The organism is Stenotrophomonas sp. (genome assembly GCF_032061965.1).
In the GTDB taxonomy this organism is placed as follows: Bacteria; Pseudomonadota; Gammaproteobacteria; order Xanthomonadales; family Xanthomonadaceae; genus Stenotrophomonas.
Window position 1 is genome coordinate 1 of record NZ_DAMBEF010000031.1, and the last position, 43,017, is coordinate 43,017.

The 43,017-nt window shown below is 64.2% G+C and carries 37 protein-coding genes; 12 read left to right on the forward strand and 25 right to left on the reverse strand.

What is annotated here, in order from left to right; genetic code table 11:
- Window positions 1–495 precede the first annotated feature (495 nt).
- A complete protein-coding gene (lysS, locus tag RT460_RS14735; RefSeq protein ID WP_313319692.1) occupies window positions 496–2,016 on the reverse strand; it encodes a lysine--tRNA ligase in 1,521 nt (506 codons plus the stop codon).
- 95 nt (window positions 2,017–2,111) lie between these two features.
- Window positions 2,112–3,237, reverse strand: a protein-coding gene (gene prfB / locus RT460_RS14740; RefSeq protein ID WP_313319694.1) for a peptide chain release factor 2 whose coding sequence is annotated in 2 segments (ribosomal slippage) — window positions 2,112–3,161 and window positions 3,163–3,237 — 1,125 coding nt in all. Because the reading frame shifts where the segments join, the coding sequence is not laid out codon by codon here.
- Window positions 3,238–3,431: 194 nt separating this feature from the next.
- Between prfB and RT460_RS14745 the strand changes: the two genes are divergently transcribed.
- Both RT460_RS14745 and RT460_RS14750 read left to right on the forward strand, forming a co-directional pair.
- Complete coding sequence (locus RT460_RS14745; protein ID WP_313319696.1) at window positions 3,432–4,562, forward strand: ABC transporter substrate-binding protein; 1,131 nt, start codon at window positions 3,432–3,434, stop codon at window positions 4,560–4,562.
- A gap of 113 nt (window positions 4,563–4,675) precedes the next feature.
- Window positions 4,676–6,025 carry an ABC transporter substrate-binding protein gene (locus RT460_RS14750; protein ID WP_313319698.1) on the forward strand — a complete coding sequence of 450 codons (1,350 nt, stop codon included), beginning with the start codon at window positions 4,676–4,678 and terminating at the stop codon, window positions 6,023–6,025.
- Window positions 6,026–6,086: 61 nt separating this feature from the next.
- Here RT460_RS14750 and RT460_RS14755 read toward each other — a convergent pair whose 3' ends face one another.
- Together RT460_RS14755 and RT460_RS14760 are read right to left on the reverse strand one after the other, a co-directional pair.
- Window positions 6,087–8,930: a VIT domain-containing protein gene (locus tag RT460_RS14755; RefSeq protein ID WP_313319699.1), complete on the reverse strand. Its 2,844-nt coding sequence runs from the start codon at window positions 8,928–8,930 to the stop codon at window positions 6,087–6,089.
- Between the two features lie 159 nt (window positions 8,931–9,089).
- Window positions 9,090–9,995: a LytTR family DNA-binding domain-containing protein gene (locus RT460_RS14760; RefSeq protein WP_313319701.1), complete on the reverse strand. Its 906-nt coding sequence runs from the start codon at window positions 9,993–9,995 to the stop codon at window positions 9,090–9,092.
- 158 nt (window positions 9,996–10,153) lie between these two features.
- Here RT460_RS14760 and RT460_RS14765 point away from each other — a divergent pair, with 158 nt between their 5' ends.
- Window positions 10,154–11,368 (forward strand): acyltransferase, encoded by a 1,215-nt coding sequence (locus RT460_RS14765; RefSeq protein WP_313319703.1) that lies wholly within the window; start codon window positions 10,154–10,156, stop codon window positions 11,366–11,368.
- A gap of 32 nt (window positions 11,369–11,400) precedes the next feature.
- Here the strand turns inward: RT460_RS14765 and recJ are convergent, their stop codons facing one another.
- The 10 genes from recJ to RT460_RS14815 form a co-directional block, all read right to left on the reverse strand.
- Window positions 11,401–13,137 carry a single-stranded-DNA-specific exonuclease RecJ gene (gene recJ / locus RT460_RS14770; protein WP_313319705.1) on the reverse strand — a complete coding sequence of 579 codons (1,737 nt, stop codon included), beginning with the start codon at window positions 13,135–13,137 and terminating at the stop codon, window positions 11,401–11,403.
- Entirely contained in the window at window positions 13,130–14,053 is a 924-nt protein-coding gene (locus RT460_RS14775; RefSeq protein WP_313319707.1) for a phosphoglycerate mutase, read from the reverse strand. The genes recJ and RT460_RS14775 overlap by 8 nt, the downstream gene beginning before the upstream one ends.
- A 2-nt stretch (window positions 14,054–14,055) precedes the next feature.
- Entirely contained in the window at window positions 14,056–14,520 is a 465-nt protein-coding gene (greA, locus tag RT460_RS14780; RefSeq protein WP_312369654.1) for a transcription elongation factor GreA, read from the reverse strand.
- Window positions 14,521–14,528: 8 nt separating this feature from the next.
- Window positions 14,529–17,771, reverse strand: coding sequence for a carbamoyl-phosphate synthase large subunit (gene carB, locus RT460_RS14785; RefSeq protein WP_313319709.1), 3,243 nt, complete (start codon window positions 17,769–17,771; stop codon window positions 14,529–14,531).
- An 8-nt stretch (window positions 17,772–17,779) separates the two neighbouring features.
- Window positions 17,780–18,220: a hypothetical protein gene (locus RT460_RS14790; protein ID WP_313319711.1), complete on the reverse strand. Its 441-nt coding sequence runs from the start codon at window positions 18,218–18,220 to the stop codon at window positions 17,780–17,782.
- Window positions 18,220–19,350 carry a glutamine-hydrolyzing carbamoyl-phosphate synthase small subunit gene (gene carA / locus RT460_RS14795; RefSeq protein WP_313319713.1) on the reverse strand — a complete coding sequence of 377 codons (1,131 nt, stop codon included), beginning with the start codon at window positions 19,348–19,350 and terminating at the stop codon, window positions 18,220–18,222. Before carA ends, RT460_RS14790 begins: the two co-directional genes overlap by 1 nt.
- A 251-nt stretch (window positions 19,351–19,601) precedes the next feature.
- Complete coding sequence (gene dapB, locus RT460_RS14800; protein ID WP_313319715.1) at window positions 19,602–20,318, reverse strand: 4-hydroxy-tetrahydrodipicolinate reductase; 717 nt, start codon at window positions 20,316–20,318, stop codon at window positions 19,602–19,604.
- Between the two features lie 82 nt (window positions 20,319–20,400).
- Window positions 20,401–20,655 (reverse strand): DUF6587 family protein, encoded by a 255-nt coding sequence (locus RT460_RS14805; protein WP_313319717.1) that lies wholly within the window; start codon window positions 20,653–20,655, stop codon window positions 20,401–20,403.
- A complete protein-coding gene (locus RT460_RS14810; protein WP_313319719.1) occupies window positions 20,655–22,511 on the reverse strand; it encodes a ferrous iron transporter B in 1,857 nt (618 codons plus the stop codon). The genes RT460_RS14805 and RT460_RS14810 overlap by 1 nt, the downstream gene beginning before the upstream one ends.
- The gene (locus tag RT460_RS14815; RefSeq protein WP_313319721.1) at window positions 22,508–22,756 is read right to left on the reverse strand and encodes a FeoA family protein; all 249 of its coding nucleotides are present in this window, start codon (window positions 22,754–22,756) and stop codon (window positions 22,508–22,510) included. Before RT460_RS14815 ends, RT460_RS14810 begins: the two co-directional genes overlap by 4 nt.
- Window positions 22,757–22,887: 131 nt before the next feature.
- Between RT460_RS14815 and RT460_RS14820 the strand changes: the two genes are divergently transcribed.
- The gene (locus RT460_RS14820) at window positions 22,888–23,034 is read left to right on the forward strand and encodes a hypothetical protein (protein WP_313319723.1); all 147 of its coding nucleotides are present in this window, start codon (window positions 22,888–22,890) and stop codon (window positions 23,032–23,034) included.
- 240 nt (window positions 23,035–23,274) lie between these two features.
- Here the strand turns inward: RT460_RS14820 and RT460_RS14825 are convergent, their stop codons facing one another.
- Window positions 23,275–24,792 (reverse strand): fumarate hydratase, encoded by a 1,518-nt coding sequence (locus RT460_RS14825; protein WP_313319725.1) that lies wholly within the window; start codon window positions 24,790–24,792, stop codon window positions 23,275–23,277.
- Between the two features lie 177 nt (window positions 24,793–24,969).
- On the opposite strand from RT460_RS14825, the gene sigJ reads away from it, so the two are divergent.
- From sigJ to RT460_RS14855, 6 genes are all read left to right on the forward strand, one after another.
- Window positions 24,970–25,869 (forward strand): RNA polymerase sigma factor SigJ, encoded by a 900-nt coding sequence (gene sigJ / locus RT460_RS14830; RefSeq protein ID WP_313319727.1) that lies wholly within the window; start codon window positions 24,970–24,972, stop codon window positions 25,867–25,869.
- Between the two features lie 33 nt (window positions 25,870–25,902).
- Window positions 25,903–26,352 carry a carboxymuconolactone decarboxylase family protein gene (locus tag RT460_RS14835; protein WP_313319729.1) on the forward strand — a complete coding sequence of 150 codons (450 nt, stop codon included), beginning with the start codon at window positions 25,903–25,905 and terminating at the stop codon, window positions 26,350–26,352.
- A gap of 55 nt (window positions 26,353–26,407) precedes the next feature.
- Window positions 26,408–27,052 (forward strand): trimeric intracellular cation channel family protein, encoded by a 645-nt coding sequence (locus tag RT460_RS14840; protein WP_313319731.1) that lies wholly within the window; start codon window positions 26,408–26,410, stop codon window positions 27,050–27,052.
- 531 nt (window positions 27,053–27,583) lie between these two features.
- Window positions 27,584–27,901: a BON domain-containing protein gene (locus tag RT460_RS14845; protein ID WP_313319733.1), complete on the forward strand. Its 318-nt coding sequence runs from the start codon at window positions 27,584–27,586 to the stop codon at window positions 27,899–27,901.
- Window positions 27,902–27,970: 69 nt separating this feature from the next.
- Window positions 27,971–29,836 (forward strand): ABC transporter ATP-binding protein, encoded by a 1,866-nt coding sequence (locus RT460_RS14850; protein ID WP_313319735.1) that lies wholly within the window; start codon window positions 27,971–27,973, stop codon window positions 29,834–29,836.
- Window positions 29,837–30,123: 287 nt separating this feature from the next.
- The gene (locus RT460_RS14855) at window positions 30,124–30,906 is read left to right on the forward strand and encodes a ferredoxin--NADP reductase (RefSeq protein ID WP_313319736.1); all 783 of its coding nucleotides are present in this window, start codon (window positions 30,124–30,126) and stop codon (window positions 30,904–30,906) included.
- Window positions 30,907–31,004: 98 nt separating this feature from the next.
- On the opposite strand, the gene RT460_RS14860 is transcribed toward RT460_RS14855, so the two are convergent.
- Window positions 31,005–31,487 carry a glutathione peroxidase gene (locus RT460_RS14860; protein WP_313319738.1) on the reverse strand — a complete coding sequence of 161 codons (483 nt, stop codon included), beginning with the start codon at window positions 31,485–31,487 and terminating at the stop codon, window positions 31,005–31,007.
- Between the two features lie 154 nt (window positions 31,488–31,641).
- On the opposite strand from RT460_RS14860, the gene RT460_RS14865 reads away from it, so the two are divergent.
- Window positions 31,642–33,813: a M3 family metallopeptidase gene (locus RT460_RS14865; protein ID WP_313319740.1), complete on the forward strand. Its 2,172-nt coding sequence runs from the start codon at window positions 31,642–31,644 to the stop codon at window positions 33,811–33,813.
- Window positions 33,814–34,254: 441 nt separating this feature from the next.
- Here RT460_RS14865 and RT460_RS14870 read toward each other — a convergent pair whose 3' ends face one another.
- The 7 genes from RT460_RS14870 to RT460_RS14900 all read right to left on the reverse strand — a co-directional run bounded on the left by RT460_RS14870 (window position 34,255) and on the right by RT460_RS14900 (window position 40,502).
- Window positions 34,255–35,253 (reverse strand): HlyD family secretion protein, encoded by a 999-nt coding sequence (locus RT460_RS14870; RefSeq protein WP_313319742.1) that lies wholly within the window; start codon window positions 35,251–35,253, stop codon window positions 34,255–34,257.
- Window positions 35,254–35,263: 10 nt separating this feature from the next.
- Window positions 35,264–35,461 (reverse strand): DUF1656 domain-containing protein, encoded by a 198-nt coding sequence (locus tag RT460_RS14875; RefSeq protein WP_313319744.1) that lies wholly within the window; start codon window positions 35,459–35,461, stop codon window positions 35,264–35,266.
- Window positions 35,451–37,595, reverse strand: a complete 2,145-nt coding sequence (locus RT460_RS14880; protein WP_313319746.1) for an FUSC family protein — start codon at window positions 37,593–37,595, stop codon at window positions 35,451–35,453. The genes RT460_RS14875 and RT460_RS14880 overlap by 11 nt, the downstream gene beginning before the upstream one ends.
- A gap of 5 nt (window positions 37,596–37,600) precedes the next feature.
- Window positions 37,601–38,095, reverse strand: coding sequence for a MarR family transcriptional regulator (locus RT460_RS14885; protein ID WP_313319748.1), 495 nt, complete (start codon window positions 38,093–38,095; stop codon window positions 37,601–37,603).
- Window positions 38,096–38,185: 90 nt separating this feature from the next.
- Window positions 38,186–39,301, reverse strand: coding sequence for a cyclopropane fatty acyl phospholipid synthase (gene cfa / locus RT460_RS14890; protein ID WP_313319750.1), 1,116 nt, complete (start codon window positions 39,299–39,301; stop codon window positions 38,186–38,188).
- A gap of 16 nt (window positions 39,302–39,317) precedes the next feature.
- Window positions 39,318–40,151 (reverse strand): DUF4163 domain-containing protein, encoded by an 834-nt coding sequence (locus tag RT460_RS14895; RefSeq protein ID WP_313319751.1) that lies wholly within the window; start codon window positions 40,149–40,151, stop codon window positions 39,318–39,320.
- Between the two features lie 57 nt (window positions 40,152–40,208).
- The gene (locus RT460_RS14900; protein ID WP_313319753.1) at window positions 40,209–40,502 is read right to left on the reverse strand and encodes a GNAT family N-acetyltransferase; all 294 of its coding nucleotides are present in this window, start codon (window positions 40,500–40,502) and stop codon (window positions 40,209–40,211) included.
- Between the two features lie 194 nt (window positions 40,503–40,696).
- Between RT460_RS14900 and RT460_RS14905 the strand changes: the two genes are divergently transcribed.
- Window positions 40,697–40,855 carry a hypothetical protein gene (locus RT460_RS14905; RefSeq protein WP_313319755.1) on the forward strand — a complete coding sequence of 53 codons (159 nt, stop codon included), beginning with the start codon at window positions 40,697–40,699 and terminating at the stop codon, window positions 40,853–40,855.
- 47 nt (window positions 40,856–40,902) lie between these two features.
- Here the strand turns inward: RT460_RS14905 and RT460_RS14910 are convergent, their stop codons facing one another.
- Both RT460_RS14910 and RT460_RS14915 read right to left on the reverse strand, forming a co-directional pair.
- The gene (locus RT460_RS14910; protein ID WP_313319757.1) at window positions 40,903–41,514 is read right to left on the reverse strand and encodes a rhomboid family intramembrane serine protease; all 612 of its coding nucleotides are present in this window, start codon (window positions 41,512–41,514) and stop codon (window positions 40,903–40,905) included.
- Between the two features lie 11 nt (window positions 41,515–41,525).
- On the reverse strand, window positions 41,526–43,017 hold a 1,492-nt coding region (locus RT460_RS14915; RefSeq protein ID WP_313319759.1), incomplete at its 5' end, for an oligopeptide:H+ symporter.

Below are 43,017 nucleotides of genomic sequence, written 5' to 3' on the forward strand. Positions count from 1 at the left end.
TCGCCCTTGAGCCGTCATTCCCGCGCAGGCGGGAATCGCTCCTGCCTTGGCCGTTCGCCCTTGAGCCGTCATTCCCGCGCAGGCGGGAATCGCTCCTGCCTTGGCCGTTTGCCTTGAGGCGTCATTCCCGCGCAGGCGGGAATCGCTCCTGCCTTGGCCGCTTGCCCTTGAGTCGTCATTCCCGCCTGCGCGGGAATGACGGCATAGGGGCGAAAGCCAGAGCCAGAGCCAGAGCGATTCCCGCCTGCGCGGGAATGACGGCATAAGGGCCAAAGTCAGAGCCACGTCCAACGCAAACGCCCAAGGCCCAAGGCCCAAGGCCCAAGGCCCAAGGCCACATAGTAAAGGTCCAAGGTCATCGTCGAGGTCCAAGGTCAACGCAAACGCAAAACCAAAACCAAAACCAAAACCAGCGTCACCACCGAAGCGACCGTCAACACAACAAAAAAGGCCCCCGCGTCACCGCAGGGGCCTTCAAGCTCATCAGCCCGAAACTCAGGCTTCCGGACGCATGTACGGGAACAACAGCACATCGCGGATCGAACCACGCCCGGTCAGCAACATCACAAGGCGATCGATACCAATGCCCAGACCGCCCGTCGGCGCCATGCCGTACTCCAAGGCGCGGATGTAGTCCGAGTCGTAATGCATCGCCTCATCATCGCCACCGTCCTTGGCTTCGACCTGCGCCTGGAAGCGCGCCGCCTGGTCTTCCGGGTCGTTCAACTCGGAGAACCCGTTGGCCAGCTCCTTGCCGTTGATGAACAACTCGAAGCGGTCGGTATAGCCCGGCTCGTTATCACTGCCGCGTGCCAAGGGCGACACTTCCACCGGGTGATCGGTGATGAAGGTCGGCTGGATCAAGGTGTGCTCGACCGTTGCCTCAAAGATTTCCAGCAGCAGCTTGCCCCAACCATAGCTCGGCTTGACGCGGATCTTCAGGCGCTCGCAATGACGCAGCAACGCTTCGCGATCGGTGCAATCGGCCACTGAAATCTCAGGGTTGTGGTGACGCACTGCTTCGTCCATGCGCCAGCGACGGAACGCCGGGGCCAGGTCGATCTGCACGCCGTCCCACTCCACCTGGGTGGTGCCAAGCACGCTCTGCGCCACATCGCGGATCACGCCCTCGGTCAGGTCCATCACTTCGTTGTACGTGGCGTAAGCCTCGTACAGCTCCATCATTGTGAATTCTGGGTTGTGGCGGGTGCTAACGCCTTCGTTGCGGAAGTTGCGGTTGATCTCGTACACGCGCTCAAGGCCACCAACGACCAGTCGCTTGAGGTAAAGCTCCGGTGCAACGCGCAGGTACAGGTCCAGGTCCAGCGCGTTGTGATGGGTGGTGAACGGCTTGGCCGTCGCGCCACCGGGGATGTAATGCATCATCGGCGTCTCGACTTCCAGGAAGTCGCGGTTGTCCAGCCACGCGCGCATTGCACGGATGATCTTGGAGCGCTTGATGAAAACCTCGCGCGATTCCGGGGTCACGATCAGGTCGACGTAACGCTGGCGATAGCGCTGCTCGACATCGGCCAGGCCATGCCACTTGTCCGGCAACGGACGCAGCGACTTGGTCAGCAAGCGGATGCTGGTCGCCTTGACCGACAACTCACCGGTCTTGGTACGGGTCAGCCCGCCTTCGACGGCGATGATGTCGCCCACGTCCCAGCCCTTGAACGCGGCATAGACATCGCCCAGCGCGGTCGACTGCAGGAACAACTGGATGCGACCGCTCTCGTCCTGGATCTGGGCGAAGCTGGCCTTGCCCATCACCCGCTTGGCCATCAGGCGACCGGCAAGCTTCACATTACGACCATTGCCTTCCAGTGCCTCGGCGGTCCACGCCTCGGCATCGACGTAATCGGCCTGCAGCTTGCCGGCGAAGTCTTCGCGACGGAAGTCGTTCGGGTAGGCAATACCCTGCCCGCGCAGCGCCGTCAGTTTCGCGCGGCGCTCGGCGATGAGGCTGTTCTCGTCGACGGGGGGCTGCTGCGTTTCAGGGGTCTGTTCGGTCATGGCGTTGAATTCAATTGGGGGAAGAAAAACGGGTGCGGGCCAATCGGCATCCGCACCGTACAACAAGGGAATGGCCCGCACGGGGCCATTCCAGATTACGCATCGCTGCGTTTGGCGCCGGCCTGCAGGCCGGACTTGAGGCTGGCCTCGATGAACTCATCCAGGTCGCCGTCCAGCACCTTCTGCGTGTCAGTACGCTCAACGCCGGTGCGCAGATCCTTGATACGGCTCTGGTCGAGCACGTAGTTGCGGATCTGGCTGCCCCAGCCGATGTCGGACTTGGTCGCTTCCAATGCGTCACGCTCGCTGTTGCGCTTCTGCACTTCCAGCTCGTACAGCTTGGCGGCCAGCATCTTCATCGCGGTGTCGCGGTTCTGGTGCTGGCTGCGGCCGATCTGGCAGGCCACAACGGTATTGGTCGGGATGTGGGTGATACGCACCGCCGACTCGGTCTTGTTGACGTGCTGACCACCGGCACCGGAAGAGCGGTACACGTCGGTGCGCAGGTCGGCCGGGTTGATGTCGATTTCGATGTTGTCATCGACTTCCGGTGACACGAACACCGAGGTGAAGCTGGTGTGGCGGCGGTTGTCCGAGTCGAACGGCGACTTGCGCACCAGCCGGTGCACGCCGATCTCGGTCTTCAGCCAGCCATAGGCGAACTCACCTTCCACGCGGAAGGTCGCCGACTTGATGCCGGCAACGTCGCCGCCGGACACTTCCATCAGCTCGGTCTTCCAGCCACGGGCTTCGCACCAGCGCAGGTACATGCGCAGCATCATTTCTGCCCAATCCTGGGCTTCGGTACCACCGGCACCGGCCTGGATGTCGACGAAGGCGTTGCAGCTGTCCATCTCGCCGGAGAACATGCGCTGGAATTCCAGCTTCTCGATGTGGCTCTGGTGCTTGTCCAGGTCCGCGATCACCGACAGTGCGGTGTCCTCGTCCTGCTCGCTCTCGGCCAGTTCCAACAGCTCGGTGGCGTCGGTCATGCCGTCGAGCACGGCGGCAATGCCGCTGACGGTCTTGTCCAGCATCGAACGTTCCCGGCCCAAGGTCTGGGCGTATTCGGGGTTGTTCCAGATGTCGGGGTTTTCCAGCTCGCGGGTTACTTCTTCAAGACGCTCTTTCTTGGCATCGTAGTCAAAGATACCCCCTGAGCGAGAGCACGCGATCGGTCAGATCGGTGATTCGCTGGCGGATGGGATTCAGTTCAATCATGGTCGGTCTATGAACAGGCAGACAAGAGAGCAATTCTAGCATCCGCCGGGCATTCAGGCTGTTCTCGCAGTATGAACACGGCTTGCCGTTAGAATCGGCGCCGTACCCGCCCGTGCGGGGAACGGATACCCCTCAAACCAATGAAGGACCTACGCTTGAATACTCGCCCTGCCCGCTTGTTTGCAGCCATTTCCATGACTCTGGCTCTCGCCGCCTGCCAAAAGCTCGGCGGCGTCGCCGGCGCCGGCGACAACACCCCCAACCTGGCCGTAGGCGAGACCGTGGCGGGTGAAATCACCTCCAGCAGCCGCCTGAATTACAACGACGGCAGCCGCCACCAGGCCTACAAGATCACCCTGAAGGACGGCGAAGCCGTCTCCCTGGAGCTGGGCGGGTCGCTCAGCGGCCAGATCGCGGTGTTCGATGGCCAGACCATGCTGGCCCACGCCAGCAGCTCCAATTCCGACGGCGAAGGCGAGGCTTCCCCCAATGCGGTCAGCCTGGCCTTCCGTGCCCCGAAGGACGGCAGCTACGTGGTCGCGGTGAACAGCGCCAGCTCCGACAGCTTCGGCCCGTTCAAGCTCAAGAGCGCCAAGGTGGTGCCGTACGACGGCAAGCCGCTGGGCGCCGAAAGCCAGGCCATCGACTGGCTGATGGGTGAAAAGCAGGAATACAAGCTGAAGGTCGACAAGGCCGGCCTGTACTCCATCACCATGGAGTCGAGCGCGTTCGACGCCTTCCTGCGCCTGAACGGCCGCAATGTCGAGCTGGAAGACGACGACAACGGCGGCAACCTCAATGCCCGCATCCGCACCTACCTGGAACCGGGCGAGTACACCATCGGCGCCTCGTCGGTGAACAACAACACCGGCTCGTTCAAGCTGAGCGTCGCCCTGACCCCGACCCCGAATGGCCTGGTCAATCGCGACGGTACGGCCCTGACCATTGGTCAAACCGCCCAGTCGATGATGGACTCGCGCGGCCGTCGCACCTTCGTGCTGAACCTGGATGCGCCCAAGCAGGTGCAGTTCGATGCGATCGCTGATGGCTTCGACTCGGTGCTGCACGTTACCGGCCCGGGCACCGATGCCGAGGACGATGACGGCGGCAACGGCACCAATGCCCGCCTCAACCTGTCGCTACGCGCTGGCCGCTACATCGTGGCGGTGACCAGCCTGGGCAGCCAGCAGGGTGTGTTCGAGCTGGAAACCACCGACATGGATGGCGACGGCACCAGCCCGGACAGCAACCACAAGGACGCTGCCGAGGAGGCCACTGCCGCGGCTGCCGAAGCTGTCGCCGCGCCTACCGACTCGACCAACTGATTGACCTTGGCCGGCCTGCCTCGGCGGCAGGCCGGTTTACCGCGTCCACCTGCATCCCCCGATAGGGGTGGACGTTCACGCCGCACCCTGGTTCCACCACTTAAGGAGTTGAAGTGAAGCGACTTGCAGCAGGACTGCTGTCCCTTGCCATTGCCGCCGCCGTGCATGCCCCCGCGCATGCCGCCCCGGCTGCCCGCCCGCTTGCCATGAACGGCGAGACCTCGGGCGAAATCACCTCGTCCACCCCGATCAACCACAGCGATGGCACCCGCAGCGCGCTGTTCTCGCTGCAGTTGGCCGCCGGCCAGGCGGTCAGCCTGACCCTGGAAGGCCCGCTCAAGGGCTCGCTGGCGGTGTTCACCCGCGACACCCTGGTCAGCCGCACCGAATCCGACGGCGACAGCGAAGGCTCCACCACGCTGAGCATCCGCGCCGAAAAGGCCGGCCAGTACACCGTCGCCGTCAGCGGCGCCGATGCGCGCGCCTTCGGTCCGTTCCAGCTGTCGGTCGAGCCGATCGTGGCCTATGACGGCAAGCCGCTGGTCGCTGGCCGCCGTGTCACCGACTGGCTGCGCCAGGAAAGCAAGGAATACACGCTGGAAGTGGACAAGGCCGGCCTCTACACGCTTACCATGGACTCCAGCGAGATCGACTCGCGCCTGGAACTGAGCGGCAACGGCATCAACATGGAAGACGATGACGGCGGCAACCAGCTCAATGCCCGCCTGGTCGCACCGCTGCAGCCTGGCCGCTATACCATCACCGCCAACGCGGTGAACGAAGCCTCGGGCGCGTTCTACCTCGGCGTTGAACGTACCGACTTCCCGGAAGGGCTGGTCTTCGAAGACGGCACCGCTCTGCCGCCCGACGGCAAGGCCAGCGGTTTCATCAACGCCGATGACACCCGCAGCTTCACGCTCAACCTGCCCGAGCGCCGCCGCGTGCAGCTCGACGCCAGCAGCCGCGACCTCGATACCTTGTTGACCCTGAAGGGTGCCGACATCGTGCTCAGCGACGACGACGGTGGCGGCAACGTCAACTCGCGTCTGACGCAGGTGCTGGAAGCCGGTGAGTACACGGTTTCGGTCCGTTCGGTGAACGGTCGTGGCGGCGTGTTCCAGCTGTCCAGCGCAACCTCGGCTGCAGCTGAGGGCCCGTCGCGCCAGGAGCTGAAGTTGAGCCGTGAAGTGCAGGGCCAACTGCGCCCCGGCAACCGCGACCTGTACACGCTGGAAATCCCGCGCAAGGGCAACTACGTCATCACCATGGTTGGCGCCAATGGCCTGGACGGCATGCTGACCTTGATGCGCGACGGCGAGGAAGTCGCACAGCAGGACGACGGCGACGACAGCCTCGACCCGACCCTGGAAGTGGAACTGGAAGCCGGCCGCTACGTGCTGCTGGCGCACAGCTTCGATTCCAGCGCTACCGGTGGCTACCGCCTGCTGGCACGTCGCAAGTAAGCACAACCGCAGCATGCAGACGGGGCCGGCAATGCCGGCCCCGTTTGTTTCCAGTATCGCCTCAGCGCACCTCGAACTCGCCGACCAGCACGGTATCGGTGGCGTCCTGCAAACGCATGGTCACGGCCTTGTCCTGCTGCGCTGGCGTGCCCCAATGCGTACTCAAACGCAGCATCAAGGTCGCCGCCCCGGTGACCAGTTGCTGGCGACTGCCAAAGTAGTTCGCTTCCACCTTGTAGGTGCCGGGCTTGGCATCGCGCAACGAGAACTGCTCCGGCCCATAGCCGCCGGTGAAATCCTGCGACATCTCTCCACCCTGGTAGGTCAGCCGATTGCCGTAGTAGGCACGTTCGCCGTTGGGATCTGTTACCCACAAGTCCATGTCGCTGTTGTCACTGTCCCAGGCCAGCACCACCCGCAGGTCCAGCGGCATGCCCTTGCGCAGGCGTGGATCGACAACCTGCATGTCCAGCGCCGGGCCAGCGCGACTGGACAGGTTGGTCAACTCGTCCAGGGCAATCAGGGCGACGCCTTCGAAACGGTCGTCCCATTCCCGCGCCACCACCTGGTAGAGCGGATCGACGGCTTCCTGCGCACGCCCTGCCGCCTCCAAGGCCAGGCCCAGGTCGCGGAAGCTCTGCGGCTCATCCTCGGCCATCGCCAACACCTGTTGGAACACCGGCACAGCCAGCTCCGGTGCCTTGGCCTGCATCAGGCGATAGCCCAACACGCGCAACAGATGGCGATTGTCCAGGTCCATTTCTGCGAGGTTGGACAACACACGCAGCGCCAAGTCACGCTGGTCCTGTGCCAACAGCATGTCTGCCACATCCAGATAGAAAGCGCTGCTGTCTGCATTGGCAGCGCGCTCAGCCAGGTAGCGGGCATAGAGCGACGCCGCAGGTCCCTTGCGCAGGCGCTGCGCCACCGCTGAATCCGGCTCCCATGCAGCCAACCGGATCTCCACTGACCCCTCGTTCGCCAGCTCGGCAGCGGCATCAGCAGCGACTGCGATGCTGTCCAGCGAGTTCGCCTCGGCAGCAACCGGTGCCAGTGCCGCTGCCGGCGCTGGAACTGGCGAAGGCATGGCCGGCCCGAGGGATGCCGCGCTATCGGCTGCTGCCTGCCTGCGCAGGCGCAGGCCTGATTTCTCCTCCGGCGCAGACAATGCCGGCGCGTTCTTCGGCCAGGACTTTGCCCACCATTGGGCCCGTTCCTGCCACTGCGCGGCGACCGCATCGAGGTGTTCGCGGCGTGCAACCGACCTGTCCTGGAGCAAGCGGGCGTAGCGCTGGTCATACTCGGCGCGCAGCGGGGCCGGCGGACGGATCGCATAGCGCAGATAGTCTTCAATGCTGTCCAGCACGATCAGCGATGTCCCCTCGCCGACCAGGCCAAAACGCTGCGACAACAGCTGCATCGCCTCGCGGTTGCGATTGGGTTCCTGCGCCAACTGTTGCAGTCGTGCCTGCGCCCACAAGCCCGACAGCAGGCCAGCATCGACAGTCCGATCCGACGTCCGCAACTGCTGCCAACGCTGGCCGTTGATACGCACCTGCATCGCCTGCTCGGCGCTGTCGGCGCGGGCGTATATCCAGACCCAGCCCTGCCCGGCACTCCGCTGGTCAACCACGACGTCATGCAGACCCTGGGTATCAGCAACCTCCACCCGCACCGGCGTCGCCAGCAGCTCCTGCAATTCGGCTTGGGGCTGGTCACCCAGCAGCACCAAGCGACCACCGTTGGCCTCGCTCCACGCACGCAACCGCGTGCTGTCGGTATGCGCACCCGCGCTGCTGACGGCGAACAGGCGCTGGTTACCGGCCAACAATGGCAGGGCATCGCCGCCCCAATTGGACAGGCCATCGCTCAGCAACAGGTACTCGCCAATCGCCGGGTCGGGGCGCCACCCGGCAAGATTGCTGGCACCGTCCAATGGTTCCTGCTCCAGCACGCGGCGCAGGCTGCTCCAGTCGCCGTTGCGGATGGCAAACCGGCGTACCGGCGACGCACGATCGCGCAGCACGGTGAGTGCCACGTTGCCATCTCCCAGGGCAGCAAAATAGCGGTCCAGCAGGGCGAACTCGCGCTTGCGATTACGCTGGTTGGCCGAACCCGAGGCATCCCACAGCAAACCAACCTGTTCCGGCAGCGTCCGTGGCGCAGCCGCCGCCACCGGCAACTGCGCCATCAGATAATGCTGGCCGTCCCACTTGGCCATCTGCATTCCGGCGCTGCCCTGCATCGCCAATTGCCACTGCAGTTGGGCCGGAAGCTGTGCGCCCCGCCCCTGCCAGGACAACCCCTGCCCGCTGAACCGGAATGGCGCTGCACCGCCGCGCACCGATTCCGGGGCATGCAGTTCCAACACCACGTTCTGCGCACCGGCGGCAAACTGCAGCGGCAAGCGCCATTGCCAGTTGCCGGCAACGACCGGCAACGCCTCGCGGACTGTCAGACGCACGCGCCGGCTGCCATCGGCGGGCAAGGGGTAGATGCGCAGGCGGAACTGGTTGCCTGCGGTCTGCTCAAGCAGGCCCGGATCCACGTTGTCCCGGGTGATGGCCTCGAACACCTCGCGGCCACGTTCTTTCGGCACCGGCACGGCATCCCGCAACTGCCCATCGATATCCAACGCAAACCCCGTCAGCTGCTGCCCGTCGGCAAGCGGAAACTGCAGCTCGCCTTCAAGCACGCGCCGGTTGGGATTGTGGAACTCCAGCTCGATCATGGTCTGTGCGATGCCGGCCTGGACCTCGCCGGTGATACGCGCGCTGCGCAGGCCAATGGGCTGTTCGGCCTCTGCCGCCGCGATCAATACCGGCGCCGGGCCTGCTATCACTGCCGGCGACTGCCGCTGGGCCGATGCTGGCCACGCCAGCACGACAACCATCCCCACTGCCATCCATCGCTGCCACTGAAAGCCTGCCATAGCACTGCTCCGTCCAAGGGTCGGGGAGATGAACGGCCAAGGGCAGGAAACGGGGTTGAAGGTACCGAACCGGAAGCCACCCGTCCCTTGGTCGCGCACGGATCGTAGCGGCAATCGAGGCCGTGGACCTGCTCAGGTATCGGCCACGCGGTCCTGGCGATCACCCAGCGCCTGCCGTACCTGGGCCAGATAGCGGCGGCTGCAGGGCACGGCCTGGCCGTCGTCCATGTGCAGCAGCGCCTCGCCGCCCTCCAACGGTTCGATCGACACCAGGTGACGCTGGTTCAACAGCCAACTGCGATGGCTGCGAATGAAGCAGGCCGGGTCCAACCGCTGCTCCAGTGCCGCCATCGTGCTGCGCAACGGGTAATCGTGGCCGCGCACCCGCAGGTTGACGTAGTTTCCCGCTGCCTGGGCCCACTCGATATCGGCGGTGGCGATCAGGAAGTCACGCCCCAGCTTGCGCACCAGCAAACGTTCGGGGCGGTCGATCGGCTCCACCGGTGGTCCTTCGTCCGGCGCCGCCAGCAACTGGACTTCGCCCTGGATGCGCCGCAGCAGGAAACGGTAGCCGTCGATGCACAGCAGGATGATGGCCAACGTGCGGACATCCTTGAGGTACTCGTAGAGGAACTCACGCTGCCAATCGCCGAAATCGTAGGAATGGCCCAGCAGCCGATAGACAAGCACGCGCAGGCCGACCATCAACAGCACGTGCAGCAGCGACAAGGGCACGCTTGCCAACAGATAGCCCGGCAGTCGCCTGCGCCAGTTGTCCATGTGCAATGGCCAGCGTCGGCTCAACCAGACCACCAGCGGCACCAGCAGCCCTATCCACACCAGTCCACTGGAGAACTCCCACACCCATGGCTCCCAGCGATACATGCCCGGGTCGCTATTGCGATTAGCGTCCATCCAGGTGGTGAGGGCATTGCCGCTGCAGTTGACCGTGACCACGACCAGCCAGAACACGATCTCGGCGCTGCGCCGCCATGGCCGGAAGCGTTCCAGCACGTCACGGGAAGTTGATTCACTCATCCGCGCAGTGTAGGCCAAGCCTCGCTCAGCACCTGCCCAACCGGTCCCACGATGGCCTCCATTCGTCCCAAACTGCCCACCAGCCGTCACTTTGGCAGCCAGGCCTGCACTATCGATGGCCCAATGCCGACCATCAAAGCACGTCTTAAGGCAATCGCATGACCCGCCGTAACGATCTGGATTGGCTGCGCGTAATCGCATTCGCCCTGTTGGTGGTCTACCACGTGGGCATGTACTACGTGAGCTGGGACTGGCATGTAAAAAGCCCTGCCGCCAGCATCGCCCCCGAGCCGTTCATGCTGCTTACCGGTCCTTGGCGGATGTCGCTGCTCTTCCTTATTTCAGGCGTGGCCACTGCCTACATGCTGAAGACACGCGCGGACGGACTGATGCGACGACGCTCGCGGCAACTGCTGTGGCCGCTACTGTTCGGCATGCTGATCGTTGTCCCGCCGCAGGCCTACTACCAGGTGGTCGAACAGCTGCCGGGCGGCTACACGGAATCGTATTGGGCCTTCTACGGAAAGTACCTGAGCGCCTACAACGGGTTCTGTGATGCCGATGGCTGCCTGCGCCTGCCCACCTGGAACCATTTGTGGTTCCTGCCCTACCTGTGGTGCTACACCGCGCTGGCCTGGTTGTTGTGGCGACTGCTGCCCGCCGCGGCCCTGGGAGGTCTGCGTGCGGCCGTCGGCGATGCGTTGACTGGCTGGCGTGCGCTGTGGCTACCGGTGCTACTGCTGGCGCTGGCGCGGCTCCTGCTGGTCACCCGCTTCGAGCAAAGCCATGCCCTGGTCGATGACTGGTACAACCATGCACAGTACGGCAGTGTTTTCCTGATCGGCTTCCTGGCCGCATTCAGCACTGCATTCTGGGAATCCCTTCAGCGGCTGCGCTGGCCTGCCCTGCTGGCGGCCGCTGGCTGCTATGCCGTGATGATCTACAGCTGGTACTTCGCCGGCTACAACGACAACAACCCGCCACCGCTGAGCCTGCGCCTGTGGCTGCGCGGGGCGTGGGCGGTCGACCAGTGGTGCGCAATCGCCGCCCTGCTCGGCTTCGCCTACCGCTGGCGCGATGCCGACAGCCCGCTGCTGCGCTACCTGACGCTGGCGGTGTTTCCTCTCTACATCCTGCACCAGACCGTCATCGTGGTGCTCGCCCATCAACTCAAGCCCTTGCACATTCCGCCGGGCAGGGAGGCGGCATTGCTGATCGTGGCGACGTTCGCCCTGTGCCTGGGCGCCTATGAACTGATAAAGCGCAGCGCCTTGCTGCGGCCCCTGTTCGGCTTGCGGCCACGATCAGCGGGTACTGACGCCGGCCGGGGTACTGACAGTGCACGCAGCGACAGCGTCTATCTCGACCGATGATGCGGTTGCCGAGGCTGTGGTGGCATGACGGCTTACGCCGCTCCTACCGGGCCGCTGTGCTCCACGATCAACTGGATCGCCTGGCCGCCGCGATAGTCATCGCCCACCAGGCGGTAGGCAAGATGCAGCTGCGGCTCTGGCGCAGTACCGGTCCAACCGCTGAAATGGATGGCATTGATGCGGCCGCGCCCCCCCGGAGGCCGAACCACCAGCTTCAGGTGCCGGTCCTTGAGCACGCGCCACTCAACCACGTCGAAAACGCCATCGAACAGTGGCTCGGCAAAACCCTGCCCCCAGGGGCCTGCAAGACGCAGTGCTTCGGCATGCTGGAAATCGAGCTCGCTCGCGTGCAGTTCACCATCGCTGAGCAACTGCTGCTGCAGCAGGGCCGGGTCCAGACTGGCTTGCACCTGGGCGGCGAATACGGCCTTGAATGTGTCCAGCTGTGCCAACGGCAAGCTCAGCCCTGCCGCCATGGCATGGCCACCGAACTTTTCCATCAGGCCAGGATGGCTGGCATTGATGGCGGCCAGCGCGTCGCGTATGTGAAAGCCGCTGATCGACCGCGCCGAGCCGCGCAGGGCATCGCCACCAGGCTCTGACGGCGCAAATGCGATCACCGGACGATGCAGGCGGTCCTTCATCTTCGATGCCACCAGCCCCACCACCCCGGGGTGCCATTCCGGATCAAACAGGCAGGCCGCTACCGGCCGCTGCATCGCGTCGTCCAGCAATGCCCGCGCCACCGCGTGCTCGGCGTCCTCGGTCATCTGCTGCTGTACGGCGCGACGCTCGGTGTTGATCTCTTCCAGCATCGTGGCGATCTCGCGCGCCTGCGCCGCGCTCTCGGTCAGGAGCAACTCGATCCCCAGCGCCATGTCTTCCAGTCGCCCCGCCGCGTTGAGGCGCGGGCCAACCGCATAGCCGATATCACTGGCGCTGAGTCGCGCGGCATCGCGGCCGCTGGCTTCGATCAGGGCGCGCAGACCGACGCAGGCCTTGCCCGCGCGGATACGGCGCAGGCCGGCAGACACCAATGCGCGGTTGTTCTCATCCAGTGCAACCAGGTCGGCCACGGTGCCCACCGCGACCAGATCCAGCAAGGTCAGCAGGTCCGGTTCGGGCTGAGCAGCGAACACGCCCTGCTCACGCAGGTGGCGCCGCAGCGCCATCAGCACGTAGAAGATCACCCCGACGCCTGCCAGCGCCTTGCTCGGGAATGCATCGCCCTCCACGTTCGGATCGACGATGGCATCGGCAGGCGGCAGCACTTCACCGGGCAGATGGTGGTCGGTAACCAGGACCTGCCAGCCCAAAGCCTTGGCCGCCCGCACGCCAGCATGGCAGGCAATGCCATGATCCACAGTGACCAGCAGATCAGGCTTGAAGGCTTCCAGCTCCGCTACCAGCGAAGGCGACAAACCATAGCCATGCACCATGCGGTTGGGCACGGCATGCACCACGTCCTTGGCACCGAGCAGCCGCAGGCCACGCACACCAACTGCGCAGGCGGTGGCGCCATCGCAGTCGAAATCACCAACGATGAGGATGCGTTTGTCGCCGGCGATCGCATCAGCCAGCAATTGCACCGCCTGCCGCATGCCGCCCAGCAGCTCCGGCGCATGCAACTGCGCCAGGCGGGGTTGTGCCTGCTCTGCCGTCATGGCTCCGCGCGCAGCGTAGATGCGGCGCAGCAGCGGCAAGGTGTCGTCACCCCACTGCCCTTCGGCGGCCAGGCTGCGACGGACGATCTTCATGGCCTCAGTCATCGACCAGCGTGCCTTGCGGCTTCTTCCAGATCTGCCAGCGCTGCCCACGCCGGATGCGATAGCCGGTGCCATCCTCGAAATCGAGCTGCAATTCGGCCAGCTCTCCGCGGCGTATGGCTTCCAGCAGCGGGGTGATGGCATCGCGGGTCAGCTGCTCCAGTGAACGCAGCTGGCGCAGGTCAACCAGCGCGTCGACCGTCTGCTCGCCACCGATGCGAACACCGGCAAGCGTCGCCAGCCCCTGCAGCAGGGCATCGCGGCTACGCACCTGCGCGTGCACGGTGCTGACCGATTCGGGCAAACGGCCCGGGCCCCAGAACCACAGCGAATTGACCGCTCGCTTGCCGGCGGCTACGCGTTGTTCGTTCCAGGGGTGCTGGTGCAACACGACCTGGGCTTCAGTCAGCAGGCCACGCCATTGCCGCCCGTTGTCGCCGTCGGGCAGATGCGAGAACAGGTCATCACCCAGCACCGCTTCCGGCTCGGCGAACTGCGGCAGCGGTGTATCCACGGGCAGCCGCAGGTACCAACGTGCCGGCGTCGGCGCGTCCAACTGGTAGCCGAAACCCGCGAACAAGGGTTGCAGCGCGGGCAGCAGGGCATCCACATCGTCCTGCTCCAGCCGCAGCGTTTCGGCCGATGCCATCAACCGCGCGCCCTGCATGTCCGGGACGATGCTGGCCGGGTCGGCACGCAGCCAGAACCCCTCGGCGGCATCGCCGGCATCGGTCTGCCGGGTCAAGGCGGCCGCCGACCAGTCGGCCGGCTGCACGTTGAAATGGCGACGCAGCTGCGCCGCTTCACCGGCCGTGCCGAGCGAGCGCTCGGCGCGGCCCAGTGCCGTGGCCACCTGCGCCGGCAGGTTGCCGGCGGCGAAGCGGCTGCGCGCGGGCAGCAGCAGTGTGGCCTTGGCCATCGTCAGTCGAGGTATTCGACGCTGACGATTTCGTACTCGCGCTGGCCTGCCGGCGCGTCGATGGCGATGGCGTCGCCCTCGTTCTTGCCGATCAACGCGCGCGCCACCGGCGAGGAGATGGCAATCAAGCCCAGCTTGATGTCCGCCTCCAGGTCACCCACGATCTGGTAACGCTTCTCTTCGTCGGTTTCCACGTCGGCCAGCGTCACCGTGGCACCAAATACCACTTTGCTGCCGGCATTGAGCTTGGTGATGTCGATGATCTCGGCATGCGACAGCTCGCCTTCCAGCTGCTTGATGCGGCCTTCGATGAAGCCCTGCTCTTCGCGCGCGGCGTGGTACTCGGCGTTCTCCTTCAGGTCACCGTGCTCGCGCGCTTCGGCGATGGCGGCGATGACCTTCGGGCGCTTGTCCGACTTCAGGTGTTCCAGTTCGTCACGCAGGCGCTTGGCGCCCTTGGCCGTGATGGGTGCTCTCATGCATTCAACTCCTTGTGCAGTTCCTGCAGCGACCAGACCGGACCGGTGCCGCGGAATTCCAACGATTGCACCAACGCCTTGGCGCCTGCAACCGTGGTCGAGTACGTGATGCGGTTCTGCAACGCTTCACGACGGATCGAGAACGAGTCGTTGATCGCCGCACGGCCTTCGGTCGTGTTGACGATATAGACGATCTCGCCATTCTTGATGCTGTCCACGATATGCGGACGGCCTTCAACCACCTTGTTGATCACTTCGCAGGTGTAGCCGTGCTGCTGCAGCCACGCCGCGGTGCCGCGGGTGGCAACCAGCGAGTAGCCGCGCTCGACCAGGCCCTGCACCGCCGGCATCACGCGCGGCTTGTCGATGTCACGCACCGAGATGAAGACCTTGCCGACCGGCGGCGTCTTGATGCTGCCGGCTTCCTGCGCACGCGCAAAGGCGGCACTGAAGGTGCGACCAACGCCCATCACCTCACCGGTGGAGCGCATCTCCGGCCCGAGGATCGGGTCCACGCCCTGGAACTTGGCGAACGGGAAGATGGCTTCCTTCACCGAGTAGTAATCCGGCACGACTTCCTTGGTCGCGCCCTGTTCGGCCAGGGTCTTGCCGGCCATGCAGCGGGCGGCGATCTTGGCCAGCGCCATGCCGGTGGCCTTGGACACGAACGGCACGGTGCGCGAGGCACGCGGGTTCACTTCCAGCAGGAACACCACGTCGTTGCCATCGGCATCGGTCTGGATCGCGAACTGGGTGTTCATCAGGCCGACGACCTTCAGTGCCTTGGCCAGCTCGGTGACCTGGCGACGCAGTTCGGCCTGGGTTTCCGCCGACAGCGAGTACGGCGGCAGCGAGCAGGACGAGTCACCGGAATGCACGCCGGCTTCTTCGATGTGCTCCATCACGCCACCGATCAGGACGTTGCCTTCCTTGTCGCAGATGATGTCCACGTCGGCTTCGACAGCCGCGTCCAGGAAGTGATCCAGCAGCACCGGCGAATCATTGGATACCTTCACCGCATCGCGCATGTAGCGCGCCAGGTCGGCTTCACCATAGACGATTTCCATCGCACGGCCGCCCAGCACATAGCTCGGGCGCACCACCAGCGGGAAGCCGATCTCACGGGCCAAGGCCTGTGCCTCGTCGGCGGTGCGCGCGGTGCGGTTCGGCGGCTGCTTCAGGCCCAGGTCCTGCACCAGCTTCTGGAAACGCTCGCGGTCTTCGGCCAAATCGATGGAGTCCGGCGAGGTGCCGATCACCGGCACGCCATTGGCTTCCAGCGCACGTGCCAGCTTCAGCGGGGTCTGGCCGCCGTACTGCACGATCACGCCCTTGGGCTGTTCCAGCTCGACGATTTCCAGCACGTCTTCCAGCGTCAGCGGCTCGAAGTACAGACGGTCGGAGGTGTCGTAGTCGGTGGAGACGGTTTCCGGGTTGCAGTTGACCATGATGGTTTCATAGCCGTCCTCGCGCAGGGCGAGTGCGGCATGCACGCAGCAGTAGTCGAACTCGATGCCCTGGCCGATACGGTTCGGGCCACCGCCCAGGATCATGATCTTGTCGCGGTTGCTCGGCGCCGCTTCGCACTCGTCCTCGTAGGTCGAGTACAGGTAGGCGGTACCGGTGGCGAACTCGGCGGCGCAGGAGTCCACGCGCTTGTACACCGGGCGCACCTTGTGGGCACGGCGCAACGCGCGGATGGCCGCTTCGTTGGTACCGGTCAGCTGCGCCAGGCGGGCGTCGGAGAAGCCGGCACGCTTGAGCTTGCGCAGGCGGGCGGCGTCCAGCGCATCGATGCCTTCGGCGTGGACCTGCTTTTCATCGGCAATGATTTCTTCGATCTGGTCGAGGAACCACGGATCGATATGCGACAGGCCATAGACGTCTTCGACGCTCAGCCCGCTGCGGAAGGCATCGCCCACATAGAACAGACGCTCCGGGCCCGGGGCCTTGAGCTCGCGCTTCATGGTGGCGATGTCGTCTTCGTTGCCCAGGTCCAGTTCGGTCGGGTCCAGGCCAATCTTGCCGGTTTCCAGGCCGCGCAGGGCCTTCTGCAGGGATTCCTTGAAGGTGCGACCCATCGCCATCACCTCGCCCACCGACTTCATCTGGGTGGTCAGGCGGGCATCAGCCATCGGGAACTTCTCGAAGGCAAAGCGCGGAATCTTGGTGACGACGTAGTCGATCGACGGTTCGAACGACGCCGGGGTCAGGCCGCCGGTGATTTCGTTCTTCAATTCGTCCAGGGTGTAACCCACGGCCAGCTTGGCAGCGACCTTGGCGATCGGGAAACCGGTGGCCTTGGAGGCCAGCGCCGAGGAACGCGACACGCGCGGGTTCATTTCGATCACCACCACGCGGCCAGTGGTCGGGCTGATGCCGAACTGCACGTTGGAACCGCCGGTATCGACGCCGATCTTCCGCAGCACTGCGATGGAAGCATCGCGCAGGCGCTGGTATTCCTTGTCGGTCAGGGTCTGTGCCGGCGCCACGGTGATCGAGTCACCGGTGTGCACGCCCATCGGATCGAGGTTTTCGATCGAGCAGACGATGATGCAGTTATCCGCGGTGTCGCGAACCACTTCCATCTCGAATTCCTTCCAGCCCAGCACCGACTCTTCCACCAGCACTTCGGTGGTCGGTGACAGTTCCAGGCCACGGCCGACGATCTCGATCAGCTCTTCGCGGTTGTAGGCGATGCCGCCGCCACTGCCGCCCAGGGTGAAGGACGGGCGGATGATGGTCGGGTAACCAACGCGGGTCTGGATTTCCAGCGCTTCCTCAAGCGTGTGCGCGACCGCAGCCTTCGGGCACTCCAGGCCGATCTCGCCCATCGCCACGCGGAACAACTCGCGGTCTTCGGCCATGCGGATCGCTTCGCGCTTGGCACCAATCAGCTCGACGTTGTACTTCTCCAGTACGCCATGATCGGCCAGGTCCAGTGCGCAGTTCAGCGCGGTCTGGCCACCCATGGTCGGCAGCAGCGCGTCGGGGCGCTCCTTGTCGATGATCTTCTCTACCGTCTGCCAGTTGATCGGCTCGATGTAGACGGCATCGGCCATCTCCGGGTCGGTCATGATGGTGGCCGGGTTGGAGTTCACCAACACCACGCGGTAACCCTCGTCACGCAGCGCCTTGCACGCCTGCGCGCCGGAGTAGTCGAACTCACAGGCTTGGCCGATGACGATCGGGCCGGCGCCGATGATCAGGATGGTTTTTAGGTCGGTGCGCTTTGGCATGACAGTCCTCAGTAAAGTCGGTCCTGCCACGCCGAAGGGGCGAGCCAGGTGATCTGATCGGTCGAAGCGGCGTCAACCGCTCCGTGTTCGACCGCGGCGCGTACATCACGCAGCATCGCGGCCCAGCTGGGAGCGGCAGCGCCTATGCGCGCGCCGATCCGGTTGTTGTGTGCATCCATCGCACGGCTTGCATTGCCCTGCCCGTCGTTCTCCATCACCTTGCTCACCCAATCCACGCAGCGCGGGGACAGGGTGTAGCCGACGATGGCGCTGGCCAGGCTGTGCCGGTAAGCATCGGCGGGGCCGTTACGCCCCCCCGGCAGACCGGCCTGGAAAAAATTCCAGTACACCGTACCGAGCACGAAGCAGGGATAGGCCGCCAACGCCACCGCTGCAAACGCCGGCAACCGCCAGCGACGCAGACGTGACGTGGCCGCCGGCTTCTGCATCAGCCCTTGGCCCCTTCCATCAGGGTGATGAAGCGATCAAACAACGGCGCCACATCGTGCGGCCCCGGCGAGGCTTCCGGGTGGCCCTGGAAGGAGAACGCCGGTGCATCGGTCAGGGCGATGCCCTGGATGGTCTGGTCGAACAGCGAGCGGTGGGTAACGCGCACGTTGGCCGGCAGCACGCTTTCGTCGATGGCGAAGCCGTGGTTCTGCGAGGTGATCATCACCCGGCCGCTGTCGATGTCCTGCACCGGGTGGTTGGCACCGTGATGGCCGTGGCCCATCTTCATGGTCTTGGCGCCCGAGGCCAGGCCCAGCAGCTGGTGGCCCAGGCAGATGCCGAAGGTCGGGATCTTCTGCTCGACAAAGGTCTTGATCGCGCTGATGGCGTAATCGCAGGGTTCCGGGTCGCCAGGGCCGTTGGACAGGAACACGCCGTCCGGCTTCAGTGCCAGCACTTCTGCTGCCGGGGTCTGTGCCGGCACCACGGTCAGCTCGCAACCGCGTTCGGCCAGCATGCGCAGGATGTTGGTCTTCACACCGAAGTCGTACGCCACGACCTTGAACTTCGGTGCGGCGTGCACGAACGCGTTGCGGTCCAAGTCCAACTGGCCGTCGGTCCAGCCGTACTGCTTGTCGGTGCTGACCACCTTGGCCAGGTCCATGCCCTTCAGGCCGGGGAACTTGCGTGCGGCTTCCAGTGCCGTTTCGACATTGATGTCGTCGCCAGCCATCAGCGCGCCATTCTGGGCGCCACGCTCGCGCAGGATGCGGGTCAGCTTGCGGGTGTCGATGCCGGCAATGGCCACAACGCCGCGCTGGATCAACCAATCCTGCAGCGACAGCTGGTTGCGCCAGCTGCTGGGGCGGCGCGGCACATCGCGCACGATCAGGCCCGATGCCCATACCTTGGCCGCTTCGTCATCCTGGTCGTTCATACCGGTGTTGCCGATATGCGGATACGTCAGGGTGATCATCTGCCGGGCGTAGGACGGATCGGTCAGCATTTCCTGATAACCGGTCATGGCGGTGTTGAACACCACCTCACCCACGGATAGGCCGGGCGCGCCTACGGATTCGCCCTCGAATACGGTGCCGTCTTCGAGCACGAGAATTGCGGCTTGGGTCACGGGAATCTCACTTTGGCTACCGGGGGACTCCGAAGCCACGCCTGCGTCCGCGGTCAAAAACCGGTTGCAAAAAAGCGCGGACGGCGGTCTGGAACCGGTCCGGCTAACGTGTTTCGGCGAGCGGGAATTGTAAAGGCAAGGGGGGGCGCAGCGCCAGCGCCCCGTGCGCCTTCACTTCACGCTTTCAGAAGCAGGCAAATGCAGATTGCGCCGGAGAAAGGCCCGCATTCAGCATCAGCGCCCGGGTTGGCTCAGCCAATCAGGTCGCGCACCCTGTATCGCCCCGGTTCACGCCCCAGCAAGCGGCGCGCCGCATGCAGGGCACCACGCGCAAAAATGTCGCGGTTGGTCGCCCGGTGCACCAGCTCCACCCGCTCGCCGAGCCCGGTGAACTGGACGAAATGCTCGCCGATGATGTCGCCGGCTCGCAGACTGGCGTAACGCGGCTCGGCGCCGCCGTGCTGGGCTGACTCGCCCAGGGTCAATGCCGTGCCCGAAGGCGCGTCTTTCTTGTGCACATGGTGCGATTCGACAATATCGCAGTCCCAGCCCGGCAACGTCGCCGCGGCCCGCTCCACCAGCTCGGCCAACACCGCCACACCCAGGCTGAAATTGGTCGCCCACACCAGCGGGATGTTGGCAGCAGCGGCGTCCAATGCCGCCTGCTGCGCCTCCCTGATACCGGTGGTGCCCGAAACAAGACCAGCGCCCCGCTCCACGCACAGCGCCAGCACCGGATCAAAACCCTCGGGAAGGCTGAAGTCGATCGCAACGTCGAAAGCCGGCGCGCCAGAGAGCTCGCTGGCTGCGAAATGGGGGATGCCATCCACCACGCGCTGCACCGGCGGTTTCCGCACCACGGCGGCAACCACCTGCAACGCGGGATCTTCAGCTGCCAAGCGCAGCAAGGCCTGCCCCATGCGCCCGGAGGCACCATGGATCAGCAATCGGGTCGGAGTGTTGTTCATGCAGGCAAGCTACCGTTTCCACGGGGTAACGCACAAGCACCTGAACAGGACAGCGCCGGGTTTCCCCGGCGCTGTCAGCTGCTCAATGTTGCTTGGGCTCGCTGGGTCCACAACTGTTGCAACCACCGCAAGCGCCTCCGCTGCTCGCCGCAGGCGGGGCCAGCCGCCGCCCCCAGGCCTGCAGGCGCGGCGATCGTTGCGGCTTGACCAGCCACAGCGCCAACGTGCCGCGCAGCGTGCGCAGCACACCAGGGAACTGCTTCTTCAACACCACCCAGGCACTGACCAGCACAGCCAGGCCAATGATCAGGTATTGCAGCAGCAGCCCCTTGTCCATCAGCCTGCCCCCATCGCCTTGGCAACCTGGTAGGTCACCAGCGCCGCCAGATATGCAGCAGCAAACAGGTACACGGTGGCAAACGCCATCTGCTTCCACGAGTTGGTCTCACGCTTGATCGTGGCCAAGGTTGAGATGCACATCGGGGCGTAGATGAACCAGACCATCAGCGACAAGCCGGTGGCCAGGGTCCAGCCGTCGCTGATCACCGGGGTCAGCGCCTGGATCGCCGCGTCGTCATCGGCCGCCGACAACGCATAGATCGTGGCCAACGACGACACCGCCACTTCACGCGCACCCATCCCCGGGATCAGCGCGATGCAGATCTGCCAGTTGAAGCCCAGCGGCGCGAAGATCACCGCCATCGCATGGCCCAGCTGGCCGGCGTAGCTGTAATCGATGGCCGGCAACGTGGCATTCTCCGGTGCACCCGGGAAGGACAGCAGGAACCACAGCAGGATGGTCAAGGCCAGGATGATGCCGCCTACCCGCTTGAGGAAGATCACCGCGCGCTCCCACAGCCCGACCGCAAGGTCACGCGGATTGGGCAGGCGGTAGGACGGCAACTCCAGCAACAGCGGATGCTCGCCCTTGTCACGGCGGAACTTCTTCATCGTCCACGACATGATCAGGGCACTGGCAATGCCGGCCACATACAGGCCGAACAGCACCAGCCCCTGCTGGTTGAACATGCCCCATACGGTCTTTTCCGGAATGAACGCACCAATCAACAAGGCGTACACCGGCAAGCGCGCCGAACACGTCATCAGCGGCGCCACCAGGATGGTGGCAAGGCGATCACGCGGGTCCTGGATGGACCGGGTGGACATGATGCCCGGCACGGCACAGGCAAAGCTGGACAGCAGCGGGATGAAAGAACGCCCGGACAGGCCAGCCGCAGCCATCATCCGGTCCAGCAGGAACGCAGCGCGCGGCAGATAGCCGGACTCCTCCAACGCCAGGATGAAGGCAAACAGGATCAGGATCTGCGGCAGGAACACCACCACGCCACCCACGCCGGCAATGATGCCGTCCACCAGCAGGCTGCTCAGTGGACCTTCCGGCAGATGCGTGGACGCCACCTCGCCCAACCAGCCAAACGCGGCCTCGATGCCATCCATCATCGGCGTGGCCCAGGCATACACCGCCTGGAAGATCAGGAACATGATCACTGCCAGCGTCAGCAGGCCGAACACCGGATGCAGCAACCAACGGTCCAGTGCATCGTCGATCCGGGCGGTACGCGCAGGCATACTGACGGCGCTGGCGAGGATTTCCCGGACCTGAGCGTGGTAATCGGCACCCGGCTCGGCGGCATGCACCGGCAGGCTGGCCAACGATGGCACCAATGCGTCGATACGCTCGACCAGCGCGCGCGCGCCATTGCGCTGCACCGCCACGGTTTCCACAACCGGCACGCCGAGTGCTTTCTCCAGCGCCGCCACGTCGATCTCGATGCCGCGCTTGCGTGCGGCATCGACCATGTTCAGTGCCACGATCATCGGCTTGCCCAACTCGCGCACTTCCAGTGCGAAGCGCAGGTGCAGGCGAAGGTTGGTGGCGTCGATCACGCACACCAGCGCATCCGGTGCGGCCTCACCCGGGTAGAAGCCACGGCACAGATCCCGGGTAATGGCCTCATCCAGGCTGGCCGGCTGCAGGCTGTAGGCGCCCGGCAGATCCAGCACCGCATACTCGCGGCCGGAAGGGCCACGCATGCGGCCTTCCTTGCGTTCGACGGTGACGCCGGTGTAATTGGCCACCTTCTGGCGGCTGCCGGTTAGCTGGTTGAACAGCGCGGTCTTGCCGCTGTTGGGGTTACCAACCAGCGCCAAACGGGCAATTGCATCGCTCATGCTGGCTCTCCCAGTCCGCTCACCTGCACCCGCGCGGCCTCGGCAAGACGCAGCGCAAAGCGAGTGAAGCCGACCTGGAACAGCAACGGCTCACCGCCGACCGGGCCGCGCGCGACCAGCCGCACTTCCTCACCATTGACAAAGCCCAGCTCGCGCAAGCGTCGCGCAATGGCGTCGTTGGCATGCAGGTCCTGTACGTTTTCCACCTTCGCGGATGCATGCAGCGGCAAATCTGACAACGTCACTGAATGGGCGCCTATGAAGAGTTGATAAGAATGGTTATCAATTCTAGCACCGTGAACACGCCCACCGCCGCCCAACCAAAGGCCTACAGCGTTCCCCCTCAGCAACTGTTGCCGATCAGCGGCAGCTGGCCATGCAACTGTTCAGGCGCTCCCCGCAGACGGCGGCAGCCGAGCGGTTCTGGCAGAACGCCTGTGAGGTCTGGCAGGCACCGCGTAGTTCGGGATTGGTGATCCTGTCGCATTGGTTGTTTCTATTTGCCTCGCCGCAGTCGCCGTAATTGCCGGGGTTGGCCGTACACCGCTGGTGAACGGTCTGGCAATAGCTCACGCAGGCGGCAGGGTCGCTGCCTGGTGGGGCGCTCCAGCCGCCGCCACTGGAACAACCGGCCAGCGCCAGCGCTACAGCAACCCAGCCAGCCCACATCCTTGTACGCATCTTCGCCGCCCTGAAATGAGAACAGCCCGAGCATACGCCCGGGCTGTTTCATTGCCATCCCTCGCCGAGGGACTGCGCCGGCTTATTCCACAACCACCGGAATCTTGCCGATACGGGCCTGCCATTCGCGCGGGCCGGTCTTGTGCACCGACTCACCGGTGGAATCCACCGCCACGGTTACCGGCATGTCCTGCACGGTGAACTCGTAGATCGCCTCCATGCCCAGGTCGGCAAAGCCAACCACCTTGGACGCCTTGATCGCCTTGGACACCAGGTAGGCCGAACCACCCACGGCCATCAGGTAGGCCGACTTGTTGTCACGGATGGCTTCGATTGCCGCCGGACCGCGCTCGGCCTTGCCGACCATGCCCAGCAGACCGGTCTGTTCCAGGATCTGGCGGGTGAATTTGTCCATGCGGGTAGCCGTGGTCGGGCCGGCCGGGCCCACCACTTCGTCACGCACCGGATCGACCGGGCCGACGTAATAGATGAAGCGGCCCTTCAGGTCCACCGGCAACGGCTCGCCCTTGTTGAGCATCTCGACCATGCGCTTGTGCGCGGCATCGCGGCCGGTCAGCAGCTTGCCGTTGAGCAGCAGGGTCTGGCCCGGCTTCCAGCTGGCTACTTCTTCCGGGGTGATGTTGTCCAGATCAACGCGGGTGCCCTTGGAGGCGTCGTAGGTCAGCTTGGGCCAGTCTTCCAGCGACGGCGGGTCCAGCATCACCGGGCCGCTGCCGTCCAGGGTGAAGTGCGCATGGCGAGTGGCAGCGCAGTTCGGGATCATCGCCACCGGCAGGTTGGCGGCGTGGGTCGGGAAATCCTTGACCTTGATGTCCAGTACCGTGGTCAGGCCACCCAGGCCCTGGGCGCCGATGCCCAATGCGTTGACCTTCTCGTACAGCTCAAGACGCAGCTCTTCGGCACGATTGGACGCGCCGCGGGCCTGCAGGTCGGTGATGTCGATCGGCTCCATCAGCGATTCCTTGGCCAGCAGCATCGCCTTCTCGGCGGTGCCACCGATGCCGATGCCGAGCATGCCCGGCGGGCACCAGCCGGCACCCATGGTCGGCACGGTCTTGAGCACCCAATCGACGATGGAGTCGGACGGATTGAGCATGGCGAACTTGCTCTTGGCTTCGGAGCCACCGCCCTTGGCGGCAACGATCACATCGACCGTGTCACCCGGCACCACCTTGACGTTGACCACGCCCGGGGTGTTGTCCTTGGTGTTGGTGCGCTTGCCGGCCGGGTCAGCCAGCACCGAGGCGCGCAGCTTGTTGTCCGGGTAGGCGTAGGCACGGCGAATGCCTTCGTTGGCCATGTCCTCGACGCCCATGGTGGCGTCGTCCCAGCGCACGTTCATGCCGATTTCCAGGAACACGGTGACGATGCCGGTGTCCTGGCAGATCGGACGGTGGCCCTCGGCGCACATGCGCGAGTTGATCAGGATCTGGGCAATGGCCTCTTTGGCCGCCGGCGACTCTTCGCGCTCATAGGCAGCGGAGAGATTCTTGATGTAGTCGACCGGGTGGTAGTACGAGATGTACTGCAGCGCGTCGGCGACGGACTGGATGAGGTCTTCCTGCTTGATCGATGTCACGGGCTTGCTCGCTTGCTGAAGGCTGGCGGGGGTTCAGCCCACCATTTTACGCCTTGCCGGCACGGCGCGCTGCCTGATCCTGTCTTGGTCCTTGATAGAGCGTCGCTATCGACAGATTTGTGCGCCAGAGTGGACCTATCCTTGTCACGGACCCGCACGTTGCCGCGTCCTAGCCCCATGAACGCCGAATCCACCTTCCAACACCATCGCCCGCGCCTGCTGGCCCTGGCCTACCGCATGCTGGGCAGCCGCGCCGATGCCGAGGACGTGCTGCAGGATGCCTGGCTGCGCTGGGCCGGCACGGACACCAGCGACGTCCGCGACGCCGAGGCCTGGCTGGTCACCACGACCACCCGCCTCAGCCTGGACCGCCTGCGCGCGGCCAAGCGTGACCGTCAGCATTACGTCGGCCCGTGGCTACCCGAGCCGCTGGAGGTTGAACTGGCGCCAGACCCCGGCGCCGACCCGGCGCAGCGGCATGCACTGGCAGATGAGGTCTCCTTTGCCTTCCTGACCCTGCTGGAGCAACTCAGCCCGGACGAACGTGCGGCCTTCCTGCTGAAGGAGGCCTTCGATCATGACTACCGGCAGATCGGCGCCCTGCTCGGCCACAGCGAAGCCAATTGCCGCCAGCTGGTCCGCCGGGCCCGGGTACGCCTGCAGTCCGGTGCGCCACGCTTCAGTGCGCCCCCCGAGCTGCACCGGCAGCTGTTGCAGCGCTTCATGGAGGCGGCGCAACGCGGCGACAGCGAGGCCATCCAGGCACTGCTGCATGCCAATGCCATCGCACTGTCCGATGGCGGCGGCGTGGTTACTGCCGCGATTCGCCCGTTGCACGGCGCCGAGCGCATCGGCCGCCTGTACTGGGCCATCGCCCGCCGTGGCGCGGCATTGCCCTCGCAACTGGGCTACGTCAACGGCGAGCCGGCGATCCTGCGCTTCGACGGTGGCAAGCTGGCCTCATTCACCACCATCGAAGTCGTGGACGGGCGCATCGCCGCCATGTACAGCGTTCTCAATCCCGAAAAACTGCCGCTGCTTGTCACGACCGAGCGCGCTGCGGCGTCCTTGAACTGAAAGCCGGCCCCGTTGGCCGCCTGGAGTCCCCTGATGTCTGCTTCCAATTCCCCCCGCGTCCCCTATGCCCGTCTTGCCGCCGACGCCTTCAAGGGCCTGCTGGCCACCAGCAAGGCCGTGCATGACAGCAGCATCGAGCACGAGTTGCAGGAGCTGGTGTTCCTGCGCGTCTCGCAGATCAATGGCTGCGGTTACTGCATGGACATGCATGGCACCGCGCTGCGCAAGGCCGGCATCGAACCACGCAAGCTCGACACCCTGCCCGCCTGGCACGAAAGCCGCTTCTTCGATGCGCGCGAGCGCGCCGCACTGGGCTGGGCCGAAGCGCTGACCCGCCTGCCGGATGCTGCCCCTTCCGATGCGGCCTTCGAAGCACTGGCTCCACATTTTGATGAAAAGGGCATCAGCGACCTGAGCATGGCCGTGGCCGTCATCAATGCCTGGAACCGATTGGGTGCCGGACTGCTGCCGCCACTGCCCTGAGGCCTGCAGACGCTGCTGATGGCCTGTACGCCGGCCAGACCGCACAATACGGCGCATGGGAACCCTTGTACTGATCCTCGACATCATCGGCACCTTCGTCTTCGCCCTGTCCGGGGCGACGATGGGGGTACGCCGGCGCCTGGATATCTTCGGCGTGCTGGTGCTGTCGTTCGCGGCGGCACTGGCCGGCGGCATCACCCGTGACCTGCTGATCGGTGCCACGCCGGTGGCGGCCATCAGTGACTGGCGGTACCCGGCAATCACCCTGGTCGCCGGCATCGTCACCTTCTTCTGGGCACCGTTGATCGAACGCATGCAGTACCCGGTGCGGATGTTCGATGCCATGGGTCTGGCTCTGTTTGCGGTGGCCGGCACGCAAAAGGCGCTGGCCTTTGGCATCGCCCCACCAATGGCGGCCGCGCTGGGCATGCTGACCGGCATTGGCGGCGGTATTGCCCGCGATGTGTTGCTGGCGCAGGTGCCGCTGGTGCTGCAGGCAGAGTTGTATGCGGTGGCCGCGCTGGCGGGCGCCGCGGTGGTGGCCGTGGGCTACTGGCTGGGCTTGCCGCCCTTGCCTTGTGCGCTGGTGGGCGCGGGCCTGTGCTTCGGGCTGCGAATGATGGCCATGCATTTTGGTTGGCATCTGCCTGTGGCATTGCAATCCTCGGAACCACCGCCGCCGGAAGGACCGCGTAGTTGAGATGAGGCAACGGAGGCGTTGGGCCTCGCCTCTGCGCCGTCATTCCAGCGAAGGCGGAAATCCCTTTTACCCTCCTTGCCGTCATTCCAGCGAAGGCGAAAATCCCTTTTACCCTCCTTGCCGTCATTCCCGCGAAGGCGGGAATCGCTCTTGCCGCCCAATGCCGTCATTCCCGCGAAGGCGGGAATCGCTTTTGCCGTTGAGGTTGTTGTCTCCGATGCCTCTGCTCTTGCACCCGCATCACTATCCAGAACTCACTCAAAAGCAAATCAAGAACCAGAGCGATTCCCACCTTCGCGGGAATGACGACTGAAGGGCGAAGCCACAGCCAGAGCCAGAGCGATTCCCGCCTGCGCGGGAATGACGGCAGAAAAACAAGGCCACGGCAGAACCATTCCCCCCTTCGCGAGAACGACGACGCAAGGGCTGCAGGCCTGAAACCAGAAGCGACTCCCACCATCGCCCTGCCGGTAACACCAAACTCACACCACTTCGGCCATCGTGTGCTTTCCCATCACGAAGGCCTCCCACATGAGCACCGAACGCCCCGATTCCCTCATCGCCGATGAAGTCGTCCGCACCCTGGGCCAACAGGGCCAGTCCTCGCAGGTGCTGGCACAGGTCAAGGACGGTCAGGTCACCCTGTCCGGCGACGTGCCCAGCAGCGAGGTCAAGCACACCGTCGAATCGGTTATCGGCGCCATCGAAGGCGTGCGCAAGATCGTAAGCCATCTCAATATCGACAGCGGCAAGCGCTCGTTCGGCGCCCGTGGCGAGGCTGTGCGTGACAATCCCGACGGCCGCGATGACGCGGAAATGGGCGATATCGACCTGGGCAAGGACGGCTGAGTAGCGCTGACACATCGGCCCGCCGCTTTGCAGGTAACCTGAAGCGGCACCTTGCCGCCTGAGTCACCCATGCCGCACCCCTCGCCCGCTCCCGCCTCATCCAAGAAACCCAGCTTCCGCGAGCGCGTGGACGCCATGCGCAACCTGCCGCCGTTCCTGCGGCAGGTATGGCAGACCAGCCGTTGGTTGACCATCGCCAGCCTCGGCTTGCGCCTGATCCGCGCGCTGATGCCGGTGGCCATGCTGTACGTGGGCAAGTTGATTATCGACGAGGCGGTACGCCTGGCCGGTGCTGGCGCCATGCCTCCACTGGCGGAGGCATTCTCCAGCGGCTACCTCAACACACTGGTTGAACTGCTGCTGCTGGAACTGGCCATCGCCATCGGCTCGGACCTGCTGGGCCGGCTGATCAGCTACGCCGATTCCCTGCTGTCGGAACTGTTCACCAACGCCACCAGCGTGCGCCTGATGGAGCATGCCGCCGAGCTGGACCTGGAGGACTTCGAAGACCCCGACCTGCAGGACAAGCTGGACCGCGCCCGTCGCCAGACCATGGGCCGCATGAGCCTGATGAGCCAGTTGTTCGGCCAGGTGCAGGACACCATCACCGTCATCAGCTTTGCCGCTGGCCTGATCGTCTACGCGCCGTGGCTGATCGTGCTGCTGGCCATCGCGCTGGTGCCGGCCTTCATCGGCGAGTCGCACTTCAACACCTTGGGCTATTCGCTCAATTTCAGCTGGACGCCCGAGCGCCGCCAGCTCGACTACCTGCGCCAGGTGGGCGCCAGCGTGGAAACGGCCAAGGAGGTGAAGATCTTCAACCTCAACCGTTTCCTGATCGACCGCTACAAGCTGCTGGCCGAACGCTTCTACAAGGCCAACCGCGCACTGGCACGCAAGCGGGCGATCTGGGGCACCTTGCTGGCCGCGCTCGGCACCCTGGGTTACTACGCCGCCTATGGTTACATCGCCTGGCGCACGATCCGTGGCGACTTCAGCATCGGCGACCTGACCTTCCTGTCCGGCAGCTTCCTGCGCCTGCGCCAGTTGCTGGAAGGCCTGCTGACCGGCTTTTCGCAGGTGGCCGGGCAAGCGCTGTACCTGGACGACCTGTTCTCGTTCTTCGCCATCGAACCGGAAATCCGCTCGCGCCCTGACGCCGTGGCAATACCGCGCCCGATCCGCGAAGGCTTCGTCTTCGACAACGTCGGCTTCCGCTATCCCGATGCCGAGCGCTGGGCTGTACGCAACCTCAGCTTCCACCTGCAGGCCGGTGAAGTCATCGCTCTGGTCGGCGAGAACGGCGCCGGCAAGACCACCCTGGTCAAGCTGCTGGCCCGCCTGTACGACCCGGACGAAGGTCGCATCCTGCTGGATGGCCGCGACCTGCGCGATTACGACCTCGATGACCTGCGCGCCAACATGGGGGTGATCTTCCAGGACTTCGTCCGCTATCACCTGTCGGCTGGCGAAAACATCGGTGTCGGCCTGGTCGAGTCCATGAACGACAAGGACCGCATCCGCGATGCGGCCCACCGCGCGCTTGCCGATGAAGTGATCGACGCCCTGCCCGCCGGCTATGACCAGCTGATCGGCCGCCGCTTCAAGACCGGCGTGGATCTGTCCGGTGGCCAATGGCAGAAGATCGCCATTGCCCGTGCGTATATGCGCGATGCCCAGGTGATGATCCTGGACGAACCGACTGCGGCCCTGGATGCGCGCGCCGAGTTCGAGGTGTTCCAGCGGTTCAAGGAACTGTCGGACAACCGCACGGCGGTGCTGATCTCGCACCGGTTTTCCTCGGTACGCATGGCCGACCGCATCCTGGTGCTGGCCGACGGCCGCATCGAGGCCAGCGGCACCCATGAGGAGTTGATGATCGAAGGCGGCCGCTACGCCGAACTGTTCGAGCTGCAAGCCGCCGGATACAGGTAAGCCAGACACTGTAGTGCCGAGCCATGCTCGGCAGGGGCTTCACCCGTAGACCCTCACCTGTAGTGCCGAGCCATGCTCGGCAGGGGCTTCACCCGTAGACCCTCACCTGTAGTGCCGAGCCATGCTCGGCAGGGGCTTTACCGGTAAGGCTTCATGCCGAGCATGGCTCGGCACTACACGGGTGCTTGAATGCCGCCCCCGCCCTGACAATATCGTTCAAATGAGATTTATTCTTATTTGGGAGAAGTCGGCTAGAATACGCAGGTCTCCAATCTACGAATCACGGCATGTCTTCCGCTTTTGGCGCCGAAACGGTGCTTGAAGTCCGTCACTGGACGGACGCCTACTTCAGCTTCTCCACCACCCGCGACAGCGGCTTCCGCTTCGAGAATGGCCAGTTCGTGATGATCGGGCTGGAAAACGAAGGCGCCCGCCCGCTGATGCGTGCCTACTCCATCGCCAGCGCCAACTGGGAAGAGCAACTGCACTTCTTCAGCATCAAGGTGCAGGACGGCCCGCTGACTTCGCGCCTGCAGCACCTCAAGCCCGGCGACAAGGTACTGGTCGGCAAGAAGCCCACCGGCACCTTGCTGATCAGCGACCTGCACCCCGGCAAGCACCTCTATCTGCTGGGCACCGGCACTGGCCTGGCGCCGTGGCTGAGCGTGGTCAAGGACCCGGAAACCTACGAGCGCTTCGAGAAGGTCATCGTCTGCCACGGCGTACGTTTCGAAAAGGACCTGGCCTACCGCGAGTACTTCGAGGAAGAATTGCCGAACGACGAGATCCTCGGCGATATCGTTCGCGACAAGCTGCTGTATTACCCGGCGGTCACCCGCGAGCCTTTCCCCAACCAGGGCCGCCTGACCTCGCTGATGGAAACCGGGCAGATGCAGGAAACCCTGGGCCTGCCGCCGCTGGACCCGGCCAATGACCGCTTCATGATCTGTGGCAGCCCGCACATGCTGGCGGATCTGCGCAGCGTGCTCGATGCCCGTGGCTTCACGGCCTCCACACGCATCGGCACGGCAGGCCACTACGTGTTCGAACGGGCTTTCGTGGAAAAGTAATCGAGGCAGGCACAGCCCAAGCTGCGACCCCGGTGGTGCGTCAGATCACCGTACTTCGTGAGCGTCACACCCCGCACTTCGCGAATGCCTGCCACGCTTCATTGCAACGCCGCCCGGATATCGGCTTCCAGCGATTCCGGGCGCGCGGTGGGCGCGTAGCGTGCCAGCACCTGCCCATCCCTGCCGACCAGGAACTTGCTGAAGTTCCATTTGATCGCCGCAATTCCCAAGGCGCCGCGCTTCTGGCGCTGCAGCCATTGCCATAGCGGGTGCGCATCGGCGCCGTTGACATGCAGCTTGCCGGACATCGGAAAACTGACCCCGTAGGTGACACTGCAGAAGTCCTGGATCTCAGCTGCATTGCCCGGCTCCTGGTGGCCGAACTGGTCGCAGGGACAACCCAACACCACCAAGCCGCGCGGGCCGAACTCCCGCCACAGCTGCTCCAACCCTTCATATTGCGGGGTAAAGCCGCACTTGGATGCGGTATTCACCACCAGCAACACCCTGCCGTCGAACGCAGCCAGCGGCAGCGGACGGCCATCCAGTGCAGTGAGTTCGAAGTCGAAAGCGTTGGGCATGGCGGGGACTCCAGGAGAGGCTGCAAGCCTACGGCATCAACGTGTCAACGGCCCGCAACAGACCGGTTGCCATTGCAACCATGCCATTCGACACACCCGGCCGCATAGTCCCGCGGGTTACCCTGAGAGACCTGTCTTTCCCGGAGCTTCAGCCTTGAACACCCGTCTCGCCCTCGCCCTTGCCGCGACCCTGGGCCTTGCCCTGCCGGCCTACAGCCTGACCGCGACCGCAGCGACCACCCAGTCGGCCCAGCAGGCCAACCCGTTCTTCGCCGAAAGCCCGCTGCCGTTGCACTATCCGCAGTTCGACAAGATCAAGGACAGCGACTTCGCACCGGCGTTCGACGCCGGCATGGCGCAACAGCTGCAGGAAGTGGAGGCCATCGCCAACAACCCGGCCGCCCCCACCTTCGACAACACCCTGATCGCGCTTGAAAAGAGCGGTGCGGTACTGGATCGCGCCACCACCGTGTTTTTCTCGCTGATCGGCGCCGACACCAACGATGCGCGCAAGAAGCTGCAGGCCGATTACTCCGCCAAGTTCGCCGCGCACAGCGATGCCATCAACCTCAATGGCAAGCTGTTCTCGCGCATCGAGACCCTCTACAACGACCGCGCCACGCTGGGCCTGGATGCAGAAGGCCTGCGCCTGGTCGAGAAGTACTACGACAATTTCGTCCGTGCCGGTGCCAAGCTGTCCGACGCTGACAAGGCCAAGCTCAAGGCGATGAACGCCGAGCTGGCCAACCTGGGCACCAAGTTCAGCCAGAACGTGCTGGCCGAGGTCAATGCCTCCTACATCGTGGTTGACGACGTCAAGCAGTTGGACGGTTTCTCCGACGAACAGATCGCCGCTGCCGCCGAGGCCGCCAAGGCCCGCAAGCTCGATGGCAAGTACGTCATCGCCCTGCTCAACACCACCGGCCAGCCGCCGCTGACCAACCTGACCAACCGCGAGCTGCGCCAGAAGATCTACGAAGCCTCGGTATCGCGTGGCAGCAAGGGCGGCGAATACGACAACACCGCGCTGGTGTCGCGCATCATGACCCTGCGCGCCGAGAAGGCCGCGCTGATGGGCTTCCCGAACTTCGCCTCCTACTCGCTGGGCAACCAGACCGCCAAGACCCCCGAAGCGGTCAACGCCATGCTCGGCCAGCTGGCCCCGGCCGCGGTAACCAACGCCAAGCGCGAAGCCGCCGACCTGCAGGCCATGATCGACAGCGAGCAGAAGGCCGCCGGCAAGCCGACCTTCGAACTGCAGCCGTGGGACTGGGCCTTCTATAGCGAGAAGGTGCGCCAGGCCAAGTACAACTTCGACGAATCCCAGCTCAAGCCCTACTTCGAGCTGAAGAACGTGCTGGAGAACGGCGTGTTCTTCGCCGCCGGCAAGGAATATGGCCTGAGCTTCAAGCAGCGCACTGACCTGCCGGTCTACCACGACGACGTCACCGTTTATGACGTGTTCGATGCCGACGGCAGCCAGTTGGCCATCTTCATCTTCGATCCCTACGCACGTGAGTCCAAGCGTGGTGGTGCATGGATGAACGCTTACGTGTCGCAGTCGGGGCTGACCGGTGACAAGCCGGTTGTGGCCAACCACCTCAACATTCCCAAGCCGCCGGCCGGCAAGCCGACCCTGCTGACCTGGGATGAAGTAACCACCACCTTCCACGAGTTCGGCCATGCACTGCACGGCATGTTCTCGGACGTGAAGTACCCCTACTTCGCCGGCACCGCCGTGCCGCGTGACTTCGTCGAATTCCCCTCGCAGGTGAACGAGATGTGGTCCGACGAGCCGACCATCCTGGCCAACTACGCCAAGCACTACCAGAACGGCTCGGCAATGCCGCAGGCGCTGCTCGACAAGGTGATTGCCGCCTCCAAGTTCAACCAGGGCTTTGCCACCACCGAGTATCTGGGCGCGGCAATGCTGGACCAGAGCTGGCACCAGATCGGTGTTGGCCAGATCCCGGCGCCGAAGGACGTGATGAAGTTCGAGCACGAAGCACTGGTCAAGGACGGCATCTACTACGCGCCGGTCCCGCCGCGCTACAAGACCCCGTACTTCAGCCACATCATGGGTGGCTATTCGGCCGGCTACTACGCCTACATCTGGTCGGAGGTGCTGGACGCCAACACCCAGAAGTGGTTCCGCGAACACGGCGGCCTGTCGCGCGCCAATGGCGACCATTTCCGCAAGACCCTGTTGTCCAAGGGCGGTAGCGTTGACGCGATGGAGCTGTTCCGCAATTTCGCGGGTCATGAGCCGCAGATCGAGCCGTTGCTGGAGAAGCGTGGCCTGACCACCGGTGATGCTGCCAAGTAAGCAGCTGCAGGTTCTGATGGAAGGAAAACGCCCGGCTTTGCCGGGCGTTTTCTTTGCTTGCGGGGGAAGAGTCAAAAGCCCCCTCATCCGCCCTCCGGCCACCTTCTCCCGCAGGCGGGAGAAGGGAGTGGTCCAGCCATGGTTGGGGCTGAAGCATTGCTTGCACCCAGGCATTGCGCGGCAAGCCGACAACGCAGGCAAAGCCAGCTTTCCCTTCTCCCGCAGGCGGGAGAAGGGAGTAGTCCAGCCATGGTTGGGGCTGAAGCATTGCTTGCGCCCAGGCATTGCGCGGCGAACCGACAGTGCAGATAAAGCCAGCGTTCCCTTCTCCCGCTAGCGGGAGAAGGTGGCCGGAGGGCGGATGAGGGGGCTTTACGCCTTGGCTTCGCGCCTTGGCCACTCAACAACCCAACGTTCAATACCAAGCCCCACCAAACCCTATCACCTCGGCTCGACAATCACCGTTGCAGTCATGCCATTGGCCAACACAACACCTTTCGCCAGCGAACCGGCATCGAGCTTGATCCGCACCGGAATGCGCTGTGCCAATCGTACCCAGTTGTAGGTGGGATTCACGTTGGCCAGCAGGTCGCTACCTGTTGGGCTGTCAGCATCGGTGATGCCATGCGCGATGCTTTCGATATGGCCGTGCAACTCCTGTCCGCTCATCAACTGCACGCGGGTGCTATCGCCAACATGCAGCTGCGCCAGCTTGGTCTCCTCGAAGTAGCCATAGACCCAGAACGAATCGGTATCGATCACTGCCAGGCGCGCCGCACCCGCCGTAGCGTAATCGCCCTGGCGGACTTCAAGATTGGTCACATAGCCGTCCACCGGCGCACGCACCTGGGTACGCTCAAGGTTCAGTTCGGCCGTATCCAGTGCAGCCTGTGACTGTTCGACCGCCGCAAGGGCCTGCTGCTGCGCGGCACTGGCCTGCTGCCGGCTTGCCTGTGCCTGGGCCACCCCGGCACGTGCCGCCTGGGCGGCGCTTAACGCGTCGGTACGCGCCTCCTCGGAAATCAGGCTGCCGGTGATGCGCTCGCGGCGTTCGTACTGTTGTTCGGCACGGTGGGCATTGGCACTCTGCTGGACCGCGCCAGCAGCAGCTACCTGGATGCTTGCACCGGCCGCGCGCGCGGACGCCTGCGCGGCAGCAAGATTGCCACGCGCCTGGTTGACGGCGTTCTGATAGCGCAAAGGATCGATCTGGTACAGCAGCTCACCGCGCTTGACCCGCTGGTTGTCGTGCACGGCCACCGCAGTGACGGGGCCGGATACGTCCGGCGCAACCCGCACCACTTCCGCACGCAAGCGCCCTTCGCGCGTCCACGGCGAATACATGTAATGCCGCCACATCGCCATGGCGATCAACGCAGCAGCAAGCACCGCAGCCGCGGTGAGAATGAATCGGAGCAAGGATTGAACTTTCGGGGTCATTGGCAAATTCTCAGAACAACAGCAGGCCGAAGCCACCAAACAGACAGACGAAGATCGCAGTACGGAACAGGGCCGGATGCCAGACATGCCGGTACCAGCCGCGACGGCCCGCTACCGAGTCCAGTGCCCATAACAGCACGCAGACCAGCACGAACAACAACAGCAGGCCAGGGAACAGGGTTCCGGCGAAGGCAATTTCAATGGGCATCAACGGTTTCCTCCGCCGAACTGTCCGACGGGACGATGTAGGGGGCCATCACCGAGCGGTCATCCACCAACGCCAGGCGTACCAGTCCAAGGTGCAACAGCACACGGCCGGCGACCGGGGCCTGGCCGGACTGGGTCCGGGCCAAGTCCATCGCGGCCTCGAGTGCGCGCTCGGCGCGCTGCCAGCCATCAACGCTCGGCGAGGCGAAAAAGTCGGAAAGCGCCAGCACCACCGCATCCACATGCGCGTGCAGCGGGGTGGACGCCGGCTCATGCGCGACGTCCTGACGCAGATGGATCAGCGCACGGCCAGTCTCATTGACCGCCAAGGCCCAAGCCAGCTGCTCCCGCGACTCGTCGCTGCCCGGCGCGGTATGGGCAACAATCTGATGCAGCAGATCGCTGTTGGTGCTTTCAAAGCGATGCTGCAGGCCACGCAGCGGCGCCTGTGCCGCGGAGCGGACCTGCGCGCGCAGTCCGGCCATCTGACGGCGCCGCAACCATGCCGTGCCGACCAATGGCGGCATCAGCGCGAAACTGACCACCGCCGCGCCCATCGCCAACATATGCGAGGTGCCTTCATTGAAAAAGCGCGTCGGGTCAAACGAATGCAGGCTGCTGATCGCAAGGATATTGACCAGACCCATCGTATAGCCCAGGCCGAATATCGACAGCATGGGCCGGCTGACCATATAGGGACCCACCAGGAAGAACGGCAGCAACCCGGCCACCAGCAGGGCGTAACCATCCATCCGCGCGAGCACCCAGTAGTCACAGACATAGCCGGCCACCAGGCCGATGAAGTAACCGCCAGCAAGCTTGCCGGTCATCCTGGCCGCGTTGGGCACGGTGGCAAACAGGCCGGAAAAGATGGTGGCAAGCAACATCACATTCGCCGCCATCGCCCAGCCGCTGGCCGCCCAGAACGCCCCCAACACCAGCATGGTGATGGCGGTGCGCGCGAATGCCACAAAGGCCCCCGCGTAGTCATTGCCGCGCACGAAGTGCGCGCGTGCATCTTCCTGGCTGGGCGCGACCTGCTGGGTCAGTTGCCCACGTGCGTGGACATACTGCTCGATCTCCTTGACGAAACGTCGCAGCAGTTCGGCGCCGACGTCGAAATCCTCCACATTGGCGCCACCGCCAATCCCCTCGCGCAGCAATGCGATGCGCGCAGGCAGGCCTTTGCGAACCGGGTGGATCTTCGCGGCCAACTGTTCTGGCGAGACCTCACCGGATTGGATGGCCTGGCCCAGTGGCTGATACAAGGCCTGCAAGGCCTGGCCCGTGGATGGATCGGCCTGCCGCAACAGGCGGTTGATCAGGTGATGCAGCGACTGGAACGTGGTGGACGCCGCCATGAACCGCTGATTGAACCGTTGCAGATGTGCACTGCGTGCGCGGGCTTCCGGGTCCTCGAAGATCACCGAACTGCGCAGGTCCTCCAGCGTCACGGCATCACGCACCACCCGCAGATGCGCCTGTTCCATCTTCTCGCGCGGCACTTCACCCAACAGCGCGCCGCGGATGAAGCCAAGGAACTCGGCATACTGGTTGGCCACCGCCGCACGCAACGTGTCGCGCAAACGCACCGGGAACAAGGTGTCACTGATCACCGCCGTCACCAGCAGCCCCAGCAGGACCTCACTGATGCGTGCTACCGCCGAGTCGAAGATCTGGCCGGGATGGCTGGCGATCACCGGCAGTGCGACGATCGCAGCGGTATAACCGGCCAGCACGAAAGCATACGACTTGAAATTGCGATGCAAGGTAGCGCCGGCCGTGCAGCCGGCGATCCACAGCGCCATCAGCACCAGGAAGGGCTCACGCTGCTGCGGGAACAACGCAACGATCAGCAGTGCCCCGGCCGCACCGATCAAGGTGCCAAGCACGCGGTAGAAGGCCTTGGCCAGCACCATGCCGCTCTGCCGATGCATCACGATCACGGTGGTCATCATCGCCGTGCCCGGCTGCGGCAGCTGGAAGCGCATCGCCAGCCAACCGGTCAGGAAAAATGCCAAGGTCGTGCGCAGGACGAACAGCCAGGTATCGGCCTCGCCCTTGAGGAAACCACGCATGCCCACATACCAGGGCGCTACGGGCGGCGTGGTCGCGGAAACCGGAGAGATAGCCATGCGCGTCAGCCTACGTCGAATCCATCCAGCATCTTCTTGAGCAGGCGCTCAAGTTGATGCTGTTCCTTCGTATCCAAACCCTGTACCTGCTCTACCAGCAGCTCGGCCATCTTCGGCAACACGCCTTCGACGCAGCGCAGGCCCGCCTTGGTCAGGTTCAAACCCAACTTGCGTCGATCGGTGGTATCCGGGATACGTTCAACCAGGCCCTTGCCGCACAGCTGATCGGTAAGTCGGGTGATGTTGGCTGACTTTTCGGTCGCCGCCTCGGCCAGCTCGGAGGGATTGAGTGCGCGTGCAGGCGTGCCGTACAGCATCATCAGGATGTTGTATTCGGCATGGCTGAGGTCGTGTTCGCGCAGTACCCCGTTGGCGCGGTCATGCACCGCCTTGTAGATCACCTTTACCAGCCGGACCAGAACCGCCGGTTCGCGCGGGAACCCGGGCCAGCGTTCACAGGTGGCATCTATCCGGGTTTCGGTTGCGTCAAAGCTGCTCATGGCTCATCCGGCTCATCCAGGGCGGAGCCAGATAATACACAAATGTAATATAAACTTCTAAAACAGTTTTCCGGTTACGCAAGCTGTCGTTCAGCGGGGTACGACATAGCCACCGCGCACCCCGCGCGGGGACAGGACCAATTGCCACAATTGGGAATGCCGGGTGCGGAAGGTCGCCATCGACCCGGCCAGATAGAAGCGCCACATCCGGCGGAAGCGCTCATCGTAGCGTTCGTCCAACCGGTCCCAGGCCGCCTCGACGTTCTCCCGCCAGGCCAACAGCGTGCGGTCATAGTCGGTACCGAAGTTGTGCCAGTCCTCCATCACGAACAGCCCCTCCATCGCCTGCGTGATCTGCACGGCCGACGGCAGCATGGAGTTGGGGAAGATGTACTTGGCGATCCACGGATCGGTGCGGTCGCGGCTGACATTGGCACCGATGCTGTGCAGCAGGAACAGCCCGTGTTCGTCGAGGCAGCGCCGTGCCACCTCGAAATAGGTACGGTAGTTCTTGACCCCGACGTGTTCAAACATGCCCACCGACAGGATGGCGTCGAAAGGTTCGTCCAGTTCCCGATAGTCCTGCAGGCGAATCTCGACCGGCAGCCCAGCGCACAGCTTGCGCGCGAACTCGGCCTGCTCCTGCGAGATGGTCACCCCCACGCCCTCCACACCATGCTTCTCGGCGGCGTACTTGAGCGCCTCGCCCCAGCCACAGCCGATATCCAGCACGCGCATGCCTGGCTGCAGACCGAGCTTGCGGCAGATCAGGTCAAGCTTCGCTTCCTGCGCGTCGTCCAGGTTTCCGGCATTGCGCCAGTAGCCACAGCTGTAAACCATGCGCTTGCCCAGCATGGCGCGGTACAGGTCGTTGCCAAGGTCATAGTGGCGCTTACCTACCTCGTGGCTGCCCTGCCCGCTCTGCAGGTTGAACAGTTTGGCCTTGAGCGCGTCCCAGACCTCGCCACCGCCGTGGACGCGCTCATCAAGACGCGCGTCCAGCAGATGGGTGAGGAAACCATCGAGCGAATGCGCCTGCCACCAGCCGTCCATGTAACTCTCGCCCAGGCCAAGCGAGCCATCAGCCAGCACCCGCGCGTAGAAGCGCGGGTCGAGGATGTCGATGTCCTGCGGCCGGTCACCCCCGGGGGTGATGTCGGCCTCCTGCAACAGCGCTTCGATACGTCGTTGCAATCCTGCATCCATCGCTGGCCTCCACGGTTTACGGGTGTGCGAACAACCCCTGGTAGTCGGCCGCCACATGCGGCAACAGCACCGCAGCCGGCACGTCCACGGTCTGCGTGCCGTCCGAATACGGACCGACCTGGTACGGCGGGAACACGAAACGCACTGCACTGATCTTGCCCGCGGCATCAAGCACCGGCTGGAACTGGCTGAAGTTGACCGGATCCGGCGCCGTCCCTTCGTCGATCATCTTGGACAGGTTACGCACCTGTGCCTGCTGCTCTTCCGGCGACAGGTCTTCGCCCTGGGCACGCACCGTGGCCTGTTCCAGCAACTTGTCGCCAGCATAGTCGCTCAGTGCCTGCCAGCCTTTGGCCGAAGCAACCAAATCCTCGGCCTTGAGCAGGTGCTGCTGCTGTGGCAACCACACGAAGCGGGCAACCAGCGGCTGGCCATGGGCGCCACCGGTGTAGCTGCTGCCATCGCCCGACACCGCCACTACTGCCGGGGTATCAACCAACACGTCGTAGGCCAGCGAAAGTTCGTAGGGAGCGGTCGGCTTGTCGTTGCCCAACTCGCTCACCGCCTTCAGCAATTCGGCCTTGGCGTGCTCGGAATAACTTGCCAGCTCGGCGGCCAGGCCCGGGTACTTGGAAGCGGCCGGCGGGTAGCTGATGCCGATCACATAGCTCGGGGTGTTCTCGATGACATCCTTCAGCTCGGTAACGGCCGGGGGCTGCGTGGCCGGCGCCTCCACCGGGGCCGCAGGCGTGGCTGCCGCGCCCTGCTGTTGCTGTTGCTCCTGCTTGCATCCTGCCAACGCCGCCAGCATCACCGCGGCAGCCAACGATCCCTGTGCGAACCTGTTCATACCCTGTCTTTCCTCGAAGATCCGGCCGCCCGACTGGGCCTGGCCATGCCACGACGATTATCCCAGCAGGTCCGTGTATTCGCCATGACGTTGCATGAAGGCTGCCGCGTAGCTGCAGGCCGGCACCACCTTCCAGCCGGCAGCGCGCGCGTGGTCCAGGGCGAAACGCGTGATCTGCCCGGCGATACCGCGGCCGCCGATGGCATCGGGCACGCCGGTGTGGGTGATGACCATCACCCCGTCCTGCAGCTCATAGTCCAGGACTGCCGTGTACCCATCCACCGCAAGCTCGAAGCGATGGGCGTTGGCATTGTGGTGGACCGCAGGGTCGCTGGGGGTGGCTGTAGACATGGGAACTCCGGACAGGGACAAAAACCGTGGGGTGAAAGGGCCGTGATGACGCGTGGCGACGCTGCTGCCGCCGCTGCGCGTCACATTCGGACCTTACCCCCCTGACCCTTTACGGATCAAACCAAGAACTGCGTCAAATTTTTTGGCACGGCTCTTGCTGCGGTATCCACCACGACACCCAGGAAAGGATTGCCATGATCAACATCGAACAACCCATCCCCACCGACGACCAGGACGCCACCTTGCTCGAAGGCCTGTTCCAGCTCACGGTTGCCGGCGAGACCAGCAATTGGCAGTTCGACAAGATCGACAGCGAAGTCTATTCGCGCCTGCTGGCCACGTACGCCGCCTGAGCGACCGCCTGGCCAAGGGGCGCGCATGGCGCGCCATGGCGCCCGTCTCAGAGACCGAAGCTGGGGTTCATCAAGGCCTGCAGGAAGTGCTGCAGCAGCCCGGGCTCCATCAACAGCATGAACATCACGCCATAGGCCGCACCGGCCAGGTGCGCGCTGTGATTGACGTTGTCACCGCCCTTCTTGTCCATCCAGATGCTGTAGCCGACATAGAACACGGCGTACAGGATGGCCGGGGCCGGGATGAAGAACACGAAGATCAGCGACCAGGGCGACACCAGGATGAAGGCGAACAATACCGCCGACACCGCGCCCGATGCACCAAGGCTGAGGTAGTTGGGATTCTTCTGATTCTTCAGGTAGCTGGGCAGGATCGACACCACCAGCGCCGACAGATAGAACAACAGGTACACCCACCAATGGCCGGTAATGCTGGCCATCAGCTTCTCGACCAAGCGACCGAAGAAGTACAGGGTGATCATGTTGAACAGCAGGTGCGGGAAGTCGGCGTGGATGAAGCCGTAGGTCACCAGCCGGTCATACTGCTTGTGGCGATCGATCGCCGGGGGCCACAGCACCAGCCGGTCGGCCAGCTTGCGGTCCTTGAATGCAAGCCACGACACCAGCGCGGTGACACCGATAAGAACGTACGTGATCATTCCCTGCATGCTCAGGCTGCCCGGTAGTTGTCGACGACTTTATATCGCCGCGCATACATACCGAAAGCCAGCGCGGCCAGCAAGGCGAAGCCAGCGAAGAAGAACATCTGGAAGGCGGTGACGCTGAGCCCGGTGGTGGCGATACTGCCCGTCACCGAATCGTTGCGCACGGCAAAATTGGCCAGCAGCACCCACAGGTTGCCGACCGTGGTGGTCAGGTTCCAGAAGCTCATCACCACACCCTTCATCGACTGCGGTGCCTGGCTGTAAGCGAACTCCAGGCCGGTGGCCGAAACCAGTACTTCGCCCAGGGTCAGCAATGCGTACGGCAGCACCTGCCAGACAATGGACATGGGTTCACCACCGTCCATCACCACCTGGATGCCACCGATCACGATCCAGGCCAGGCCACTGAAGGCAATACCGGCGGTCATGCGCCGCAGCGCGGTTGGCTCCCAGCCCATCCTGGCCAGCAGCGGGTACAGCACGAGATTGTTGAACGGGATCAGGATCATCACCAGTGCCGGGTTCAAGGCCTGCATCTGCGAGGCAACGAACCAGGCCGGCTTGGTCATCTCCTCACCCTGGATCACCCAGGTAGAGGCCTTCTGGTCGAACAGGGAATGGAATGGGGTGACCAAGGCAAAGATCACCAGTACCCGCAGGACACTGCGTACACCATCGACGGACGCGTCCGAGTGGCTACCGCGGGCGCGGTCCAGCTGCAGCCAAGCGCCACCGCCGACGCCGGCAATCAGCACCACCAAGGCGATACAGGCGGCAATCACGAAGCCCAGCACCGGGGTCATGGCCAGCGATACCACCGCCGCCAGCAGGCCCAACCCGGCCAGCACCAAGCCAGGACGGCCCTGCCCCGGCTTGCGCGCAAACAGCGCGGTGCGGATGACCTTGCCGAACGAATCCGGGTCCTCGGCCATCTGCGGCTTGACCAGCACATATTTCTTCCGGCCCAGCCAGAACACGAAGGTCGCCACGAACATCAGCAGGCCCGGAATGCCGAAGGCCACCGAGGGGCCGTAGTTCTTCAGGAACAACGGCATGGTCAGGGACGCGAACAGAGAACCGAAGTTGATGATCCAGTAGAAGGCGTCAAACACCTTCTTGGCCAGGTGCTTGTTGCTCTGGTCAAACTGGTCGCCGACAAACGAGGCCACCAGCGGCTTGATACCACCGGCGCCAAACGCAATCAGGCCCAGGCCGGCAAAGAAGCCCATGCGGTTGTCTTCGAACACCGCCAGGAATGCATGCCCCAGGCAGTAGATCAGGCTGAACCAGAGGATGGTGTTGTACTTGCCGAAGAAGCGATCGGCGATCCAGCCACCCAGCAACGGGAAGAAGTACACCCCGATCATGAAGGTGTGCATCAGGTCCTTCGCGGCCAATGCGCGCTCACCCGAGTCCAGGATGTGCTGCAGCAGCGTCGAGGTGATCAGGAACTGCACCAGGATGTTGCGCATCCCGTAGAAGCTGAACCGCTCGCAG

Coding starts and splice junctions, on each gene's coding strand:
- lysS (WP_313319692.1), bottom strand. CDS start 2,016: ATGACCGAACAGACCCCTGAAACGCAGCAGCCCCCCGTCGACGAGAAC.
- RT460_RS14745 (WP_313319696.1), top strand. CDS start 3,432: ATGACTCTGGCTCTCGCCGCCTGCCAAAAGCTCGGCGGCGTCGCCGGC.
- RT460_RS14755 (WP_313319699.1), bottom strand. CDS start 8,930: ATGGCAGTGGGGATGGTTGTCGTGCTGGCGTGGCCAGCATCGGCCCAG.
- RT460_RS14760 (WP_313319701.1), bottom strand. CDS start 9,995: ATGAGTGAATCAACTTCCCGTGACGTGCTGGAACGCTTCCGGCCATGG.
- RT460_RS14765 (WP_313319703.1), top strand. CDS start 10,154: ATGACCCGCCGTAACGATCTGGATTGGCTGCGCGTAATCGCATTCGCC.
- recJ (WP_313319705.1), bottom strand. CDS start 13,137: ATGACTGAGGCCATGAAGATCGTCCGTCGCAGCCTGGCCGCCGAAGGG.
- RT460_RS14775 (WP_313319707.1), bottom strand. CDS start 14,053: ATGGCCAAGGCCACACTGCTGCTGCCCGCGCGCAGCCGCTTCGCCGCC.
- carB (WP_313319709.1), bottom strand. CDS start 17,771: ATGCCAAAGCGCACCGACCTAAAAACCATCCTGATCATCGGCGCCGGC.
- RT460_RS14790 (WP_313319711.1), bottom strand. CDS start 18,220: ATGCAGAAGCCGGCGGCCACGTCACGTCTGCGTCGCTGGCGGTTGCCG.
- dapB (WP_313319715.1), bottom strand. CDS start 20,318: ATGAACAACACTCCGACCCGATTGCTGATCCATGGTGCCTCCGGGCGC.
- RT460_RS14805 (WP_313319717.1), bottom strand. CDS start 20,655: ATGGACAAGGGGCTGCTGCTGCAATACCTGATCATTGGCCTGGCTGTG.
- RT460_RS14810 (WP_313319719.1), bottom strand. CDS start 22,511: ATGAGCGATGCAATTGCCCGTTTGGCGCTGGTTGGTAACCCCAACAGC.
- RT460_RS14820 (WP_313319723.1), top strand. CDS start 22,888: ATGCAACTGTTCAGGCGCTCCCCGCAGACGGCGGCAGCCGAGCGGTTC.
- sigJ (WP_313319727.1), top strand. CDS start 24,970: ATGAACGCCGAATCCACCTTCCAACACCATCGCCCGCGCCTGCTGGCC.
- RT460_RS14835 (WP_313319729.1), top strand. CDS start 25,903: ATGTCTGCTTCCAATTCCCCCCGCGTCCCCTATGCCCGTCTTGCCGCC.
- RT460_RS14840 (WP_313319731.1), top strand. CDS start 26,408: ATGGGAACCCTTGTACTGATCCTCGACATCATCGGCACCTTCGTCTTC.
- RT460_RS14845 (WP_313319733.1), top strand. CDS start 27,584: ATGAGCACCGAACGCCCCGATTCCCTCATCGCCGATGAAGTCGTCCGC.
- RT460_RS14850 (WP_313319735.1), top strand. CDS start 27,971: ATGCCGCACCCCTCGCCCGCTCCCGCCTCATCCAAGAAACCCAGCTTC.
- RT460_RS14855 (WP_313319736.1), top strand. CDS start 30,124: ATGTCTTCCGCTTTTGGCGCCGAAACGGTGCTTGAAGTCCGTCACTGG.
- RT460_RS14860 (WP_313319738.1), bottom strand. CDS start 31,487: ATGCCCAACGCTTTCGACTTCGAACTCACTGCACTGGATGGCCGTCCG.
- RT460_RS14870 (WP_313319742.1), bottom strand. CDS start 35,253: ATGACCCCGAAAGTTCAATCCTTGCTCCGATTCATTCTCACCGCGGCT.
- RT460_RS14875 (WP_313319744.1), bottom strand. CDS start 35,461: ATGCCCATTGAAATTGCCTTCGCCGGAACCCTGTTCCCTGGCCTGCTG.
- RT460_RS14880 (WP_313319746.1), bottom strand. CDS start 37,595: ATGGCTATCTCTCCGGTTTCCGCGACCACGCCGCCCGTAGCGCCCTGG.
- RT460_RS14885 (WP_313319748.1), bottom strand. CDS start 38,095: ATGAGCAGCTTTGACGCAACCGAAACCCGGATAGATGCCACCTGTGAA.
- cfa (WP_313319750.1), bottom strand. CDS start 39,301: ATGGATGCAGGATTGCAACGACGTATCGAAGCGCTGTTGCAGGAGGCC.
- RT460_RS14895 (WP_313319751.1), bottom strand. CDS start 40,151: ATGAACAGGTTCGCACAGGGATCGTTGGCTGCCGCGGTGATGCTGGCG.
- RT460_RS14900 (WP_313319753.1), bottom strand. CDS start 40,502: ATGTCTACAGCCACCCCCAGCGACCCTGCGGTCCACCACAATGCCAAC.
- RT460_RS14905 (WP_313319755.1), top strand. CDS start 40,697: ATGATCAACATCGAACAACCCATCCCCACCGACGACCAGGACGCCACC.
- RT460_RS14910 (WP_313319757.1), bottom strand. CDS start 41,514: ATGATCACGTACGTTCTTATCGGTGTCACCGCGCTGGTGTCGTGGCTT.